Genomic DNA, 57671 nt, shown 5'->3' on the forward strand with positions numbered 1-57671 from the left:
AAGAAAATGATTGTTTGTTGTTTGCGTCCACTATGCAGTGTTTGACACACCATGCTGGTTTGTGTGGTTGACGGATGCGCATTTGTTTGTGTTGTCTGGTTGGTTGTGTCGGTGGTTTATAGCGGCAGGGAAACGCCCGGTCCCTTTCCGAACCCGGAAGCTAAGCCTGCGTCGCGCTGATGGTACTGCACTCGGGAGGGTGTGGGAGAGTAGGTTGCTGCCGACACTGTATAATTTCATGTTTGGGCCTGTTGGCCGTGGTTACACTGTGTGCACCCTGTGGGTGTGTGGTGGTTACCGCGGTCGGCGGGCGCTTTCTTGTGTATCTATAAACACCCAAACCGTTGGGAACACCCGGCATAGTTTGCGGCGGTGCGATAGTCCACGTTGCTCATCAGGTACGCTCGTACAGGTTACTGGCGTTCGCACCATATAGGAGGCACCGTGGAGCCTATTTCCGGGGTTTTACTTTTTAGTATGGGAATATTGGCTGGAATAATTAATTCCGCTGTCGGCTCTGGTTCCTTGTTAACTCTCCCAGTCCTCCTAGCAGTAGGCATTCCACCTGGGGTAGCAGTTCGAACCAACACCATTGGCATGATGTTCGCGTCATTCGGGACGGTCTACGGGTTCCGCAAAGAGATCGCCCGCGAACTTCCACATTTGGTTCCCATGAGCATTGCCACCATCGTGTTTTCAGCTCTCGGTTCAATTTTGTTGCTCGGGGCTTCTACACGTGCGCTTGACTTCGTTATTCCGGTTCTGATTGTATTCGCGCTCGCTCTTGTTATCTTCCAGCAACAGATTATTCGCGTGCTATCCCGATGGAGCTCGCGTAGTAAAACAGTTGAGACCCAAGCTGAACCAAGTGCTGAACTACACGAGCCAGTGGGCAGCGTATATCGAAAGCCCGGTCTCATCGCACCAATGGGGCTTGCGGCTATGTATGGCGGCTTTTTTACCGCTGCCCAAGGTATCCTCTACATGGCGATTCTCGGGGTCGGTACCGGACGCTCCTTTAAAGACGTCAACCCGGCCAAGAATTTCCTTTCCATGATTGTGAACGTGACAGCGGCAGCCGTTTACATCATCGCGTTTTTCTTCTTCGGCTCCGAGGTCCTGTGGATTGGCGTTGTTATTTTGGCCTGTGGGGGACTTCTCGGCGGCGTGGTGGGCGCACGCATAGCCAAGAAAGTCTCCAACCACGTACTGAAGGCAGTCATAGTGGTAGTTGCGCTAGTGGCATTGGTGCGCCAATTCGTTTAACTACGGGTTAACCTGACCTAATTATTGCTGCGTACACGAATCATTAGGCTCCGCGTGTATTTTACCCATAACCTGGGCCGCTGGCGCCGGTGCTGCTGCGTTGTTTCCTGGGAGGCAGTCACATATTAATCTTTGGAGATTCCATACGAATCACGAAGTGTCACGGTTCGTTTACCGTCCCCGTGGACATCGCCCTCAACGCTGTAAAAGTCAATCTTGAACGTGCTGTCAGTAACCGTATACACAGCAAAGTGTTGGTGCTGCGACTGACGATTATTGGAATGTGATTCTGCGAAATCAGTCGATGTATCTGGTTGCTCAGCAATATCAAACAGGCTGCTCCAGTAGTCGGTGTCGGCTTCGTCCATCCAGTCGAGCTTGGGACGAACCTTCGCGACGTGGTCGGCACCTTTTTGATAGATAGCGGCATAGGCTTTCGTCCCAGAAGTATTCGGGATCACGTAGGTTACCCCATCAGGGTTCACGTGATGCTCGACGCCATCGATTGTTTTCTTTTCGGTATCTTCGACTGCTCCATACGCGAAGTTATCGGGAGTATATACCAACGACTTCGTGCGCGTGAGGTTGTGATCATGGCCTTGCATGACGACGTCGACGCCGAGCTCGTCGGCAAGCTTAACGAAATCTTCGCGGGTTACCTGCACGTCCTCATCTTGGAGTGCGTGGTACGAGGCGGAATATACCGGCTTATGATAAGCCAGCACGACCCAATTGGCGCCGTTCTCGCGGGCCTGTGCAATATCCTGTTTTGCCCATTTCATTTGTTTCTGACCAATGGCGCCTTGCTCCGGGTTGTCTTCGGATGCTTTATTGTCATTGGTGTTGAGTATGACAAAGTGCGCACCGGAATGATCAAAAGAGTAGTAGGAGCCACCGGTGACTGCGTCGTTGGTGATAGGCACATTGGTGTGATTGTTAAACGACTCCAAACTCTTACCGTCCTGGTAGCGCAGACGGTATTCGTCGTGGTTCCCCGGGGTATAAGCATGCGGAAGCCGCAGATTTGATTTCTGGGACAAATCCAGGTTGTCTACCCACTCATCTTCGACCGCAGCGGTTTCGACGAAATCGCCGGTATGCAACGCAAACAAAGCCTTAGGTGCAGTCTCACGGGCCAATTCCAAAGTATTCGCGCCGTAAGCCGCCTCATTATTCACGTTGGCGTTCCAATAAGTGTTTTGCGTATCGGTATAGTGAATAAAGCTAAATTCTTCGGAATCCGCGGCGGAAGTACGGAAACTTCCAACCTCTGAAAAGCCTTCTTCTTCGCAACCGACCTCGAAAAAGTACTCAGTTCCGGGTTCTAAGCCCGTCGCGGTCGCTTTATTCGTGTGCTCTGTGACCTCGTGGAGCTCGAGAAAACCGAGGTCTGAGCCAGCGCTAGTCCACTCCGTGTTGCTGCGATCGAGCTGCTCATCAGTGAAATAGCCATGTACTTCTTGCGGCGTACCGTCGTCGGCAAGCAAAAAAATCGCCATCGTCATTGGTGGCGATGTCAGCATAGATATAGAAACCATCTTTGTCGCGTTCGGCGTACTCACTGGTGACTTCCGTGGTCTCGGCCGGGAATTCAAGTGGTTCCGCCATGCCCGCATCTGTGGACACACGCACCATCGATCCCGGCACATCGTCAGTGGTGTACCAGTTAAACGACATTTTCGTCGACGGGTCTTCGGGCAGATTCATCGCGATACGGTTCGGCTCATTATTTTTTGCTACCGGCGCCACCTCGGGTTTTTCTGCCGAAAGTTCCACGGTTTGCGAACCAATCTCCGCGGTTCCATCGTGGCCACCGTTCGTTGCCTGCGTTACTGCGGCGGAATCCGCGCTAGCGGCAGCCCCGTCGCCGCCTGCTACACCATCGTTGGCTGATGTTGTGCAACCACCCAGTAATAATGCGCAGATCGTCACTGCAATGAGCGAACGGTTTGCCGTCTTGTTCTTCACCACGAAAATCGGATCCCTTCTCAAACTGTGTGCGTGGACACGTCATAGTGTGCCGTGGTGGGATTGACTGCGGGTTACATCACAGCAATCGCGACATGAACTTTCATTAACCCTGTGGTGAAGCTTGGCGAGACCGTACAGATTACTGGGCGGCACAGATTGCTGGGCCGCACACTTAACTTAGGCGCAACAGGTCAAAGCGGGTGTCTTGTACCTCGTCTAGCCGATCAATATTCTTCTGCAACGTGGTCCATTGATCATGCGGAATAGACGTGCGCGCGATACGTACTACCTCTGCTTCAGGGGTACCCCAGGCAATCGGCATGGGGCTGATTTGCGCCCAAGTATCCGGCCCAGAAGAATTTCGCTGCAATCGCCCCGCGACCGCCGCAACGGGTACTTGGGCTCCGACTTTTTTGTGTTCTAAACCAGGAATATCTGTCACGGTGCGCAACGCCAAAGCTGGCTGTGGTTCTGCCTGCGGATCAATAGCGGCGTTGACCAGCGCCATCAGTATGACGTCGCGTTCATTGACCTTTGCGATGACCGCCGGGGCCAGCGGGTACCGGTCATAGAGCTGCTGCGCGGTGCCTACTTTCTTGGAACCTGCTACACCCACGATGGCCATGATGATGCCGAATAGGATCAAAGCGATTCCGACGGTGATGCTCCAGGTTGGCTGTACCAACCACGTCACTAGTACACCAGCGACAACGAGAATGCCGCCGAACAACAGACCAGAGACTAAAAGCCTCCGAGAATCGCGCAGCATCTCGTTGTGTTGCTTCGCAAATGCCTCATCAACCTCGAATTTAAATACTTTCATTCCCATGGAAGGATCCTTCGGTGTGTAGTTCGTGTGCTCGTGGGGTTCGTGTGCTTGTGTGCTCATGCGCTTAGCTGCGTGGATGAGCCGAGCATCAGTTATTCGTCGAGAAGCTGCAATGCCGGAATATCACCGGCGTCGACCAGCCGGTAGCCGTAGCCCTGCTCTGCCAGAAAACGTTGCCGGTGCAGGGCGAATGTTGCATCGACAGTATCGCGGGTGACCACGGTGTAAAAATAGGCCACCTCGCCCGTTGATTTTGGGCGTAGCAGCCGTCCCAGCCGTTGGGCTTCTTCCTGCCGGGAGCCAAACGTGCCGGAGACCTGCACGACAACGGCAGTATCCGGCAAATCGATCGAGAAATTCGCCACTTTGGAAACCACCAGGGTCGTAATCTCACCAGCCCGGAATTGCGCAAATAATTTTTCGCGCTTCGCCGCTGAGGTGCGGCCATCAATCAGGGGAGCACCGGTGCGTTGCGCCAAGGCTTTCAGCTGGTCCAAGTATGCACCGATCAACAAGGTCTGTTTGCCTCTGTGTTTGGCCAAGATCTTGTCGACGACGTCGAACTTCACCGTCGAGCAGGCCGCCAGACGGTAGCGGTCCTTAGATGAGGCGGTGGCGTATTCCATCTTCTCGGCACTCGGCATATCTGCCCGCACCTCGATGCATTCTGCGGTGGCGATGAAACCTTGTGCTTCCAACTCTTTCCACGGGGCGTCGTAACGCTTCGGTCCGATCAACGAAAACACATCGCCTTCGCGGCCATCTTCGCGAATGAGGGTGGCTGTTAATCCCAAGCGGCGCCGGGATTGCAGGTCCGCCGCCATCCGGAAGACCGGGGCCGGAAGCAGGTGCACCTCGTCGTAGATGATCAATCCCCAGTCGCGGGAATCAAACAGTTCGAGCGCTCGGTATTCACCTTGGGTTTTGCGGGTCACCACCTGGTAGGTGGCGATGGTGACTGGCTTGATTTCTTTCTTTTCGCCGGAATATTCCCCAATTTCTTCGGGAGTCAGACTCGTGCGGCGAAGCAACTCATCGCGCCATTGTCGCCCGGCAATCGTGCTGGTCACCAGAATAAGCGTTGTTGCTTGGGCCTTGGCCATTGCTGCTGCACCGACCATTGTCTTACCCGCACCGCACGGCAGTACGACGACACCGGAACCGCCTTGCCAGAATGATTCGGTGGCATAGCGCTGGTAGTCGCGCAGCTGCCAGTCGATGTTTTCTGTCGACAACGCCATTGGGTGGGATTCGCCGTCGATGTAGCCGGCGAGATCTTCTACCGGCCAGCCAACTTTCAGTAGCTCTTGTTTGAGCCGTCCCCGCTCTGAAGGCGGAACCGAAAATGTGTCGGCGTCGATACGCGCGCCCAGCATCTCCGAAATGGTGCGGTCCCGGGAGATCTCCTCGAGCACAGGTCGCTCAGTAGTTTCTAGAATCAGCCCCTGGGTGGGGTGGTTCTGCAGGCGCAGCCTCCCATAACGGGACATGGTTTCGGCGGTATCAACCAGCAGCGATTGCGGAACCGGGAACTTTGAGTAGGTTTCCAGGACGTCGACAACTTGCTCAGCATCGAAGCCCGCGGCGCGCGCATTCCACAAAGCGAGCGGGGTAATACGGTAGGTATGCACATGCTCGGGGGCTTTTTCGAGCTCCGCAAAAGGCGAAAGCGCAACCCGGGCGGCATCTGCTTGTGGATGAGCGACTTCGAGCAAACAGGTCTTATCCGATTGCACGATCAACGGGCCATCGCCGAAGGACACGAATGTTGCTCCTTTCTCGAACACCTCGAACACCTCGAACACACAGTCTTTCCTATGGTACTCGCCTGCATGCACCGCTGCGGTGTGAGAAATGAGACGCTTGACGACGACCGGGCACGCATCTGGGAAACTAGCGCGAACAATGCGTTCGGGTTAATGTGTGCAACCACACGGTAATAGAGGGTTGTCATGCCAGGGAGGAGAAACCCGTGCCAGGAGTATTTGATGCCGTCGTTGAGTGTCAGCGGTGCCACCACGTAGGATTCGCTGATCCTGCCCAGGGCTGCGCGGAATGTGGGCACGACCAAGTCTCCATTCTGGTGGCCTAGCGTCCGCTAGCTTGCTCTTAGCGCTTAGCTCTTAGCACCTCAGCGCCAGTGGTGCGGTTTGGTGCGGTGCGGCATGAACCGCGGGATACCGTTTAGTCAGCGTGCGCGACATCGATGATGCGGTGCAGGGGAATCCGCCGCACGCTACCATCACCAGCCACCCTGATATCAACATTGCCGCCAAAAATGGAGAGCACGGTCGCACGAACCTGCTGACGTTCGCCTGATTTATTGGCATAGCCCACCGCGAGTAACCGCCCGCTGCGTTGGGCGAGCTCCACGGTATTGCTGATTTCTGCGGTAGAGGTGGCCGGTGCCGCGCTTGTCGACGCCCTGCTTGTCGATGTCGTGTTTATCGACGCCGTCTTTCTGGGCGTTTGTGGCGACGCCACACCGGAGACGGCGGAGGATTCCGTGGACGAGCCTGCAGAAGAGCCCCTGTCGTGTGACCCTAGCTTGTCGACGATTCCTGCGATACGCGCAGCATCTACCCGCGGTGCAGATGTCGGCTTTGCGCGTGGTTGTGGAACACGGGCCGGGCTGAGGCGAATGTCTACGCCGTGTCCACTGCTGTCTTCGGCTACCGCATAAAAATTGTGTTGCGCCAAAACCTGTACGACCGCCGCCAGCGGCTGCTGCGAAATCAGCACCGTGGGAGCGATGCGGTGGATGGCGATTTCTTCGGCCACGGCGGAATGCTCTAGCAGGTCTAAGGTCTCGGGATCGTCACAGCGCAGATAGGATACTGCCGGACCACCCCGCAAACCACCGTGGTGCCGGGCTAGCTCGCGAATCACAGAAATCATGGAATCCGGCACCGGCGTGAGACTGTGCTCGCGCAAAAACGCAATTATTTGTTCACCGGAACGGCCCGCATCCAACCCGCGGCGCACCGATGATTCTTCTATGCGATACAGGCTGGCCAGGCCTGGCGATTCTAGCTTTGCGATGAGTTCGAGCTCGCTACGTACCGCGTATTCCAGCGGTCCCGGGCACATGACGGTGAAATCAGCTTGCACGATGAACTCACTCACCGCCGCGGGGCAAAGCTTGTGCGCTGCGCTCAACACCGGGTCGGTTGGTTCTTCGTCGGCAAGCAATGCCAATGCAGGCGTGCTCAGGCGGCCGTTACTGATGGCACCGACCCATTCTGCTTCCTGCAGCAGGGGAGTAAGCAGTGCTTGGGTTTGCTGCGTGATCAGCTTGGGGTACAAAAACAGCAGATCCTGCCACAACTCGTGCGCGGTGATGGGGCCACGCGCGCTACTACGGGCATAACCTCGGACCACTAGCCGACGATAAAATGCCAGGCGATGGTGGCTAAATTCCGGATGCAGCAGCCTCTGATGAGCTTCTGTGCCGCCGAATTGTGTGGTGCCACCAGTATCTGGCAGCAAAGTCCACCACGGCCACGCCGAATCGAGCCATCCGCGCAGCAGCATGGTCCAGCGCGTCGGCAAATCAGCTTCCTGCCACTCATCGGCGCGCCGGGTCGGGGCTAGGTAGTTGCCTTCGCCCTCAGCAGGCAGGGGGTGTGGCTCTCCCGTGCCGATGACTCCGGCAGCATGGGCCAGCGCGACCACGCGATAGACCTCGGCTGTGGTCCGCTCCAGGTGCTGGGCGAGAAGTTTGCTGCTGCGTTGCCCCAGACCACCGTTTTTCAGCATCGGCACCGGGTGCGTGTCCAAAAAGTCGAGGAGGCTGGAGATTTCCCGGCAAGCTTCTAGCCCGGTGGCAGTGGCCCCGGAATCGGTGGTCTCTTGTGCGGTGGTGGCACTATTTGACGAGTCCGCAGAGAGCTCGCGCTTCAAGCGATTCCGTGCAGGCAGATAATGCGCAGCAACAGCCGCATCGCTGTCCCACAACTCTGGGGATATCCGCGAAGAAGGCAGCAAGTGCACATCAGTGGCCGGTAGACCACTCAAAATGCGGCTGACTGATACTGGCAGCGTGACTGTGGAATCGTCAATGGCGCGTAGCACGCCGGAGTTGACCATCTGCGTGATCGGATGTTCCGGGTCATCGCTGTGTGCGTGTTTGGTGGTTCCCAGCCCGCCACCGGCGTGAATGCGGCGCAATATTTCTTGGTGTTTTTCGGGAAGCTTGTCGACGACGCCAGCGGGCACCGATTCTTGGTATAAAAGCCGGTCACGGTGGGAAAGAAGCTTGTCTACCCGAGCCGGAATCCACATGAGGGAAGTGTCCTCAGTGTCCTCAGGGGCCTGAGGGACGTCGGTGTCCGCAGCGTCCTCAGCGCCCTCGGCGATTGGGGTCTTCTCCGTAGCAGGGTAGGGGAAGACCAGCGCGTGATCACGGAGTTGCTGCAGAGTTTGCGACAGCAGATCGGCCGTGGAGTTGGTTGCGGTGACGCTGTGTTGCTTGTCGACGTCTACTGCATAGTTTCCTTCGACGGATGCGTCGGCACGCGGTGGTGGATCCTGGTGCGCATTCTCTAACTGGGTGCCTGCTAAAACCCGGACTACATCTTTCCGGGAGACCGGTTGAGTATGTGCACCTGTGGCCAGTAAGGCTTCGAGAATTGCGAGTTCGGTGGCATTGCGCTGTTCAATGGCACGGGCGAGCGAAGCCGGGAGCAGCAGCCGGTGGGCGAGTGTGTGGAGGTCATGTGGCTGCGGTATCGCGATATCAGAGCGGGCCTGTAAAACCGTGGCGAGCTGCTGGTTTGTGCGGCTGTGTAGCCACTGTTCGACGAGTTCAGCCGGCGAGCGTGTGATTGGGTGATCAGCCATAATACTGCCAGATTTTACGCTGTTGAGGTTCATAGTTGGTCCGCTTACTTTTTGCGGAGATTTTTGGCAGAATAAGGTTTATGGCGAACGTAGAAAAATTTAACCCTGCATGGCCGACTCACCTGGAAGATGGTGATCACCCGGTTACTGAGCTGCATTCCAAATTGACTGGCGCTTCCAGTCCTTTCGGCGATGATTTGGTGCTGCCGATTCCTGCCGAAAAGCTCAACTACGTGCACCCGTACACGCGTATTAATAAATAAGTATTAGGCACAGGGCTTTGCACACTAGGGTGCAAAGCCCCTGCGGTCACGGCTAGCGACGTTGTGGTCACGGTTGGTTCCGAACACGCTTTCAGCGCAGCCGCGGTTTACGCGGTTTGCTCTGCCTGCACGTGACTTTCTGACATAGCAAAACCTCCGGTACTCGTTTGCTTAAGTACTGGAGGTTTTCTGTTTCTTACAGCGGCTTGGATTCTAGGGCTTGTTACAGTGTGCCGTAGCTTAGCTTGGGCGCTTTAAGCCTGACAAGAACCTATGAGAGCCGTTGAGGGCTTATGGGGTTTAGCGCAGGTTCAGGATGGAATCGATAGCGCCCGCATTAGCCCGGTAGAACTCATCGACGTTAGGAACTCCAGCGACGGCACCCTTGGCCTGAGCAAGTGCATGCTGGTAGGCGTCTGCGATTGGTGCTGGAACAGCCAGACCGTAGTTTGCCAAGGTGGACTCGATTTGCTGGTATAGATCTTCCACCGGCTGGAAAGCGTTGCCTGTGGCTGGGCCGGTTGCGGCGCGCTCTCCGGTGTACTGCGCAGGAGCAGCTGCTGGGGCTGGAGCTGGGGCAGCGGCAGCGCCATTTGGTGAGCGGTCCAAGTTAGGTGCGGAGTTCAAGCCCAGCTTGGCGGAGCATGCAGGCCAAGCGCCCCATCCTTGGCCAGCCAGGGTGCGTTCTGCAACCCAAATCTGCTGCGACTTGGTTGCCTGGTGTGCAGCAGGGGCGAACTGTCCGCCGCCGAAGGCGTGCCAGGTGGAATTGGTGAACTGTAGGCCACCAGAGAAGCCGTTACCAGTGTTGATGGACCAGTCGCCGCCTGCTTCGCATTCTGCCAAGCGTTCCCAGTCGGAGATGGGGGCGGCATCGGCAGCTGGGCTAAACAGTGCAGCAGAAGCGCCCACGGCGGCCGTGGCTGCTGCAAGTTTGGTCATGCGCTTGCTTTTCACGTTGCTGTGGCGTCCCATTGGATTTCTCCTTGTGCCGCATACTGAACCCGTGCGTAACGATTGCTGCACAGATCGTGGTGGTCGTATCGCGCCCTGCTCGGGTTCGTAGTGCGGTCTTGGTTGTGGCAAGTGCGCGATGGTGACCGTGTGCCTGCCTAGAAAGACTAGCGATTTATAACGAATGTGTCACGCTTTGGCGCAAAAATGGACACAAAATCGTGATGAATGTGGTGAATGTGAAACTACAGAGAAAGAAACTGCAGGTAAACGCGCCGTATGAACTAAGTCACAATAATGTGGTGAGAGCATAGGGCCAGCCTTGCTGCGGCATTGCTGTCTCCGCTATCGCTGGCATTGGCACCGCTGGTTTCGGCAGCACCAGTGAGACCACAATCACCTGCTGCCTGTATCTACAGTTCTCGTTTCGCGTTAAGGTTGGTGGGCTAAAATCAGCCCGGATATAATAGAGACTTTACGCGCATATAAAACAGATACCCGCGCACACAAAGATCAACGACACAGAACGAGAAATAATAACGAAGGTGGTGGAATCGTGCCGATTGGAAAAGTGAAATGGTACGACGCAAAAAAAGGATTCGGCTTCGCCTCTAATCCAGGCGATGCGGACGTATTCGTCGGCAAGAATGTCCTGCCCGACGGCGTTGACGAGCTTTTGCCGGGCCAGCGCATTGAATTTGACTTCGCGGCTGGGCGCAGGGGGCCGCAGGCGCTTCGCGTCAAGGTGCTGGATAACCCGCGGCGGAAGGCTGGAATCGCACGGAAACCAGAAGAACTGCACTCTCTGGTCTCGGATGTGATGACAGTGCTCGAAAGCCAAGTACAGCCAGCGCTGGAAAATGGGCGCTACCCGGACCGGAAAACCGGACGCCACGTCTCAGAAATTTTGCGCGCGATTGCGAAAGACCTCGACGCCTAGTATTTCCGCAACTTAGTGTGCCTAGTTCGCCGGAGCCTCGCCTCCGTCGGTCTCGCCCTCCTCGTCGTACGGAAGATCCGCACCGTCCATCGTCGAAATGGACCACACGACTGAATACGGAGTTTCCTCGCCCTCGTCGTCAGTGCCCACCACAACAGTGGAAATTTCTACGACGAGCAGGCGGGCATCATCGGCGGACCCGGAAATTTCTACCGAATCGGTGTCATAGGAACCATGCAAGATCTCATCATTAGCGGCTGGGTCATCATAGATCTGCAGTACCCGCCACTGCGTACTATAAATTTCCTCGGGGATTTCCAGCCGTAACGTCTCGTCGGCGTCGACAAGCAACTCATTTACTTCGCCCTCGGGGCATTCCTCACCCAATTCGCATACGAGATACGGGGTGATCTCGGCTTCGCGGTCTCCGACGCTGGCATGCACGGTGATCTCGCTTGGCTCCGCCCCCGGACGGTTTTGCCACCAGTTTTGGAACACGAGGGCAGCAACGGCGACAACAACGACCGCGACGATGAGCACCAAAACCTGAATCAGCGATTTCCGCTTCGCTTCTTTACGGGTAGCCATGCCCACCAGCATACTTTTCGGCGTTATACATTAAGCAGCGGGGACGAATTTTTACCGCCCTAACATGCTTACCCCGCATAGCATGCTAGAACCGGCAGAACTCGGTTTAACCGGCTGGGACAAACTCTACCTCGTATAAATCTGGCCAACGCTTCCCAGTAACAAAGAAATGACCAGTGCTGTCCTGGAACGCGATGCCGTTGAGCACGTGATTGGGATCAGCTGTGGCATTATTCTCCAAGCCCGAGGCATCGATCACGGCGTCCACTTCCCCGGTTTCCGCCGAAAAGCGAATGATCTCATCAGATAAAAAGATATTCGCGTAGACATCATCGCCGACGCATTCCAGCTCATTAATCTTGCCGACGGGCGTGCCAGCCGCTGTAACCCGTAGCTCTTCACCAGCGCGTGGTGCAAAAGTCACCGGATCGCGTTTGCTGATGGTATCCGAGCCGTCAGAAACCAATAGTTCGCCCTCGCGTGCGCAGATACCCCACCCCTCGCCGTCGTAGTGCACGCGTGTGGTTTCTGCGAGCGTGTGTGGATCGCGTGCAATGGCCTCGCCAGCCTGCCAAGTTAACTGCCAGATGATATCGCCAGAGCGGGTGATGCCTTCACCGAAAAACTCGTCGGCAAGCTCAGCATGCTCGGCAATGGAATGGTCAGCGAGATTGGCACGGTAGATGCGCGACTGCCCCCACTGCCCAGTGCCCACCAGCAAGGAACCGTCGTCGTCAAATTCCAAACCTTGGGTAAAAGACTCCGGAGAAAACGGGTGCGTGGCAAGCACCTTTGGTACGAGTTTTTCAACGTCTCCGGAGTTCATGGCTGCTGAGCTAAGGACAGAATTATCGGCGGATTCTGCCTGTGCCGTTGTCCGACCGGTTGCCTCACCTGCGGCCGGAGCAGCGGACTCAGTGGTTTTTGGCACGGCAGATTCCTCTGCATTACTGCAACCTGTCGCTAGCACCGCCACGGCTAATCCCGCAGCGAGAACGCTCCTGCGGGGAGAATGGAAGCCTGCTGTGAATATAGTACGGGGACCCATGTCGTTTATTGTGCCGCATGTGGTTCATAATGGGGGACATGACAAGACCGCCTTCACAGCCAGCGCACTCTGCAACAGGTCAACACGCAGATTCCGCGGCAGGAACCACCCCAGAAAACAGCGCAGAAAGCAGCGCCGAAAACTCCACAGCACACGCACAGGTTGAGCGTGGATTCCTGGACCGCTACTTCCACGTCAGCGAACGAGGAACGACGATCCCGAGCGAAATCCGCGCCGGGGTCGTGACCTTTTTCGCCATGGCCTACATCATCATCCTGAACCCACTGATCTTAGGCACCACGGAAGATGCAGAAGGCACGGTCCTGGGCATTCCACAGGTCGCTGCCGTGACCGCACTGGCGGCTGGAGTCATGACCATCCTGTTCGGGGTAATTGCAAAATACCCGTTCGGCTTCGCGGCCGGGTTGGGCATCAACACCCTGGTTGCTGTCACCCTGGTCATGGGAGAAGGGCTGACCTGGCCGCAAGCCATGGGCTTGGTGGTCATCGACGGTATTATCATCGTCATTCTGGCCATCACAGGCTTCCGGGAGGCCGTATTCCATGCCATTCCGGCGGCGATGAAATCCGCCATCGGTGTCGGCATTGGATTGTTTATCACCATGATCGGCATGGTTGACGCCGGCTTCGTGCGCCGTATCCCGGATGCCGCCGGAACCACAGTTCCTGTCCAGCTCGGAATCGACGGCTCCATTGCTAGCTGGCCCACCCTGGTTTTCGTCATTGGTCTGCTGATCTGCGGATTCATGATGGTTCGCGGGATCCGCGGTGGCCTGTTCATCGGAATCGTTGCTACCACCGTTATCGCCGTGATCGTGGAAGCTATCGCTGAGGCCGGTCCATCCGTCGATGACCAAGGCGAAGCCAATCCCACCGGCTGGAACCTGGCCGTACCGTCGGTCCCAGATTCTTTGGGCGGTATGCCTGATCTTTCATTAGTTGGCGCGATCGATGTCGTGGGCGCATTCACGCAAGTTGGCGCACTGGCAGCCACGTTGCTGGTATTTGCGCTGGTGCTCGCGAATTTCTTCGATGCGATGGGCACGATGACCGCCCTGGGTAAGCAAGGCCAGCTTGTCGACGACAATGGCAACCTGCCGAATCTGAAGAAGGCACTGGTTGTTGAAGGTTTCGGTGCTGTGGTTGGTGGCGTTACTTCGTCGTCGTCGAACACCGTGTATGCCGATTCTGCCGCCGGTGTCGCCGATGGTGCACGCACAGGTTTAGCAAACGTTGTTACGGGCCTGCTGTTTTTGGCCGCGATGTTTTTGACCCCGTTGTATGAAATCGTGCCGATGGAAGCTGCTGCACCCGTCCTGGTTGTCGTTGGTGTGCTGATGATGGGCCAGGTGAAAGACATTGATTGGGATAAATTCCACATTGCGTTGCCTGCCTTTTTGACGATTCTGGTGATGCCTTTTACCTATTCCATCGTCAACGGCATCGGAGTAGGCGTGATTGCCTTTACCGTCATGAACCTGTTCGCTGGAAAAGGCGCAAAGACCCACTGGATCATGTGGCTGCTTACCGGTTTGTTCATTATCTTTTTCGCCATTGAACCGCTACGTGCGGTTGTGGGTTAGGACGCAGGCTTTTCCATGGCGCCGAGTGGAAACAACTCTGCGGCTACCGCCTCCGTAGATAAAGTAGCGACTAATACGGCAGGGGTTTCTGTAGATGATCCGGTCTTCGCTGATATCCGGCTGCTGAATCACCCGCGGCTGCGGCCGGATCGCCAACCGCGCTTAGCAGTGGGCGTGAAGGGGGAGTATGTACCAGCGAAGCGCTCGCCTGTCGTGCTTGCCGACGGCGCGCTACCGCTAGCGCGCATGTGTGCACAAGATTCAGTGGTTGCACCGACGGCCATTTTTGGGCGGCGAGAAAAACTAGCGCAGTTTGCTGCAGACTACCCGGGGGAGTGGGACGCGATCGTGGCAGCAGGGGTCCCAGTGTATGACGTTTCCGCCGCGTTATTGCGCGAAGTAGTGGGGTTCGACTTGCACCGCGGGCTACTCGGCGTGGCGCCACGGCCAGCAATCCCGGATCTACAACAACTATCCGGGCACGCAACGTCTGGCCTTGAAACTTCTTCCGGTTCTGGGCTTCTTCACGGTGCCCGCACCGTCGTCATCCTAGAAGGAGTCGGGGACCCCGATAACATTGGCGCGATTTTTCGTTCCGCAGCATCGTTGGGTGCTGATGCGATCTTGTTTGGTGCTGGCTGTAGCGATTTGTGGGATCGCCGGGTTATTCGGGTCTCCCTAGGCCAAGCATTACGCGTGCCTAGTATTCGCATTGCTGGCGGGCCCAACGATTGGCACCATGGCCTCGCTGGTTTACAAGACAGTGGGTTTCATGTCGTCGCTTTGAGCCCCGGCAATGGTTCAGTAGAACTTCATCAAAGCCTCGTGCGCGATGATGGCACGGGCCGGGAGAAAGTCGCGTTTTTGCTGGGGGCTGAGGGGCCCGGGCTGAGCAGCCACGCCATGGCAGCTGCCGATAGCAGAGCAGTCATTCCCATGGCGGCCGGGGCGGATTCTCTTAATGTCGCGACGACTGCCGCGTGTTGTCTTTATGAGCGTTGGCGCGCGCGAGATTAATTGCGGTCGAGGTGGCGCAACTGCTCGCGTAGTTTCGCCCAGCCAGTGCGCGTCTGCCGCGCTGCAACTTTTCCGATTCTACCCACGATACGGGCGGTGGTGGTTGCGCCAGTCATAAACGTCGAGGTAATTGACGATTGCTCGGCGTTTGCTGCGTGATTTTCGTAATCGTCGTAGTTTTCAGTTTTCTCGGTGGTTTCTACCAGTGCATGTGAGCCGCCCGTGCGGCCGCGGGCGAATTTGGGTTCCGGGCGGCCGTCGAGTGCGAAGCCGACGACGTCGATATCTGGGCCTTCCGCAGAAAAATCAATGCCGAGCCAGGCTTTGTGGGCGTCGGCAAGCAAATCAGCTGGCGCGAAGGGCAAAGCAATGCCGCCGAGCTGTGGGCTGCGTTCGCCAGCCCACAGTGGTGCCTCAAAAGCATCGGGCAGGCCCTCGTTTTCGAAAGTTGCATAGCGAGTCGCGGTGAGGCTGCGATAAAGCTCGCCTTCATGCCAGTGTGCAATACCACCAAACCCAGTCTCACCATTGAAGGCAAAGGCGTAGACGTCTTGTGCTGGAAGAGATTCCCGTAAGCGCGGCGATAGCTTAGATAACTCCAGGGCATCATCGATGATGGTTTGTACCACGGTGATTCCCGGGTAAGCACCGATATAGTATTCCTCGGCAGAGACCTGGGCAGAGCGGTTCAAAGGGAATTGCCCCAGCAAAGTGATTGGTGCTGAAGGGTACATTTGGGCAAGATATTTCCGGCCAAAACCGCGGTCAGCGACGGGATTATTGGCCAAAATCTGGGCTGGCTGGTCTGCAGCATCGAGGAACCACAGTGTGACCACTGCAGAGCGGTCTGCTGGTTGTGAGCCGTCGGAAAGTGGATCCGGGGTGCCGGGTTGGCGAGCCTCGTACTGCGTCATAGCAAACCTTCGATGCGATAGTTGGGGTTAGCGGCGGGGGCGTTTGGTATTGGCCCGTACGCCGAGCAAAACATCTTCCCAGTGTGGGGTGGTTGCTTTGCGACGGCGTTTTTTCGGTGCTTCGGAGTCTGGGTGTTGCAGAAACTCGTTGTCTTGTGCTTGGCCGTCGTTTGCTGGATCGCCGTTTGTTTGTTCTGTGTCTGTGCGATCCGTCCGATCAGAAGTCTCATCCGCGGTTCCGTCCCCGTCTGCCACGACTGGGATGTCATCGCGGGTGTCTTCTTCGTCGCCTGAACGACTGCCAGGATTATCGATCGCGTTTCGCGAGGTATCTGCGGTCTGTAATGGGTGCGAACCTGCGCGCTTGCGTTGTTTATGCGCGGATAGTTCGTCTTCTGGAAGCTGATCGCCTGAGATGAGGCCGTCGAAACCTGCGTTGTATGCATCGCGGGCATCGTCACCGACTCGTTGGGGACGGGTTAACGATGTCACTGAGCGGACCGGCTGGATGAAATCGGGATCGACGAGATCCGCAGCCACGGGGTTACGGGGTTCGACAGTATCGGCGGAAGTAGGGTGGCGGTGGAAGAGCCATTGCGCGGAATTCTGAGATAAACCGGCAGTCCACGTCACCTCAATGGTCCAGGGTTCTCCGGCCACACTGCGGTGTGCATCCCAGTGTGCATCCGCCAGCGAATGTCCGCGCGCAGCAAACGAGGTAGCTAGTACCTCCCACAAGGTGAGCCGGTCTGGGCCACCATCCCGGACAGGGTGGGCTTGTTTTGCCATTTCCGCGATACGTTCGCGCTCCAAAATGACTGGGTGTGCGAAAGGCTCCACCCGGGAGACATCGACGCCCATTTCGTCGGCAAGTTCCTGTGCGCTGGCACCGGCCCGGATTCGTTGTTGAATTTGGTTCGGACGCATCGACATAGGCTGATTACGCGATCGATCACGATCAGCCATGCCACGGCCGCCACCGCTAGCCCCCTGGTTACCGCCAGTAGGAACCATGTGCGGAATTTCTGGCTTGGGCTCCTGCTGCGCAGACGAGTTGGCGTCCGGCATGTGCGCCGCCCCATCCGTGCTGCCATCGGAGTTCTCGTTAGTGGTAGAGCTAGACGACGGCACGGCCGCTAGGTTCGGAGCGGTGTTGCCGTCGTGCTCGTTGTCCGTGCCTGCGTGGTGGTCCTGGGAGCTCGCTGACAGGGCATTGTTGGCCCGTTCTGTGTAGGCCCGTTCTGTGTCCTGAGCAGTATCCGTAGCTGTGTCAGTCGGATCTACCTGCTCGATGATCGTGACTGCAGAATCAGAACCAGAATGAGAAGCAGAACCAGTAGCACCAGCTGTCTGCGACGGGGCAGCGTGCGCTCCTAAGACGCGCAGAAGCTCGTCACTGACGGGAAGCTCGTAACTTTGGCCGTCCTCGTCGCGAAAGTACAAAACCGAGGCGTGGAGGTCGTGGCCTTCGAATGCTAACTGGTGCATAACTGACTCCTTAGTGTGCAGTAGCTGCCGAAAATCTTACCGGTTTTCGCTACCGTTATCGAGAATATAATCGATAGCACGCGTGAGCACAGAGACATCGCCCGGCTCGATAGCAGGGAACATGCCGACGCGCAGCTGATTGCGTCCCAGCTTGCGGTATGGCTCCACATCTAGAATGCCGTTAGCACGCAAGGTTTTTGCTAGCTGGGCCGCATCGACGGAATCGTCGAAGTCAATCGTGCCGACGACGAGGGAACGATTATCGGCGCTGCCGACAAACGGGCTAGCTTCTTTGCGTTCGGTAGCCCAGTTGTAGAGAATCTGGGACGATTCGCGGGTTCGTTCTACCATGCCGGCCAAGCCGCCGTTGTTATTCATCCATGTGATTTGCGCATCCAGCATAAGCAAGGTTGCGACCGCCGGAGTGTTGTAGGTTTGGTTTTTGCGAGAGTTCTCCACAGCTGTCTGCAAATCCAAAAAGGCCGGGATGAAGCGACCGGAATCCTTGATTTCTTTGATGCGCTCAATCGCTGCTGGCGACATGATTGCGCACCACAATCCACCATCAGAAGCGAAGCACTTCTGTGGTGAGAAATAGTAGACATCTGTTTCTGCAATATCGACCTCAAGGCCGCCAGCGCCGGAGGTGGCATCGACGACGACGAGTGCATCGCTGCCTTCTGGACGTTGTACCGGGACCATGGCGCCGGTTGAGGTCTCGTTGTGTGCCCACGCGATGACATCGCAGCCATCCATAGCCTGTGGGGTAGGAGCGCTCCCAGGCTCTTCCTTGATGACCGTGGGCTCGTCCAACCACGGCGCTTGCTGCGAGGCCTTGGCGAATTTTGCGGAAAATTCACCGAAGCTCAGGTGGCCAGACTTCTTTTTGATCAGACCAAAGGTGGCGGCATCCCAAAAAGCGGTGGCGCCGCCGACTGACATGACGACTTCGTAGCCTTCTGGGATGTTGAATAATTCGGCAAGCCCGTCGCGAATATTTCCAACGACATCTTTGACTGCTGGTTGGCGATGGGAAGTTCCAATGATGGTGCTAGCGCCGTCGACGACAGCTTGAATTTGGGCTGGCTGAACCTTCGAAGGGCCGCAGCCAAAGCGTCCGTCCGACGGAATTAAGTGTTCGGGCAAAGTCAGTTGGGGTGCAGAATCCATGTCCAAAAAGGCCTTTCCTCATTACGACGTTACGTTCAGTTAGTTCGGTTCTTTTATGCAGACACTGCTGGCACTGCTAGCACTACTTGCTGTGTCCACCGTGCCCTCTCACTATAGGCTGTGACGGGTGAGCATGCGGCTAGTGGCTGGAGTTTTGGGCCACTATTGAAGAAATAATGTTGATGGCATCACACAGTTTGGTAATATGAATGCCACCAGGATGCGGTCGGAATTGGCCGGATCCGCCATCGGTGAGTCGTTTTCCGTATTATCGATTATTGCGATTCAACCAATTATCGAAAGGTTCATTGTGGCTTCTGACAATAATGACAAGGCTGTACTTCACTACCCTGGTGGTGAATACGAACTGCCGATCGTTAAAGCAACCGAGGGAAACTCAGGCCTGGCCCTGGGCAAGATGCTCGGCGAGACCGGCTATGTAACTTATGATCCAGGCTACGTATCCACCGGTTCTACTGAATCGAAGATCACCTTTATTAATGGTGATGAAGGAATTCTACGCCACCGTGGATATGACATCGCGGACTTGGCCAACAACTGTAGCTTCAACGAAGTTGCTTACCTGTTGATCAAGGGTGAGCTGCCAAACAAGGAACAGCTGGATGCCTGGAATAACGACATCTTGCGCCATACCTTGTTGGATGAGGATTTCAAGGCACAGTTCAACATCTTCCCACGTGATGCTCACCCAATGGCGGTCTTGGCTTCTTCGGTCAACATTTTGTCGACCTACTACCAGAATGAGCTGAACCCGCTGGATGAAAAGCAGCTGGACAAGGCAACAATCCGCCTGCTGGCTAAGGTTCCAATGTTGGCTGCGTACGCTTATCGCGCCTCCGAAGGCAAGCCGTATATGTATCCAGATAACTCCTTGGATCCAGCCTCGAACTTCCTGCGCATGATGTTCGGTTACCCAACCGAAGAATACGAAGTAGACCCAGTCCTGGCCAAGGCTCTGGACAAGCTGCTTATCCTGCACGCTGATCACGAGCAGAACTGCTCGACTTCCACCGTTCGCATGGTTGGTTCTGCGCAGGCTAATATGTTCGTCTCCATCGCTGGCGGCATCAACGCTTTGTCTGGCCCACTGCACGGTGGTGCTAACCAGGCAGTTCTGGAGATGTTGGATGACATTCAGAACAACCACGATGGTGATGCGACCGAGTTCATGAACCGCGTGAAGAACAAAGAAAAAGGCGTTCGCCTGATGGGCTTCGGGCACCGCGTGTACAAGAACTACGATCCACGCGCGGCTATCGTCAAAGAATCCGCTCACGAGATTCTGGAGCACCTGGGCGGCGATCCAATGTTGGACCTGGCTATGAAGCTTGAGGAAATCGCTCTGAACGACGATTACTTCGTCGAGCGCAAGCTGTACCCGAACGTAGACTTCTACACCGGGCTGATCTACCGCGCCATGGGCTTCCCAACGGATTTCTTCACCGTTCTGTTTGCTATGGGCCGCCTGCCAGGCTGGATTGCACAGTACCGTGAGCAGTTGACCGAGCAGACCAAGATCAACCGACCACGCCAGATTTACACCGGCGAAGGTCGCCGCGACGTTCCATCGCTGGATCAGCGCTAAACCTTTCTGCGTGCCGCGGGCGCGTCATTCTTGGCGAAAGCCTGCGTAGCGCCTAGGCTGGATCTAGTCACACTAGGTCCAGCCTTTTTGGCTGCCGCATTTCATCACTGATGATGAGTGCCAAAGCAAGACGTGGTTTGTTACGACGATCTTTTGACGTCTTTTTGGCAGCGTGAAGATATTTCCCAGTTCACAAGGAGAATTATGGCAATGGAAAAACCCGAGATTGCAGAATTTTCGGGCCCGGCACCGACTGATCTCGCATCTGAAGACATCGTCATCGGTGACGGTGCCGAAGCCGCGGCCGGTGGAATAGTGGAAGTCCACTATGTCGGTGTCGACTATGAAACTGGCCAGGAATTCGATTCCTCGTGGGACCGCGGCCAAACCATTGAATTCCCGCTGCAAGGCTTGATCGCTGGCTGGCAAGAAGGTATTCCCGGGATGAAAGTCGGCGGACGTCGGCAGCTGATCATCCCTCCGGACAAAGCATATGGTCCAGCAGGAGGCGGACATCCACTCTCTGGACGCACGTTGGTCTTCATGATCGACCTTCTCTCGGTCGGTGATGCTCACTAAGCGTTTCGCTTGGTTATAGCAGGCCCGTGGCCTGAATGCGCTCAAGGCGCCGCGATCATTATTATGGCCGTGGCGCCATTTTTGTCTTTGATGGCATCATTGAGGGCATGACTATCCCAACCTTTACTCTGAATGATTCCACGACCATGCCGCAGCTTGGTTTAGGAACCTACAAAATGGATTCTGAAGACGTGGGACGAATCGTGCGCACAGCCGTCGAGCTTGGCTACCGGCACTTCGACACCGCACGTCTCTACAACAATGAAGAAGCTGTTGGGCGTGCGTTGAACGACGCGATCAAAGCCGGTGACGTTAAACGCGAAGAACTGTATGTCGTCAGTAAGCTGTGGCACGATCAGCATGGTAAAAAAGAAGCTAAACAGGGCTTTGCAGAATCGCTGCGCAAACTGGACCTCGGTTACCTTGACAACTTCCTGATCCACTGGCCCTACCCACAGGGTGGGAAGTACGTGGAAACCTGGGAATCGCTCTTGGAGATTCGCGAGACCGATGAATTGGTTTCTGCAGGTGTGGCGAACTTTAATGCTGAACATCTGCAAGCGCTGGTGGATGCCACCAATACCGCGCCAAGCCTCAACCAGATTGAATTGCACCCGGGCTTCCACCAGCCAGAGCAGTTGGCTGCTAATGAACAGTTGGGTACACGCGTAGAAGCGTGGTCGCCGCTGGCACGAGGCATTGTGTTGAACAACCCACAACTGGAAGCGATTGCAGAAAACGTCGGGGCGAGCGTAGCCCAGGTCGTTCTGCGCTACCTGTTGGATAAAGGCGTGTCCGTGGTTCCGAAAGCCTCGTCGCGTGAACGCTTGGAGCAAAACGCTGGTGCGCTAGCTGTGCAGTTATCCGCGCAAGATACGGAAACGATTGATTCCCTGGCCGGTATGCCAGGCTTTGGCCGTATCTTTGGCGACCCGGAGGTGTTCCCGCACGAGTCGTAATCGTTGAAGCAGAGGTAGTTGCTGCAACGCTAGAATTTGCACGGTATTAGCCCGCCCAGGACGCAGTTCCAGGGCGGGCTAATGTTTTAGAGTAAAACTCTTCGATTCGCGTTAAGCTCGATCGCATTTTTGTCAGGGGACTCACATATATTTTTTTAGCTTGAGTTGAGGCTCCAGATGGGGGAGGGGTGGGAACAGGTTTGTGCAGGTCGCAGGATTGGCGGGGGTGATTTCTTTTAGGAAACTTTTCTGTGATGGGGGTTAAGTTATTCCTCAATCTGTAAGCAAGGTAACATGTGTGTCGCAGGAAGTTGCCGCACTCACGCAATTGTGTGAGTGGTGTTTCACAGTGACGTGAACAGGAACGTGACGTGTAATCGTCGCACCAGAAGTAATAGGAGAGAAAATGGCAGGAGCTCCTTCCAATCAACCCCGGCGTAAAGCTACGTCCGAGGAATTTATTGAGATGAGCAAATCAGAAGAATTTGCTGATCTGAAGACCCGCTTTCGGGGGTTTACTTTCCCTGCGATCATCATCGCGCTGTTGTGGTTTTTCGCCTTCCTTGTTGTCGCTACGTTTTTCCCAGAAGCAATGGCGATTGAAATGGGCGGTGGCTTCAACATTGGCTTAGTACTCGGCATCCTTCAATTTGTTACGACCTTCGTGATTACCTGGATGTATGTGAAATTCGCTAATAAAAACCTGGAACCGCGGCAGGCGGCTATCCGCGAGAAAATGGAGGGCTAAACTATGTTTACCGCTTCGCTTGCACAAGCAAGCACGAACGTCTCCACCGTGGCCCAGGCAGCAGCTGACGAAGGCCTTGACGCTGGTAACCCGTTGATCAATATTGCCGTGTTCGCGGCATTCATTATCATCACGATGACAATCGTGACCCGGGTTGGTAAAACCACCTCGGAGGCATCGGATTTCTATACCGGTGGTGGACAGTTCTCCGGACGCCAGAATGGTCTGGCGATTTCTGGTGACTACCTCTCAGCCGCATCCTTCCTGGGAATTGTTGGTGCCATCGCGTTGCATGGCTATGACGGATTCCTATATTCCATTGGATTCTTCGTCGCTTGGTTGTTCGCTCTGCTGCTCGTCGCAGAGCCAATGCGTAACGTCGGACGGTTTACCATGGCGGACGTGCTCTCGTTCCGCTTGCGGCAAAAGCCGGTACGCCTGGCAGCCGCTATTGCGACCGTGTTCGTTTCGTTGTTCTACCTGGTCGCACAGATGGCCGGCGCAGGTTCGCTGGTCTCGGTTCTCCTGGGGCTCGACGACAAGGTGTGGCAGTATGTGACCGTCGGCATCGTCGGTCTGGTCATGACCGCCTACGTGTTGATCGGCGGAATGAAAGGCACCACCTATGTGCAGATGATCAAGGCCGTGTTGTTGGTAACCGCCGTTGTCATCATGATCATTCTGACCTTCATTATTGCTGGTGGCGGGTTTACCACCCTGTTCGACCAGGCAGTGGAAACGCACCGCAACTCTGCGTACCTGGCAGAACGTGCCTATGAGGCAGAAGACATCATGAAACCCGGCCTGAAATACGGCACGGATATCTGGACACAGCTGGACTTCATTTCTCTGGGCGTTTCCTTGATCTTCGGTGTTGGTGGTCTGCCGCACGTGTTGATGCGCTTCTACACGGTTCCAACTGCGGTTGAGGCTCGTCGCTCCGTGACCTGGGCGATCGTTATCATCGGCTCCTTCTACCTGATGACCCTGGTTTTGGGCTACGGTGCTGCTGCATTGGTTGGCCCGGATGCCATCATGGATGCACCAGGTACTGCTAACGCAGCTGCTCCACTGCTGGCATTGGAGCTGGCAGGACCAATCTTTATGGCCGTGGTTGCTGCAGTTGCCTTCGCTACTGTGTTGGCCGTGGTCGCGGGGCTGACGATTACCGCCTCCGCGTCCGTGGCACACGATATTTATGACGCTGTGTTGCGTGACGGCGAAGCTTCGGAAGAAGCCCAGGTGCGTGTTTCGCGCATTACGGTAATCATCATGGGTGTTGCCTCTGTCATCCTGGGTATCTTGGCTATGGAACAAAACGTGGCATTCTTGGTCTCGCTGGCTTTCGCTATCGCGGCTTCTGCAAACTTGCCGACGATTCTGTACTCGCTGTACTGGCGTAAGTTCAGCACGAATGGCGCCGTTGCCTCGATGTATACCGGCTTGATCAGCTCGCTGCTATTGATCTTCTTGTCGCCAGCGGTTTCCGGTACGCCTTCATCCATGGTTCCTGGTGCGGACTGGGCAATTTTCCCATTGACCTCGCCGGGTCTGGTCTCCATTCCGTTGGCCTTCCTGGCCGGTTACCTGGGTACCGTATGGTCCAAGCCGGACAACCTGGATCACTTGGCAGCCGAAATGGAAGTTCGTTCGATGACCGGTGTTGGCGTTGAAGCACCAGTTGATCACTAAGCAGGTGATCGGCAAGCAGAAAGCTGCGGTTGAGTGCCGGAGCCGGTAAGCAAAACTGCTTGCCACAATGGCTTGCTCATAGCCATCTGTTTCGCGAATCCCTTAGCGTAGATCTGCGCTAAGGGATTCGCGCTTTTGTAGGATATGTATTTGTGACGCGTTCAAATAGTTCAAAGAGGCCACGCCAGACTTCGACCAGCCCACTGTTATCGGGTGTCAAGGGCTTGAGTTGGCTCTGCTTGGTTGTTGCCGTGGTGGTTTTTATTGTGGCCGCAACCACGGGTACACACAGCGGCACCAGCGCCTCACATCTTGCGATTAGCCCCAACGGACAACTTTCGGATTCACGCGCCATCGATGCTACCTCGCAAGCAAATTCCGCAGCTCAAAATTCGGAATCTTCGTCTGCACAGCGTAATTCCCGTGATTCGCGTGGTAGTTCCGAGCTGACCGCAGACAGCAATATCTTGCGGCCAACAAAGATTGATTTTGTGGAAAATCAGCAGGGGAGCCAATTCACTCTGTATCGCTTCTCGGATAATTCGAAGTTGGGTAGCACTAGCGACCGTATGGCGCGCCCCGCGCTGTCACTTGCGAAGCTGTTTATCGCGGAATATGTCCTGGACAACGGTACCTCTGCCGAAAAAGAGCTTGTTGCTGCGATGATCACAGAATCTAGCGATGCCGCAGCTGATCAACTGTGGGCACTGTATCCAGAAGCAATCGATGAAGTAGCAGAAGATTACCGACTGTTTTCTACCCGCGCCGGCGATCGATGGGGATTTTCGGTGACCTCCACGTATGACGTCGTGAGTTTTATTGCGCAATTAAAGGATGAAGACCCGAAGCATCCGCTGTTAGAGATGATGAAACGCACGGTTCCCGTTGCTGCGGATGGCTATGAGCAGGATTTCGGCACCGCGAAGCTACCAGGCGTGCAAGGCTCAAAATGGGGATGGTCGGATGATCGGACTTTGCACTCTTCGGTATCGTTCGGAAAAGATTTTGTCGCAGCCGCAGCCATCACTGGCAGTGCCGATGATCTGTCCGAAATCGCCGAGAAGCAGTTTATTTCGTATTTGAAATAACGCTGTTCACCCCTGACTGCTGCCGATCCAGCCGGATTCATTGCGGGCTGAATGATGTTAGGATAAATTTGTAATCCACATCATATTTAGACCCGAAAGGATTCGCGTCACATCATGATCGACCACGAAGTGCGAACTAGGCCTTCTGCAGAAGACTTCCCGTATGAGGAGCACTTGGCGCACAAGATCGCCACGGTTGCAGCTGATCCAGTAGAGGTTCCAGCTGATACCGCTGAGATGATCAAGAACAGGCTGATTGATAACGCATCGGTCGCGATGGCTTCACTAGTTCGTCGTCCTGTTACCTCGGCGCGCACCATGGCCACCGCGCACCCGGTCAGCGATGGGGGAGCGACAGTGTTCGGTGTGGACGGCACCTACTCTGCAGAGTGGGCGGCCTTGGCCAACGGCACCGCGGTGCGTGAGCTGGACTTCCACGACACTTTCTTGGCTGCGGAATACTCGCACCCAGGCGATAATATTCCACCGATTTTGGCTGTTGCGCAGCACAAGGGGCTCGACGGCAAGGCCTTGATCCGCGGTATCGCTACCGGATATGAAATCCAGGTCAACCTGGTCAAGGGCATCTGCTTGCACGAGTTCAAGATCGACCACGTTGCACACCTCGGGCCTTCTGTAGCCGCAGGCATCGGTACCATGCTGAACCTGGACATCGACACTATCTACCAGGCTATTGGCCAGGCGCTACACACCACCACGGCCACCCGCCAGTCCCGCAAGGGCTTGATCTCGTCCTGGAAAGCCTATGCCCCAGCATTTGCCGGCAAGATGGCAATCGAGGCTGTCGACCGTACTATGCGTGGGGAGGGTGCACCGGCGCCGATCTGGGAAGGCGAAGACGGATTTATCGCCTGGATGTTGCATTCTCCAGACAAGACTTATACGGTTCCGCTGCCGGATAAGGGCGAAGAAAAGCGTGCAATCCTGGAAACCTATACCAAGGAGCACTCCGCGGAATATCAATCACAGGCACCAATTGACCTGGCCCGTCGGATGAAAAAGACTTTGGAAGACAAGGGCCTGGATATCGTCGATATCGAATCCATCGTCCTGCACACCTCGCACCACACCCACTATGTCATTGGTACCGGTGCTAACGATCCGCAGAAAATGGATCCGCATGCGTCTCGCGAGACCTTGGATCACTCGATCATGTACATCTTCGCGGTAGCACTGCAGGACGGCGACTGGCACCACATTGACAGCTATGCACCTGAGCGCGCGCAGCGGGAGGATACCGTCGAGCTGTGGCACAAGGTCTCGACCGTGGAAGACCCAGCGTGGACGAAGCGCTACCACTCGACGGACCCGAACGAAAAGGCCTTTGGTGCCAAAGCTGTCATAACTTTTCAAGACGGCACGGTTGTGGAAGACGAGATGGCTGTCGCCGACGCCCACCCACTTGGCGCCCGTCCATTCGAGCGTGAGAACTACCGCACAAAGTTCCGAACTCTGGCAAAGGGCATCGTCTCTGAGGAAGAACAGGAGCGATTCCTGGCAGCCGTCGACAATCTAGAAAACCTCACCGATCTGCGTGAACTGAATATCCAGGTTTCTGACGATGTGTTGGCCCAGGCTCCACAGACACCGAAGGGGATTTTCTAATGGCAGGACTATTTTCTTCCGAGACCACTGCACACCAGAAGCGGAAAAATTTCCGTGAGTCTCTCAACGCACCGCAGATCACTACGTTGCCGGGAGCCTTTAACCCGCTGACTGCGAAACTCATTGAAGACATTGGTGGCTTCTCGGGTGTTTATGTTTCCGGCGCGGTGCTTGCTAATGACCTCGGTTTGCCAGATATTGGCTTGACGACGCTCACTGAGGTCGCACAGCGTTCCGGCCAGATCGCACGCGCGACCGAGTTGCCTGTGCTGGTTGATGCCGATACCGGTTTTGGTGAGCCCATGTCGGCAGCCCGCACCATTTCCGCGCTGGAAGATGCAGGACTGGCAGGTTGCCACCTGGAAGACCAGGTCAACCCGAAACGCTGCGGGCACCTGGACGGAAAAGAAGTTGTGTCGACGGAGTTGATGGTGCGCCGCATTTCGGCAGCCGTCGGCCAGCGGCGCGACGAGGATTTCGTGATCTGTGCCCGCACAGACGCCGCGGGGGTCAACGGCATCGACGATGCTATTGATCGGGCGAAGGCCTATGCCGAAGCCGGGGCAGATCTGATTTTCACCGAAGCGTTGCGTACCACGGACGACTTTGAGAAATTCCGTGCGGCAGTCGACACGCCGTTGCTGGCGAATATGACGGAATTCGGCAAGACCGAGCTGCAAAACGCGAAAAAACTGGAATCCATCGGCTATAACGCCGTGATCTGGCCGGTTTCGTCGTTCCGTGTTGCTATGGGGGCGACCGAACGCTTCCTGCGCGACCTCAACGAGGGCGGCGACCAGAAATCCTGGTTGGACGATATGCAACACAGATCGCGGCTGTACGAACTCGTGCGCTACGAGGACTACAACGCTTTCGACCAAGACGTATTCACCTATTCACCGGAGCAAAACCTGTGATCTAAACGATCAACACGGCGTGCAGGTCAGCATTGCCGTTCTAGCAAAAGCTCAGGAAGGAGCTTGTAATGACTACCAATTCTGAAATTCGTAAGGGCCTGTACGGGGTCGTGGCAGATTACACCGCGGTCTCTAAGGTAATGCCAGAGACCAACTCGTTGACTTATGCCGGCTATCCGGTGCAAGAGTTGGCGAAGCACTGCAGTTTTGAAGAAGTAGCCTATTTGCTGTGGAACGGCGAGCTACCTGACTCCGGGCAGCTGGAAGAATTTGCTGCTTCCGAGCGCGAATTGCGCGGACTGACTGAGGCAGAGATCAATGTGATTGAATCGATGCCGAAAGATTCCCACCCGATGGACACGCTGCGCACTTTTACTTCGTTCGTGGGGCAGTTCGATGAACATTTCACACGCGATGCCGACCATATCCGCGAGATTGGGCTGCGTCTGCTTGCGAAATTCCCCACGGCTGTCGCGTTGGATATCCGCCGCCGTAAGGGCAAGGGATATGTGGAGCCAGCGAAGGATAAAGGCTTCGCGGAGAACTTCTTGTGGATGGTTTTCGGTGATGAAGAGGATTCTCCCGCGTTGCAAAAAGAGGCCATTCAGGCTTTTGACCAGTCGTTGATTCTCTACGCTGAGCACTCTTTTAACGCCTCGACGTTTAGCTCCCGCGTGATTACCTCGACAACTTCCGACGTATATTCCGCTGTCACCGGTGGTATTGGTGCGCTGAAAGGGCCATTGCACGGTGGCGCAAACGAAGCCGTGATGCACAATATGCTGGAGATTGGCGATCCAGATAAGGCAGAGGAGTGGTGCAAGAACCGCTTGGACAACAAGCAAGTGGTCATGGGGTTTGGGCACCGCGTGTATAAAACGGGTGACTCCCGCGTGCCGACGATGGAAGCCGCGTTCAAGAAGCTCGCGGCCAACACTCCAGGTGCGGACAAATGGGTCGACATGTACGACATCATGGCCAAGACGATGGAAGAAAACACGTCCATCAAGATCAAACCAAACCTGGACTTCCCGGCTGGCCCGGCCTATTACCTGCTGGGCCTGGAAATTGAGTTCTTCACCCCGATCTTTGTGATGGCCCGTATCACCGGCTGGACTGCTCACATTTTGGAACAGTACGAGGACAACTCCCTGATCCGGCCGCTGTCTGCTTACAACGGCCCAGAAGAACGCTCAGTGCCAGCTGCTCCAGCTGCTTAGTAGGCGCTCAGGAGCTGCCCAGTAGAGGCTGGTAGTCTAGTAGCCTACAGCCCAAACTGCTTCGCGAGGTGCGCGTTATCCTGTGCGAGTTTTAGCAACTCCTGCAGGGTGCGCGCACTTTGTTGTATCGCAGGGTCGGAACTAAGCTTCTGCAATTCGGCAGCGCTAGGGATTGCGTTTGAGCTGCCTGGGATGGCAGGGGATGGGCCCGGCTGGCCAGGCTGTTGGCCCTGTGGGCGCGCCTGGTTGTTGCCGTTGCTCTGGTTATTCTGTGCGCCCTGACCAGCACCCGAAGCAACGCCTGGCTTCCATTGGCCCCAATCCCGGGCATAGACGTTGTTGATGTCGCAGACCACACCGCCGATGGTTTGCTGCTTATTCTGCGGCAGCTGATGAATCGTGGTGCGCGGGTGAATCTTGCCGCCCGAGCCCCAGTCATGCATCCAGAAATACGATCCGATGCCGTTTGCGATTGCCCAGTCGATGACGTTGTAGTTGCCGTAGATTCCGGCGGAGTAACCGGCTGCTTTCAGCAAAGCTTCGAAGGCCCGTAGGTAAGGTGCGATCAAAGAATCGTATTGCGCGCGGGTGGGATTGTCGTCAATCGCGATATAGATAGGACGGCCGGTGGGGCCACCTGCGCTGCGGTGCAGCGCGATTGCTTTTGGTGCGTGCGTCGCCGCGCCCAAAGCTCCCTGTTTCCAGTCCGCGGTTTCGGCGCGGCCGAATTGATATACCGAGGCGGTTTCCAGGCCGAGTGCTGCCAGGTTGGTGGTTTCGGTAGCGCTGACGGGTTTACCAAGCATCCATTCTGCACCGGGGCGGCGCTCCGATACGTAACGCACGGCGCCGAGGAATCCGCCGTCTTTAATGGCACGTGCCGACGGTACACCGGCCGCGTAGTCCAGTACTTGGCCCACAACCGGGCCAGGGCCGTTCGCCGCTGCAGCACGTGGGGCAGCAATGCCGGTGCCAGCGGTGGCGAAAGCACCAGCAATCGCCAGGGCGCCGGTGGTGCGGAATAAGGAACGTCGGCTGAAATTGCGCGGGCTATTCATCGAGATTTCTCCAATCAGGAACAAACATTCGCCACAACAATAACAGTAGTAACAGAAGTTTCGAGGTTAAAACGCGAATATTGGCGCACTAAGTTGTGCGATACCAGACTTGGGAGGCGGGATGAAGATAAAGAATCCCAGAGAAAAAGAAAATGTGCCCCAGAGAAGATTCGAACTTCCGACACCGGCTTTAGGAGAGCCGTGCTCTATCCCCTGAGCTACTGGGGCCAACACTGGCCGGTCATCCCCGGCCAGCCATTAGCTTAGCGCACGTGAAAAATCCGGGCGAATGCACCGGTGTGCCGCCGGCGCAGCCACACTCTTCGCGGCAGGCAGTAAAATTTCAGCCTTGGAGTTCTTCCAGCTTTTTCGCTACGTCACCGGCAGGTGGGTTAGTCATTGAGGAGCCGTCGGAAAACAGCACCGTTGGGATGATGCGGTTGCCGTCGTTGACAGACTCGATCCACGGGTTGGCGTTTTTGGCTTGGCCTTCTTCCGAATCTGGATCGATCACCGCAAATGGGGTGCCGTTGGCTTCCAAATCACCGATCAGCTTGCGGCAAAACGGGCACCAGCTGGCAGCGAAGACGGTGACATCGTGGGAGGTTTCTGGGGTTTGTACATCAGACATTTAGGCTGCAGCCTTTCGTTCGTAGGTTAAGAATCGATATTTTAGTGGTAAATCACTGGGCTCATGTCCCGGAATCTGCAGGTGTCCGTGTGCGGAGACCTGCCAGTCACTGTCTGCAACTAACCCGAAATCTTCGGGAATGTCCGGGGCATACACGGCCCGCTGCCCGTAAATGCTACCAATATTTGCCCCCATCAGGGTGATCTCCACACGATCGACATCGCCCAAGGTAGCTTCGTAGACTTTGCCACCTCCCATAATCCAGGCGGTGTTCAGCTGTGCGACGTCGGCAAGCGCACGAATAACCTCTGCGCCCGCCGACCAGGTTCCAGGGCTTGCCGACGACAACACGTAATTATCCCGGCCGGGCAGTGGACGGAAACGCTCGGGGAGCGACTGCCACGTCTTGCGTCCCATGATCACCGGCGCACCTGTGGTGATTTCTTTGAAATGTGCGAGATCCTCCGGCACGTGCCACGGCATCGCCACGCCGTCGCCAATGATCCCGTCGAGTGATTGCGCCCAAATTGCTCCCAACATCGCCGTTACACCGACACCTGGGCTTTGATCGCTGGGTGCGGGTCATAGCCGTCGACGGAGATATCGGAAAAATCGTATTCGAAAATGCTGGCCGCCTTGTTTAGACGCAGCTGTGGGTAGGCGCGCGGGCTGCGGCGCAGTTGCTCGCGAACCTGCTCAACATGGTCGTTGTAAATATGGCAGTCGCCGCCGGTCCAGATAAGCTCGCCGACGTCCAGGCCAGCTTGCTGGGCGAACATGTGCGCCAACAAGGCGTAGGAAGCGAGATTAAACGGCACTCCCAAAAATAGGTCCGCGCTGCGCTGGTACACCTGCAGTGAGAGCTTGCCGTCGGCGACGTAGAGCTGAAACAGCAGGTGGCACGGCATCAGCGCCATATCATCGAGTTCGGCAACATTCCACGCGCTCACCACCATGCGGCGCGAATCTGGGTTCTCGCGCAGATCCTGCACTGCCTGGGCAATCTGGTCAATGTGTCCGCCGTCTGGGGTGGGCCACGAACGCCACTGCACGCCATATACCGGGCCTAATTCACCGTTGTCATCAGCCCATTCGTTCCAGATACGTACACCGTTATTGCGCAACCATTCCACGTTAGAATCACCACGCAGAAACCACAGCAGTTCGCCGATCACCGCGTGGAAATACACCTTCTTTGTAGTCAACAGTGGGAAAGATTCCGCCAAGTTGTACCGCAGCTGCCGGCCAAACACGCTGGTAGTCCCGGTGCCCGTGCGGTCGTGCTTAGCGGTGCCGTTGTCTAGGACATCACGCAGCAGATCCTCATAGGGAGTGGGGATTGCGGTGCTGGTGCGGTTGTTATCAGGGGTCGTCGACGGCGTAGTCATGGGCCATAGTTTACTAGCGTGTGGCTAGGCTGTGTGCTCCCAGCAGACCCACCGCTCATGCGACGCCGACAACATCTCAATAGCTGCCGTTGGCGGCCTGGTAGTCCGCGATATGGCCGAGCATGTCGTCGGCAAGCTCTTTGCGGCAGATCAACAAATCTGGAATATAGGTATCGGCTCGGTTGAACCGGTGCTGTGAACCGTCCAAGCGGCTGACGTGCAAACCGGCAGCCTGCGCCACACCGACTGGGGCAGCCTGATCCCACTCGAACTGTCCGCCGGAATGGATATACGCGTCGACGTCGCCAAGCAGTACTTTCATTGCTTTTGCCCCGGCAGAGCCCAGCCGTACGGTCTCTAGGTCCATGTGCTTGCCGACGTAGTCAGCAATTTCTGGCGGGCGGTTGCGCGAGACCACGATGCGCCGTGAAAACGGGCCGGATACCGCGCGGACATCTGACGAGCGGAACACCACTCCGAGATCCGGCAGACCAACGGCAGCATGCAATGGCACCCCGTCTTCGACCAACGCGATATGCACCGCCCAATCTTGCCGCCCGGTGGCGAACTCCTTCGTGCCATCCAACGGGTCGACGATCCAGACGCGTCTTTTCTGTAGCCGCTCGGGATTATCCTTGGCTTCTTCCGATAAAAAGCCGTCGTCCGGGCGGTGTTGCGCGAGCACGCGTGCGATCCAATTTTGCGCCAACTCGTCGCCAGCCTCGGCGAGTTCCTTATCGCGCAGCAAACCAACCCCGCGGATCCCTTTGAGGATTTCCCCAGAGCCCTGGGCTAAAAGGTTGGTCAGCCGGACATCTGATAACGCGCCTGTCATGCCCCATACTGTAGCCGTAGAGTAGTCATCATGTCCGATGACGTCCTGTCCCGTTTCAGCCCGCCGGTAGCAAGCTGGTTTCGTGAAGTTTTTGCTCAGCCCACCGACGTCCAGCGCCAAGCCTGGCAGGCGGTCTCGGAAGGGAAAAACGCGCTGGTGGTGGCGCCGACTGGTTCCGGTAAAACCCTGGCCGCGTTTTTGTGGGCTCTCAATGGGCTGAGCACTGCTGGTGGGCAGTTAACCCTGCCGGTCGCAGACAAGCCCACGGTCGCTTCCCAACCCGGCGTCAAAGTCCTCTATATTTCGCCGCTGAAAGCCCTGGGGGTGGACGTCGAACGAAACTTGCACGCCCCGCTGACAGGCATCGGCCGCGTCGCACAGCGCATAGGCCACGATGTGCCGTCGGTCAGCGTCGGTGTGCGCAGTGGCGATACCCCGCAAGCAGAACGTGCCCGGCAGCTACGCCGCCCGCCGGATATTTTGATCACCACCCCAGAATCGGCTTATCTCATGCTCACAGGCAAAGCCGCGGGCATTCTATCTACCGTCACCACCGTCATCGTGGACGAAATCCACGCGCTAGCAGGTAGTAAACGCGGGGTACACCTGGCGTTGACACTGGAACGCTTGGCACGTGTGGCTGGCGACCCGCAACGCATCGGGCTGTCGGCTACGGTGCGCCCGATCGAGACCGTAGCGCAGTTTCTCGGGGGTGACCGCGAGGTAGAAATCGTCGCCCCGCCAGCGAAAAAATCGTGGGAACTGGTCGTGCGGGTGCCGGTGGACAACATGGCGGATCTGCCGGTGCCGGAACAGGCCTCCACGATCGGGGAGATGACCGTGGACGATCCGCTGGGCTTGAGCAGCGGTGGCGCACCCGGTGCGGGCAACGGTGCGGCGGGGGCCGGAGAAGAGACACCGTCTTTTGCGAGCGATTCCGCCTTGCCGACGGCGAAATCCATCTGGCCGCATATTGAAGCCGAGCTCTACCAGACCATCATGGGGCAAACTTCCACTTTGGTGTTCGTCAACTCCAGGCGGACCGCAGAACGGCTGACCTCGCGGATCAACGAGCTATATGCCGCTGAGCATGCCCCGGAATTGCTGTCGGCGCCCACGCGCCGGGATCCCGCGCAATTGATGAAGCACACCGATACCGCGGGTGCCGCCGCGTCGGTGATTGCTCGTGCGCACCATGGTTCGGTCTCGAAAGATGAGCGAGCCCAGACAGAATCACTGCTCAAGCAAGGTGCGTTGAAGGCCGTGGTGGCTACCAGCTCGCTGGAACTTGGCATTGATATGGGGGCAGTCGACCAGGTGGTGCAAGTCGAATCTCCGCCGTCGGTGGCTTCTGCGCTGCAGCGAGTCGGGCGTGCAGGCCATAGCGTCGGTGCGGTATCTCGGGGAGATTTTTACCCGAAACACCGCGCGGATTTGGTGCAAACTGCGGTAACCGTCGGCAGGGTGCAACCCGGTTTGATTGAGAAGATCCATGTTCCGCGCAACCCGCTGGACGTGTTGGTGCAACAGACCATCGCTGCGGTGGCGGTAGAAGACCTCGACGTCGACGAGTGGTTTTCCACTATTCGCCGCGCCTACCCGTACCGCGACTTGGACCGCGACGTCTATGACTCCGTGCTGGATTTAGCCAGTGGAATCTATCCCAGCACCGATTTCGCAGAGCTCAAGCCCCGGATCGTTGTTGATCGAGTCGACAACACCTTGTCCGCCCGGCCAGGTTCACAGCGCGTGGCCGTCACCAGTGGCGGTACCATCCCGGACCGCGGCATGTTTGGCGTCTTTTTTGCTGGTACGACGGGGGATTCCACGGGCGCGGCTGGCACCGGTGCCAGTGGATCTGGCAAACCTATCCAGCGCCGGGTCGGTGAGCTCGATGAGGAAATGGTCTATGAATCCCGCGTGGGCGACGTATTCACCCTGGGGGCAAGCAGCTGGCGCATCGAAGACATCACCCGTGACCAGGTGCTGGTTACCCCTGCCCCGGGCCATACCGGACGCCTGCCGTTTTGGAGCGGCGATCAATTAGGACGCCCCTACGAGCTCGGCCTGGCTCTGGGGCTTTTCGACGCCATGCCCACCGTGAGCGTGACAAAGCCTTAGTTGACTTGCCGCTGGAAGAGCGCGCACGCACCAACCTGCTGGGCTATCTGGATGAGCAGTACGAGGCCACCGGGTTGATCCCGGATGAGAAAACACTGGTCCTGGAGCGTTTCCGCGATGAACTGGGGGATTGGCGCGTCGTCTTGCACACCCCGTTTGGCCGCGGCGTGAATGCTGCGTGGGCGCTGGCGGTAGGCGCGCGGATTGCAGAAAACACCGGCATGGACGCCCAAGCTGTCGCTGGTGATGACGGCATCGTGTTGCGCGTGCCGGAAGGCGACCACGATCCCGATGCTTCGTTATTTATTTTTGACGATGACGAAATCGAAGAAATCGTGACTACCCAGGTGGGCAATTCGGCGTTGTTTGCCTCGCGGTTTCGCGAATGCGCGGCCCGCGCGTTGTTATTGCCCCGGTATGACCCGGGCAAGCGCGCACCGCTGTGGCAACAGCGACAAAAAGCCGAGCAACTGCTTGATGTAGCCCGCAAGTACCCATCATTTCCCATCATCTTGGAAACAGTGCGTGAATGCTTGCAAGATGTCTATGACCTGCCAGCCTTGCATGAGGTCACCCGGTCGATTGCTCAGCGCACCATCCGCATCGCGGAAGTTACAACCGAGCAGCCGTCGCCGTTTTCCTCGTCGCTATTGTTCAATTACACCGGCGCATTCATGTACGAAGGCGATAGCCCGCTGGCGGAAAAGCGCGCTGCTGCGCTGTCACTGGACCCGAGTTTGTTGGCAAAGCTGTTGGGCACCGTGGAGCTGCGGGAATTGCTGGACCCCGATGTCATCGTGGAGGTGCACCAAGCCCTGCAGCACACCACCCCGGAGCGTCGGGCACACACAGCCGAACAACTCGCCGATATACTGCGCCGGATTGGCCCGTTCCCGGTTGACCAACTCGCCGAGCATGCCGAGATCACCCTGGAACAGGCCCAACGCGAACTGGGTGCGCGCGTGATGGTGCTGCGCATGGTCGGGCACGACCACCTAGCACAGAGCAACGATGCAGCATTATTGCGCGATGGTTTGGGCATCCCGGTGCCACCCGGGATACCCGCACAAACAGAAACTATCGACGATGCGCTAGCACAACTACTGAAACGCTGGGCGCGCTCGCGCGGGCCGTTCGTGTTGCGCGATGCCGCGGATGCCTTCGGAATCAGCATTTCCAGCGCCTGGCATATCGTGCAAACACTTTCCGGCAGCGGCGAATTGGTAGAAGGTCACTACCGCCAAGGCATCGACGAGCTGGAGTATTGCGCAGCCGGGGTGCTCAAGCGCATCCGCTCGCGCTCATTAGCGGCAGCCCGTAAGGCGCTGCGCCCGGTCAGCGCGTCCGGCTTCGCACGCTTTTTGCTCAGCTGGCACCAGATCACCGATGCACCGTCCGGACTGGGCGGGGAGGATGCAGTATTTGCCGCCATCGAACAGCTAGCCGGGGTACGCCTGCCAGCCAGCGCCTGGGAACAATTGGTGTTGCCTGCCCGCGTGCCAGGCTATAGCCCGCGGTTTTTGGATGAGCTGACTAGTAATGGCGAAGTCTTGATCCGCGGGGTGGGCCAAGCTGGGCGCAACGATCCGTGGATTATGCTGCTGCCCGCCGAATACGCCGCCCAACTCGCCCCGCTGGACGACGCATCATCCGATACGTCTGGGCTGACGCACGTGCAAGAAGCCATCGTGATGGTTTTGAGCAATGGCGGTGGCTATTTATTTGCTGACATCGTCGAACAGGTAAACCGCGCCGGGACGCTGAGTTTCGATGATCATTCTGCACACAGCACGCCGGCACCGCAGCAATTCACCAGCGAGACCGTGCGCGCGGCACTGTGGGAATTAGTGGATCTGGGAATGGTGAGCCCCGATAGTTTTGCGCCATTGCGCACGCGATTAGCTGGTGGGGCAAGCCGGGCGCACAAGGCAAAGCGGCAACCGCGGCGTTCGCGGCTGCGGATGGGGCGTACAAGTTTTGCTACCAGCCAGCATGCGCGTTCCGGTCAGTCCACACCGCCGGATATGGTCGGGCGGTGGGCGCTGACGGTGCAGCCGGATCGCGACGCCACTGCGCGTTCGGTGGCCCAAGGAGAAGCCTGGCTGGATCGTTATGGGGTGCTTACCCGGGGAAGCGTGGTCGCCGAGGACGTCACCGGTGGATTCGCCTTGGCGTATAAAGTGCTCAGCGAGTTTGAAGCCGCGGGAAAGGCCCAGCGCGGGTATTTCGTTGAGGGGTTGGGTGCCGCGCAGTTTTCTACGCCGTCGGTGGTAGACCGGTTGCGCGGTGCCGATGATGCCCCAGATGTGCACGGGTGGCCTTCCGGGACCACAGACCCTGATGTCGTCGTTCTTGCTGCGACCGATCCAGCCAACCCGTATGGTGCTGCAGTGGATTGGCCACAGGCTGATGGTGCTGGTGACAGCGCTGATTCTGGTGAAAGCGGTGCTGCTCGTACCGGCTCACGTCCTGCACGGTCTGCCGGGAGCCTAGTGGTGCTTGCCGACGGGCTGTGCCTGGCGCACTTGAGTCGCGGCGGGAAAACCTTGACGACGTTTTTCGACGCACTCCCGGAAGGCATCGATGCCGATCCGGCACAGTTGCTTGTCGATGCTGTGCATGCTGCGCTGGATGCGGAATGGATCCGCCCGCTGACCATTGAAAAGGCGAACGGCGCGGCCATCCTGGGAACCCCATTAGCGCTAGCGATGCGTAAATACGGCGCTAAACTCAGCCCGAAGGGGCTGCGGTTGAGCCGGTGACTGAAGCCGGTTCACCAGCCAAAAACTGAACCGGTAAATCGTTGAATTACTACACCAGGAGGTGCGCGCACAATGCCAGAAGGCGATTCCGTACTGCAGTTGTCGCAGAGGCTTCAGTTTCTCGTCGGCAAGACCGTCACGCGTACCTCGATCCGCACCCCGCGCTTCGCCAATCGCGATTTTTCCGGTGCCCAGTGCCAGAAGATCTGGCCGTACGGAAAGTATCTGTTCATGCTTTTCGACCAACAGATCCTGGCCACCCATTTAAAAATGGAGGGTACGTGGGCGATGCATTTAGCCGGGGACAGGTGGCGCCAACCAGCCCATACCGCCCGGGTAGTGCTGCGGTTTGCTCAGCAACCGCGCGATATCGAAGTCGTGGGGCACCAGTTGGGATTGGTGCGGGTATTCCCAGCAACAGAATACGAGCGGTTTATTGGTGATCTCGGCCCGGATATTCTTGCCGACGACTGGGATAACCACGGCAAAGTCGAAGCGCTGCGCCGCATTGTGGCGCAACCGCAGCGCCCGATTGGTACCGCGTTATTGGATCAAACCAACCTGGTGGGTATCGGCAACGAATACCGTGCAGAGGTGTGTTTTCTTGCTGGCCTGCACCCAGCTAGCCGCGTCGGCGTGCTAGATACGGCGCGAGTGTCCGAGATCCTGGATATTGCACGCCGCATCATGTGGGCGAATAGAAACGAACCGGTGCGTGTGACCACCGGAATCAAGCGTGCTGGGGAGACAACCTACGTGTTCGGTCGTAACAACCGGCCGTGTCGGCGCTGCCGAACCCTGATCAAGCACGATTCTTTGGGCGGGCCGGACCAGAAAACTCGCGGCGGGATCGATGGCGAGCTAGAACGCATCATCTGGTGGTGTCCGCACTGCCAGCCGTTGGTCGGCCCCCAAACAGATTAAGTCGCGGGTTGGTCCGGGGCTGGTTAAGCCTCGCGTTGCCTGCGGTACCAGCGGATCAGCTCGTCCGTCGAGCTATCGCCGGAATCAATTGCTTCGGCGCCGGAAATGGCGGGCAACAATGCGTCGGCCTGTTTCTTACCCAGTTCCACACCCCACTGGTCAAAGGAATTCACACCCCAGATCACGCCTTGTACGAAGGTGATGTGCTCATACAACGCGATCAAGCTGCCCAACACCGACGGGGTTAGCTGTGGAGCAAGGATCGTCGTGGTCGGACGGTTACCTGGCATGACCAGGTGGGGGATGAGTTCTTCGGCTACGCCTTCCGCGGCAACTTCCTCGGCGGTTTTGCCGAAAGCCATCACCTTGGATTGGGCAAAGAAGTTGCTCATCAGCAGATCATGTAATGAGCCTTCGCCGTCGATCGCAGCCAAGTCTTGATGCGGGCGAGCAAAGCCAATGAAATCCGCCGGGACGAGGTGTTTGCCCTGGTGCAACAGCTGGAAAAATGCGTGTTGGCCGTTGGTGCCGGCTTGGCCCCAGTAAATCTCACCGGTGGCATAGTCGACGCTCGCGCCATCGCGGCGGACAGATTTGCCGTTGGATTCCATGGTCAGCTGCTGCAGATACGTCGGGAAGCGCCGCAAATGCTGTGAGTATGGCAAAATCGCGTGGCTCGCGGCACCGTGGAAGTTGGTGTACCACACACCCAGCAAACCCATGAGGGCGACGACGTTGTCACGAAGGTCGGTGCGATAAAAGTAGTCATCGATGGCGTGGAAACCAGCTAAGAAGCGGCGGAAATCCTCCGGTCCGATGGTGAGCATCAGAGAAAGGCCAATGGCAGAAGGCACCGAATAGCGCCCGCCGACCCAGTCCCAGAACACAAACATGTTGTCCGGGTCGATGCCGAATTCCTTGACCTTGTCCTCGTTCGTTGAGACCGCAATGAAATGATGCGACACAGCATCGGAGCTGCCGAGCTTGTCGACGAGCCACCGCCGGGCAGCAGTGGCATTGGACAAGGTCTCCTGGGTACCGAAAGATTTCGAGCTGACGATAAACAGCGTGGTTTCTGGATCCACCACGGCCAAGGTATCGCTCATATCGGCTGGATCCACGTTGGAAACGTATTCGGCGTGGATGCCTGCAGTGTTGTATTCCTGCAGTGCAAGTGCGGCAAAGGCCGGACCGAGATCCGAACCGCCGATACCGATATTGACGATGGTGCGGATTTTCTTCCCGGTAAAACCAGTCCGGGTGCCATCGCGCAGTGAATTGGCGAAGCGCTCCATTTTATCCAGCTCCGCGTGGGTATCGCGGGTGACGTTTTGTCCGTCGACTACTAAATCCTGCTGGCCGTGGGAGGAAAAAGCGCCCGGTGCACGCAAAGCCGTGTGCAAGACGGCGCGGTCTTCAGTGTTGTTGATGTGGGCGCCGGAATACATCTTCTCGATGGCTTCGCGCAGGCCCGCGCGTTCTGCCAATTCCACCAGGTGCGTATGGACCGTGTCATCGAGCCAGTTTTTGGATAAGTCGATGTGGAGTTCACCAGCGGAAAACGACCACCGCCGGGCCCGGTCGCGGTCCGAGTGGAAAAGCGAGCGCAGGTCGAAATCCTGGTTGTTGGCCAGGGTGTTCAGTCGTTGCCATTCCGCGGTGGAGGAGATAGATGTAAAAGGACTCACGCCGTTATATGATACTGCTTTTCGCTACCCTAGACGGTGTGTGCACGCCAGTTTCGGGTACATGTTACAGCAGTTTTTTCCCACAGGCGCCATCCCTGATGTTCGGCAGTCTGCGGGTGATGAGCAGCTGCGCGGTCAGCGTGTTCCACGTGGCGGTGGGGCGCGAGCTCAATTTGGATTGTGGTGCGTGTGATCCCATACGTGTCGCGCAAGACAGCTTCCACGCGGCGCAAGACTGTTTCATGATGGTTCATAACATCACGCTGGCTGGAATCTGGTTGGTGGACAGCGGCTGGTTGCGTAACAACAACGTGTACCGTCGCGACTGCATCCGAGCCGGTCAGCGACCACAGGTGCAGGTCATAGACGCGCTCGATGCCGGGAATACGCAAAAGCTCCCGCTGAATGGTCACATAATCTAGTCCGGCCGGCGCCTGCTGCATCAACACCGACAAGGACTGCCGCAACAACTGCCAACAGCGTGGCAACAAAACCGTCAGGATCAACACGGAGACCGCAATATCCACGCCGCCCCAACCGGTCACCCACACCACGGCGGAAGCGAAAATTACCCCAATAGAGCTGAGCATATCCGACACAATATGCAGATAAGCGCCCTTGATATTCAGCGAATCTTGCGACGGTTTGTGCAACACCAGCATCGCCAGCAAGTTGGCCAGCAGGCCGATCGTGGCGACGACGAGCATGACCTCGGCAGAAAGCTCAGCGGGATCGTGAATCCGACGGACTGCCGCGAACACAATCCAGACCGCAATAGCCATAACCAGCAAAGCGTTCAGCGCAGAAGCGATGACTTCCGCCCGCGAAAACCCGTAGGTAGCCAGTTGCGTGGCTTTCCGTTGCCCCCACCACAGTGCAAGCCCTGCCATGACTAACCCGACCGAGTCCGTGGCCATGTGCCCGGCGTCGGCAAGCAAAGCCAGGGACCCAGACCAGAATGCGCCCACGATTTCTGCGACCAAAATAGTAGTGGTGAGAATGATGACCGCTACCAGGCGGAGGCCAGTCGCCGAACCGTGCTGGCAATGACCGCCCTTGTGGCCATGGTGGTGCTGGTTGTGCTGGCCGCTGTGGTTGTGCTTGTGGCTGTGGCTGTGGCGTGTGACAGGGTGCATCGTCGTCATCGGGTTACCCCCTCTAGTCGTCTTCTACGATTTCGATGTGGCCAGTGCTTGGGTCATAGGTGATGGAACCGTGTTGGAAACTCACCTGAATCGGGGTGTTTCCGTCGTAGTTTTCCGGGGTGCTTGTCGGCAAGCCCAGTGCCTCTACCGCACCGTTAGCCCAGACGCGGGCGATCTCACCCCACAACGCCTGCGTGCCGGTTTCTTCCGAATCGACGATCACGCCGTTGTCGAACACCGCGAAGTCAACGTCGGTACCGAATCCGGCGCCCACGCCTGCGGTACCGATTCCGGTAATAGGCGTGCCTAATACCGGCCCCAATAGAGCGTTGATCCGCGCCCAGGTTTGCTCAATAGTGGAATCTCCGGTCAGCTGCACGACGCGTCCGATCAGGCCGGGAACATCGCCGAGCTTGAGCCCAGGAATGACTTCGACCTGAGCTAGATTATTGGCATTGTCAGGCAGGCTGCTGGTCTGTGAGTTTTTCAGCAGTCTCATCACGATCGGTGCGATCAAGCCAATCGCGGTGGCAGCTAGCGTGGCAAGGTTCTGACCAGGGGCACCATTACCGCTTGGCGACGACGGGCGATGCGGAGTAGTGCCCTGTGATTGGTTCGACTGTGATTGATTGTTCTGGGTTTGCCCCGGAGTGCTTCCGGGGTTCCCAGCGATCATGTTTTTGACCTGGCTATAGGCCTGGTTCGTGGCCGCACGGATTGCTGCCCATTGTTTGACGGCTTCGTCGCCCGGGCATTCGGTATTATCCACGTCGCGGTGGCCATGGAAGCGGTTAAATGTGCGGGTGTCGCCGGCAGGGTAGCGGGCGTACTGGCTGCCCTCGGAAGTCAGGGAGACGGTACCGGAAGGATCAAAGCCAGATTGTGCCGCGCGCCAGCCCGCGATCTGACCTACGGAATTGATAGTAGGCTGCGGAACCGGAGCGATTTGGTGGTTACCAATCATGGCGATGCCAAAGGTGCCGGTGTTGTAGCCACCAGCGTGTGCGCCGAGAATACCGGCGTTTAAGCCATCGCGGCGGCCTTCGTAAATGGTGCCGAATTTGTCGACGAGCGCGTGGTATCCGATATCGCACCACCCCAACGACTGCGTGTGGTACTGGTATGCACCGCGCACCTGGGCGGCCGCAGATTCACGGCTGTAATTGTTCACGCCAGCGGTGTGATGCAGCGTCATTGCTTTGTAATCCATGCCGGTGGGCCCACAGTTACCACGGAAGGACTCGTTGGCGCCCCAAGCTTGGCGGGTGACCACGCTGGGCATGCCCACGGCAAGGTTAGCGGTCTGCTGGATACCAGCGGGAGTAGCACCTTCTTGGCCATTGACGAAAACGGCGCTGAGCTCTTCCGCTTTCGGCAACGGTGCGACGCCAACGGCGTTGTCGGTGTGGGTGAGGTCTACAGAATCGGTGACTGGTTGGATGATTCCTTCCGAGGTTTCCAAGCCCGCTTTCGGGGTGCTTACCTGTGGAGAAATCTCGCGCCCCTGGTCATTATGGCCGTCGTGATCGTCATGGCTGTGGTGGTCATCGTGACTGTCCGGGGTGTCGTGGCTATTGTGCTCGTCATGACTGTCGTGGCTATCGTGCTCGTCATGGCTGTGGTGGTCATCGTGGCCGTCGTAAAGGTCCACGCCGGCGAGCGAAACCTGGACCTTGTTGGTCGGCGCGACATAAATCAGTTCGGTGCCTTGTTTGCTGGCTTCGTCAGGGTTGGGTAGTGGATGGGTTTCCAACCACGGGCCCCAGGAGCCATCGGCGGCTTGGGCGCGGAAGAATGCGAGGACGTCGCGATCGCCTTCCCAGGTCAGCGCGAATGAGTCGAATTCTTCGTCTTGGGTGAATTCTTGGACGGCGCGAGACTCGCCCTCTGATAGATCGTCGTGCCCGTGTTCGTGCCCGTGTCCGTGGTCATGGGCACCTTGGGTGGCGATAGCTGGGTCATCGACGACGGTGGTGGTTCCGCTGGAAAAGCTCGTGGTCTTGAGCGTCGCTTCCACCGAATTGTGGCCGACACCTTGGGTATTTAATACCTGGTTATCGCCGAACGCCGCGGCTAGAACGAGGGCTGACGTACTTGTCAGAGCAATGGTAGGCGTGATCCAGCGGGGCCGAGAAGGAGATAAATGTCTGCGCATCCTCATGATGGACTCCTTGGAGAAATAAGTAATCAGTGATGTGTTTTTAGGTGCAGTAAGGTTTGGCCAAATTAGTTCATGCAACTGAAGTTACAAGTGTTGCTGATGTTATTAATGTTTCGACACGCCGTGAATTTTTGTTGCGGAAGTCACGAGAGATTGTGAATTCTGAGATCCCAGGGTTGGAGTGAGCATGCAAAAACCCGCAAGCACTCAGCTGAATGCTTGCGGGTCGTTGATTATTCGGTTGTTGTGGCCGAGGGATAAAACCTCAACCGTAATTGGTTGATCTTAGATAGAAGATGGGCGCCATCCGGCCTCTGGCCAGCAATGGAACTCGCCGCCTTGGTAAAGCAATGGAGATACCGAGGCATCGGAATCACATTCCTCGACTTCGACGATCACGATGGTGTGATCGCCAGCGGGGGTTTTGGACTGGATGGTGCCTGAAAACCAAGATGCGGCCCCGGATATCACCGGCACATCCAGTGCTGTGCGGTGGGTATCCACTCCGGCGAAGCGGTCGATACCTTTCCGGGCAAATTGTTGTGCCAGTGGTGCTTGGCCTTGCGCCAACACCGAAATTGCAATGGGGTTACCTTCGATGAGCTTCGGCAACGATGATGAATGATTGCCGACCGATAGCATCACTAACGGCGGATCCAACGAGAGCGACGAAAAAGCGGATACTGTCATTCCAGCATCTGCTCCCTCGTGCAACGTGGTCACTACCGTGGTTCCTTTCGGAAAGGCTCCCGATGCACCGCGGAGTTTGTCTTTGAGGCTGAACTCACGAGTCGAACTTTTCGAATTTGTCACTGCTTAGCTTTCCTCGCGTGCCAATTGCCATTTCAGCTGACCTTCGGAAGGCGACTGTACAGGAATAAACGTCGCTTCACGGTAGCGGCGGGATGCTGGGGACGACTGTGCATAGCCAGCACCGCCCGCAACGCGGATCTCAAGATTGGCGGCCTGAACGGCAGCTTCCGCCGCGTTGAGACGCAGGCGTAGCAGATCCGTGAACGCTACCTGCTCACCGGACGCGGCTTTTTCTGCAATGGATTCCTGGATGGAGATCAGCTCCGTGATCTTGTCATAGGTCTGTGCCACGTCATCGGCAAAAACTTCGTTGATGCCCACCGTTTTGCCGCTTGCTGCGGCAATCGCGGATTCTGCAACCCCGAGGCATTCTGAGGTCTGCAGAAGCAAGAACGTAGGGCGCACCCGCGGCAGATAATCCGGAAAGCTTGTAGTCAGGATGTTTTCTTCTGCAACGAAGACTTCGTCGAATTCCACCCATGCAGAAGCGGTGGCATTGAGCCCCAACAGCCCGAATGGGGTGCCGAGGGTGAGACCTTCCGCGTTGCCGTCGACGACAAATAAAATCTGCCCGCCCTGATCGGAGTGTGCGCCAGAGACAATGATGGAATCATCAGCCAAGTTCGAGGCCCACTTTAACTTGCCGGATACTTTATATCCTCCGTTAACTGCTTGTGCCTGCAAATCAAGATCCCCGGCACCGGCAGCATATTTAAAGACTGAAGCCATGCCCGTGACGCCGGGGCGGGTACCATTTTCAATAGCTTCAATGAGCTGTGGGTGCTGGCTGTCGGCGGCTTTCAAGTAAGTCAAAACCATGAGGTCTGCCCAGGTACTGAAAGCTACAGACAGATCCTCACGGGCCAAACCGCGTACCAAGCGAACGGTGGCAACGAGGTCGTCGGTGTTAAGCAGGCCGTGCTGAGCCAAAAGTTCGAGGCCATAGCGTGCTGGCTTTTCGCCTTTGTCGACAGCAGAAGCGTTTTCCTGCAGTGTTGTGCGGATATCCTCGGGAATGTCCAAGGGAGCTAATTCAATAGTTTTTGCTTCGGTAGTCATGAAAGTCGCCTTATTAACAGTAGGGCAGCAGCCTATTTTTTCCTAGGCTGCTGCCCTGGGTTCTAATCGCTATAAGCAGGGTGGATAACCGACTGAGAGGCTAGACCAGCTCGTGGGTCAGGTTGGCTGGGCGGGTGTAGGTGTTGACCACTGGGGACCACTGGATAGCGTCTGCGACGACTTTCTCGAGGGTCTCGCGTTCAGCATCACCATCGATATCCACCTTGACACGAACGTCGGAAACACCCGGGCGGGCGTCCTCGCGTGGGCTTACACCCCAGGTTGGGGAGATGTCGATATCGGATTCGATATCGATGTTGATCTTGGTCAACGTGATATTGCGGTGGGTAGCGATAGCCTGAATTCCGACGGAGATGCAGGCAGCCAGACCGGCCTGGGCGATCTCAGTGGGGTTAGGTGCGGAATCATCGCCGAGCAGTTTTGGTGGTTCGGCAACCAAGGTTGGTTCCAGATCGCGTACCTGGGTGTAGTTGCGGAACTGGCCGTCTGCCTCGGTGTGAGTGCGGATGACCTTCTTGCCGCCTTCAGGGTTTTCGGTGTTCTTGTTGGCCATTGCCTGCAGGTTGTCACCATCGATTGGTGCGAGTGGTTCGCCGGCCTTGTGGTTTGGAGTCAGATCAGACATGAGAACCTCCTTGAATTGCTGTGGCAGGCGCTCCTGCTTGCCACGTGGAATGACCGCTACGGTAGCACTCTTGGTCTGCTTGTGTTAGACAAAGCGGTCTATGTCTGCTGAACGGAATGGGTTAGAAGTGGGAGAATGGGTTGTTGTACTGCATAAATGGAAGTTGATTCGTCCCCAAAATTGGTGGCGAAATAGGTGAATAAAAATTTCCTATCACTGTTCCTTTATGCGCCACACTGTGCTTCTGGGCTTTGCCAGACGGTGTCTCTGGGCTAGGGCAAGTGAATTACCCTAAATGTCCTCGGCCCAAACGTAACAGCGCATTTGCGATATCTACGCCGTCGGCACCGAGCTCGTCGCGGAAAAAATTGATGATCGCTACCTCGCGGGTGTGTACCAAGCGGGTGCCACCGGAGCTCATACGCGTTTTACCAATCGCCTGGGCCACCTCAGTGCGCCGTTTTACCGCAGTGAGGATGATGTCGTTCATCTTGTCGATCTCTTTGCGGTAAGTCTCAATTTCTTTATCCGACAGCGGATCATCAGTTCCGGTCGGAGTACGCACTGAGAAATTCGAAGCCACGTTGTCCATCTGGTTCATACGGGGCATTCTACTGTGGTGGCGGTTACAAGATGGAATGAGATGGTGACACAGCAAAACGGTGAAATAGTAGGCGAAATAGTAGTTTGGAAGATTATGAATTCATCGCCGTTTCAGCCTCGCCCGCAAGCTAATGATGCACAGAGCAATTCACCAGACAATCCTGCAGCATATAGTCCTGAGCCATCGTTATTCGGCGGTAGACAACCCCGTGGTTTTCCGCCACATGATACCGAGCTATCGCAGGGCGTCAACAGAACCAGACCGAGCTCACAATCGGCTGAGCACCTTATTGCCGGGCTGAACGAGCAACAACGGCAGGCAGTGGAGCATTCTGGAAGCCCGCTGTTGATCGTTGCGGGCGCAGGTTCGGGCAAAACTGCGGTGTTGACTCGTCGCATTGCGTATTTGATGCAGCAGCGGGGCGTAGCACCCCACCAAATCTTGGCGATTACCTTTACCAATAAGGCTGCGCGAGAAATGCGCGAGCGCGTCGGCCAGCTCGTTGGCCCTGTCGCTGAGCGCATGTGGGTGGCCACTTTCCACTCGACGTGCGTGCGGATCTTACGTCAGCACGCTCATCTTGTCGACGGCTTGAATACGAATTTCAGCATTTACGACGGCGACGATGCCCGCCGATTGCTGTCGATGATCGCCAAGGAAATGAATTTAGACCTGAAGAAATTTACCGGCCGGGTGCTGGCGAATGCGATCTCACATCATAAGAATGAATTGCAGGATCCAGCCGCGGCAGCCTCTGCGGCAGCGACCACGAAAAATCCCTTCGACACTACGGTTGCAGAAGTTTACGCCGAATATCAACGTCGTCTGCGGGCAGCGAATGCCGTGGACTTCGACGATCTCATCGGAGAAGTCGTGCGGATTTTCCGGGAACACGAACAAGTCGCTGAATATTATCGGCGGCGCTTCCGTCACGTGCTGATCGACGAGTATCAGGACACCAACCATGCACAGTACGCGCTGGTGGCAGCGCTCGTCGGCAAGAACAGCGGTGCGCAGTCAAATCCGGAACGCATGAGCGCCCCAGAGTTATGCGTGGTTGGCGATTCTGACCAGTCGATCTATGCCTTCCGCGGCGCCACCATCCGCAATATCGAAGAGTTTGAACGCGATTATCCGCAGGCACGCGCGATTTTGTTGGAGCAAAATTACCGCTCAACGCAGAATATTTTGACCGCTGCCAATGCCGTGATCACTAATAATGCGGGGCGGAGAGAGAAAAAGCTGTGGACCGATCAGGGCGCAGGCGAAAACATTATTGGGTATGTGGCGGACAATGAGCACGATGAGGCGCGGTTTATCGCTTCCGAGATCGATACGCTCAGCGACCAAGGGTATAGCTACAACGATATTTCGGTGATGTACCGGACGAATAACGCCTCGCGTGCATTGGAAGATATTTTCATCCGCTCCGGTATCCCATACAAGGTGGTCGGTGGCACGAAGTTCTACGAGCGTAAAGAGATTCGCGACATTGTGGCCTACCTGCGTGTATTGGAAAACCCGGATGACACCGTCAGCATGCGACGAATCGTCAATGTTCCCAAGCGCGGCATTGGTGATAAAGCCCAGGGGCAACTCGCTGTGCACGCGGAAAACCACAACATCAGTTTCGGCAAAGCCCTGGAAGCAGCAGCTGCCGGAGACATTGCTGGCCTCAGTGCTCGGGCGCGGAATGCACTGCGTGGTTTTGCCGAGATGCTCGCTACCGTGCGGGAAGAAATTCCTGCGATGACTAATGAAGCCACTGGCCAGCCGCACCTCGGTGAATTGATTGGTCGGATTCTTGATATCACCGGCTACAAAGCGGAATTAGAAGCGTCCAATGACCCGCAAGATGGCACCCGTTTGGACAACCTGAACGAGTTGGTTTCGGTAGCGCGCGAATTTTCCTCTGATGCAGCCAACGCCGCTGGATTAGACGAAGCAGATATCAATGCTGCCAATGGTTCCGCTGCTGCAGGCGACGGGCTGGACGACGGGCTGGACGATGGGCTGGACGATGGTGCAGCCCCAGCAGGCTCGTTGGCCGCATTTCTGGAAAAGGTATCCCTGGTTGCTGATGCCGATCAGATTCCAGACCACGAGCATGGCGTCGTTACCCTCATGACCCTGCACACAGCCAAGGGACTCGAATTTCCGGTGGTGTTTGTCAGTGGTTGGGAAGACGGACAATTTCCACACATGCGTGCACTTGGTGATCCACACGAATTATCCGAAGAACGCCGCCTGGCGTATGTGGGCATTACTCGAGCGCGGAAGAAACTCTATCTGACCCGGGCAATGATGCGGTCTGCTTGGGGCCGCCCGGTGGAAAACCCCGCGAGCCGGTTTTTGGCAGAAATCCCGTCGGAAGTTATCACCTGGAAACGCGAAGAACCCACCGCAGGCCTGGGCACTGGATGGGGCACTGGTGGTTCTAGCTTCACTAGCTTTGGTGGAGGCGATGACGATTCTTGGGCGGAAATGTCGTACGGCGCACGCCGTTCGCGCCGGATGCGTGGTTCTGCTGCGTCTTCCCCTTCGCAACGGAACCGTTCCGGTATTCCGGAAAAGAAAACCGGTGGCGCGAAATTAGATCTTGCCGTTGGAGACAAGGTCAATCACGCCAAATATGGTTTGGGCACCGTGATTTCTGCGGATGGCCAAGGTGCGCGGGCAACCGTGACCATTGACTTTGGTTCTTCAGGAACGATCCGCTTGATGTTGGTGGGTGCGCCGCCTATGGAAAAACTTTAGGAAAACTCTAGCGAGACTCTAGGAGTGCTCCCGGGGCGCTAAAGTTTGAGAAAAACTCTCGGGGCGCTATTTAGCGCCTCGGACGGTGATGCCTTGCTTGGCGAACCATGGGACTGGGTCTACCGGGGTGGCACCGTCTGGGCGGATCTCAAAGTGTAGGTGTGGGCCGGTGGAGTGGCCTTCGTTGCCCATGGTGGCGATCTGCTCGCCGGCGGTAACTTTTTGGCCAACGCTCACGTTGTATGAATTCACGTGACCGTATACGGAGATTTCGCCATTGTCGTGCTGAACACGTACCCATTTGCCGTATCCCTGTGCCGGGCCGGCGCTGATAACGGTGCCATCCATAATGGAATAAATTGGGGTGCCGATACCATTTCCGATGTCGATGCCTTGGTGAATCCGGCCCCAGCGCGGTCCGAATGGTGAGGTAAAAATTCCCTCGGTAGGAAAGACCACGGTGCGGCCGTCGGCAGTCGTACCTCTTTCCGCGGTCATGTACGACGTCGATGGGGAAGCTTGTGCTGCCTTCTCCGCAGGCTTTGCTTCCGGGGAGGTGAGGGGGTCAATAATGATCTCCAGGGCATCGCTGCTGTTTTGGAGACTCGGGGATCCACCTTGGTTGAGCTGCTGCACAGTGGATGCCAATCCTTCGGCAACCTTGAGCAGAGCGTCTAGATCATAACCGTTAATGACGGGGTCTTTGGCGCTGCCTGGGTTGACTGTTGCGGTCAGGGCTGGATCAGCGTGGGCTGCTGGTGTGGAACCCGGCAGGCTCACAGCGACCGCGAGGCCGGCGGCGCTCACGCCAAGGGTGAGCCGTCGAAAGCGGTGGGAAGGCTTCATACAAGATCCTGTCTAATCGTGCAGTCTTACAACTACTGAAAGGCTCTTGCCAGGAACGGCCATGGATTGCCCGTCCGGCTTCGGCTTGTTTAGAGCCTTATTTAGAGCCGTGTTCAGAACATTGTTTAAGCTACCGTTATTTATTTGTGATAGCAATGCCATAAACGCTGGTTAATGGGTTGATTTACTCGACAACGCTAAAGATTCCAGCTCATGCGGCGTGTTGCTGGTGTGGCTTGTGTGAATAATGTGATTTTATGGCGCGTATTTTAGGGGTGATTTATGGGGGGTGAATCAATGGGGTGGATGCTGAATTGCTGGCGGAGCTTGGGGCCCAGAAAGTTTATGGCACGCAAAAACCGCTTATCCCGCTGCAGGAACAAATACAGACAAGTTGCGGGATAAGCGGTTAAAAGTTGGGGCCTCCTAGTTTGTTTCAGAGAGCCCGGATATACCTGGTGCAGGACGCGTGCTTAAACGTGGATGCCACGTTCTGCCAGCCATGCAGCTGGGTCTACGGGGCCGCCACCGCCTGGGTGTACTTCGAAGTGCAAGTGTGTACCAGTGGAGAAGCCGAGGTTGCCCATGCCCGCGATCTTTTGACCAGCATGCACGCGCTGCCCGGTGGAAACATCCAATGATTCCATGTGGCCGTACAGTGAAATGGTTCCATCGTCGTGCTGAATACGGATCCAGTTGCCGTAACCGGAAGCTGGGCCGGAATCCAGAACCGTGCCGTCCATGATTGCCAGAATTGGGGTGCCGTTTGCGTTGGCGATGTCGATGCCGTTGTGGAAAGAACCCCAGCGTGGGCCAAAACCGGAAGTGAAGGCGCCTTCGGCTGGCTTGACGACGCTTGGCAGGCGGGAACTCAGGTCCTCGGCGATGCGTTCCGTGGAGTGAGCAACCGCCTTGTCGAGCTGTTCGGCCAGGTTGGCGACAGGACGGAATTCGTTGATCTCTAGAATTTGCGGAGCTGCACCGACCTCTGGGAGGAAGGTGTCTGCGTCGTTGGCGAGGGTGTAGTCCACATCTGTGGTGCCAGCGTCTACGGTTGCGTCTTGCTCTGTCACTTCCGCGGCGTTGATCTGTGCAGCCGTGGCGCCACCGATACCAGCGGAGGATACGGTTCCCGCTGCCACCGTGACCAGGGCGATGCGTCCCTTAGCGGTTTGTGACGCGTTAACCTTGCGGTGGCGGCCCCCACGGGAGCGAATGGAAGAACTTTGCATCAATAGTTTCCGTTCCTGTTTCAGCAATTCTCGACTAATTCGGTGCATCGTTTTCCGATCAGCATGCTGGCCAGTAAACGAGCGTTGAATTGTAACCTGTCTGTTATCTAACGAATGTAACAATAATGTCTCGGCCCTGATCGATCAACTCAATTTCGGAAAAATTTTCACCGTTAGCTGTGTTATCCCTTACATGGGTGTAATTAACCGTAAAATATGGTGCCACTGTAAATTCTGGGGCCTGTGGGCTGGGTGTGAATTCCAGGACGCTGCCAGATCGGACTTCATAAGAGTATCGATAGCATTGGGATTTTCGACGCGCCACGGTGGTCTTATTCGTTGGACATGGCAAAGTAGTACACGATGAATAGCAATTCGAGCCCGCATTCCCGTCCCGCGCGACGTCCACAACGACGCCCTCGTACTGCTGGTTCTGCTCACGATGCAGAGCTACAGAGTAGCGCCCGGCGCTCTCGTGGTGTGACGCGTCGTGATGCAACACGGTCGCAGCGCCGGAAGAAGACGTCGGCAAGCTCTAGTGCGCTACCCGCTGCTGCGCAGCTAACAATGGGCCAGCGAATCCGCAAAGTTGGGCTCACACTTGCCATTCCACACGCGGTGATCATCATGTCGATCATCGTCGTAGCGGTTGCGACGTTACTGATGACTTCCTCGTCCATTGCGGTGTTGCCCACGGTCATCGCAACGGCTTGGTTGGTCTTTCACGCTGCGCCAGTGGCAGGCGAGGATGGTGTGATTGCCGCAGTACCGTTATTACCGGCATTGCTGACCATCGCATTATCTGCCCGGCAAGTGCATGCCAGCGTACGGAAACGGTTCAGTATTATTGATCTGTTGATGGTTTTCGCCTGGAGCTTAAGCACGCCGTTGCTGCTTACAGTGATTGCCTTATTGATGCTTGCCGACGCTCAGGCGGTGTATCCCGTGGCGGTGCCGCCGATCGGACCAGTGCTGGTTTCGGTTCTTCTCGTGCACTTGATGGCGTTTGTGGTTGGTTTAGGGCCGAAAGCATGGCGGGCACTTGCGCGGCGCTACCGCGTTCCGTTGTCGATTATCGACGGTGTCGGCGTCGGCGTGAAAACACTTGCCGCGCTGTCTGCCGCGGCGGCAGTTGTTGGAGTGATTTTGCTTGTCATCGGCTGGGAGCGGCAAGCCGAGATCATGGCTGCTTACCCGCAAGCTGGAACCTCCGCAAAACTCGCCCTGGTGTTGTTATCCCTGGCGTATATTCCGAATGCCGTGATCGGTGTTGGTGGTGTGCTGCTTGGCTCCGAATACCAATTTGGCGCTGCCAGCGTGTCCTTATTCGAGACCCATTTGGTGCCACTGCCGCCTTTACCGGTGCTTGGCGTGGTACCGGCTTCGTCGGCAAGCTGGGCTTGGATCGGATTATTTATCCCAGTGGCAGTCATCGTTGCGGTGATGCTGCGAATGCGTCCAAGTCCGGTAATGACCTTAAGCGCGGGCCTGGCAACGTGGGTAATTGTTGCGATCGCAGTGTTGCTGATCGGAGGAGAGGTTGGCGCCTATAGCGACACCGGTTTGCCTGTGTTGTGGACGGCAAGTTTGGCACTGATTTGGGTTGGCGGTATCGCTTTGGCGGTCACGCTCATGTTGCTGGTGTTTCAGCGTCGTCAAGCGCGCGGAGAAAGTGAAGAAGATCCAGCCGACTACGCCGAACAAGAACTGGATATGCTGGCCGACGACGCGGTGCCTGCTGAACACGCGCAGGGCGAAGGAGCCGAGAAGACTCCGGACGCTGAATACGATTACGCTGAGGACGCTGAGGATTCCGAATACTCTGAATACACTGCAGACTTTGCGGCCAATGATTCGGAGAATGATGGTGACTCGATGGATAAGACCGATGCAGCCGATAACACCAATGTAACCGAAGATAGCGGTGAAGCCGACGACGTAGACGACGCCGACGACGCCGATGAACTCGGTGAAACTGCGGCTGCTAGCGAAGACGCCAAGAATGAAAATAATCGCCAAAATGACGAGGCCAAACGTACCGAGTAGTCTAGTGAGATGTGAATACACCTCTGCGACTGACTGCCTTGGTATCGGGAAGCGGCACATTATTGCAGGCCCTTCTCGATAACCAGGACGATAACTACGCCGTTGAACTAGTTGTCTCCGACCGTGATTGCCCCGCGCTTGAACGCGCCCGCAATGCGGGCGTAGACACCGTGGTGGTGCCGATGTTGGATGATCGTGCACAGTGGGATGAGCAGCTTGCTGAATCCGTCGGCACGCCCGATTTGATTGTCTCGGCCGGGTTCATGAAAATTCTGGGACCGAGTTTCGTACAGAAATTCAGTGGTCGCCTGATTAATACACACCCGGCTTTATTGCCGTCGTTTCCCGGTGCTCATGCGGTGCGCGACGCGTTGGATTATGGCGTGAAAGTTACCGGCTCGACGGTGCATTATGTCGACGAAGGCGTCGACACGGGCCCGATTATCGCGCAACGAGCTGTAGACATTCGCGCAGATGACAGCGAAGATGAGTTGCACGAGCGGATTAAACAAGTAGAACGCGAATTATTGGTCGCGCTGCTGCGTTCGGCCAAGATTGAGCAGACTTCGAGGAAGGTAATTTTTCACCATGACTAATTCAGAACACACCACAATTAAACGCGCACTGATCAGCGTCTATGACAAGACCGCTTTGGAAGAGCTGGCTCGAAGCTTGGCTGATGCCGGTGTAGAGATTGTTTCTACTGGCTCTACAGCAAAAGCGATTGCTAACTCTGGGGTCGCGGTCACCCCGGTGGAAGAAGTCACCGAATTTCCAGAATGCTTCGACGGGCGGGTGAAAACTCTGCACCCACGCGTGCACGGGGGAATCCTGGCGGATAGGACCAAGCAAGAACACCGTGATCAGCTTGATGAGCTGAATATCGCGGCTTTCGACTTAGTAGTCGTGAACTTGTACCCATTCGAAGAGACTGTGGCTTCTGGTGCGGGTGTTGACGAATGCATCGAAAAGATTGATATCGGTGGGCCAGCTATGGTCCGCGCTGCAGCTAAAAACCATAATTCCGTTGCCGTCGTTGTCGACCCAGCTAACTACGGCGCAGTCGCACAAGCAGTGGCAGGTGACGGGTTTAGCCTTGCAGAGCGTCGACAGCTGGCGTTGGAGGCATTTACCCACACTTCGAAATATGACACGGCGGTGTCTTCCTGGATGTTCGCAGAACTCGTGGCGGATGCTGAAGGCGAGTCCGAATCCAGCTTGGCCAAGGATGTTCCTGCTACCCAGTTGCGTTATGGAGAAAACCCGCACCAGGCTGCGTACCTGGAACGTATTCCGGGAGCCGGTGGCGTCGCGAATGCGCAACAGTTACACGGCAAGGAAATGAGCTTCAATAACTACCAGGATGCTGAAGCTGCCTGGCGTGCTGCGCATGATCATCAGCGTCCCTGCGTGGCGATCATTAAGCACGCGAACCCCTGCGGCATTGCAGTGTCGGATGATTCGATCGCGGAGGCACATCGTAATGCGCATGCGTGTGACCCGGTATCAGCGTTCGGTGGTGTGATTGCTACGAACCACCCAGTCAGCGTCGACATGGCCAAGCAAGTAGCAGAGGTGTTTACGGAGGTCATCCTGGCACCGGAGTACGAAGACGGTGCGGTGGAGATTTTGCAGGGCAAAAAGAACATTCGCATTCTGCAGGTCGACGACGCGCAGCTGATGGACGATTCTGGCTCGTGGGATACCACGGTGATTTCTGGTGGCGTGCTCTTCCAAGAGCCAGATCGTTACCAGGCAGAGGGCGATCAAGCTGCGAATTGGAAGTTGGCCGCAGGCGAACCTGTGAGCGAGGAAGTACTTGCGGATCTCGAGTTCGCGTGGCGGGCGGTGCGATCCGTGAAGTCGAATGCCATTGTGCTTTCCCGTGGTTCCGCTACCGTCGGCGTGGGTATGGGCCAGGTCAACCGCGTTGATTCTGCGCGATTGGCTGTGGAACGTGCGAATACGCTTGCCGACGACGAGCAGCGTGCCAACGGTGCAGTTGCTGCCTCGGATGCTTTCTTCCCGTTTGCCGACGGGCTGGAAGTGTTGCTCGATGCTGGCGTGAAGGCCGTCGTCTCGCCGGGTGGCTCCATCCGCGATGAAGAAGTTATCGACGCTGCGGAGAAAGCTGGCGTGGCGTTGTATTTCACTGGAACTCGGCACTTCTTCCACTAGTGGCACCGAGTTCTACGGCACGTTCGCAGGCGAAAGAGCGCCGTCGCACAGCATTGTTTCGTGAGGCGGCGCGCATTATTGCCGAACGTGGTTTTCACCAGACCCGCCTGGCGGATGTTGGTGCTGCCGTCGGTATTTCCGGGCCCGGGGTGTATCGGTATTTTTCCAGCAAAGATGACATGCTGGCGCAATTGTTGATCGATATTTCATCGCGCTTGGTGGCCCGCGGCCGTGAGGTTATGTATGAACATGGCGAGGATGCCGATCCCCGGGTGGTGTTGGCAGGTTTGGTAGCAGCCCAAACTCAGATCGCTGCCACCGAGCCGGATCTCATCCGAGTACAAGAGCGAGAGATTCGTAATCTGGTCGACGAAGACCTTTCCCGCGTGAAATCATTGCAAATGACCTATCTGCACATGTGGGTAGAGGTGCTGCAACGTTGTCGGCCAGATCTGGATTATGAACGTGCGCGACTGCGGGTGCAGCTGGCTGCGGGAATGATTAATTCTTCTCGCCACGTCTACCACTGGGCGGGTGGCGAATTAATCCGTGAACAGGGCACTCCCATGGCGGTGGCAGCAATGCTTGCCGACGCCTAGGAGTGGTGCTAAGCGTGGGGCAGCGGGATTAGTTTAGTCGGCGTCATCCCGTTTTCAACGCCGTGTATTCTCGCACCCATGAAAGCGACTAGTTTCGAAACAGGATTTCCCACAGCTGGCCCCGCCTGGCTTTTCGCGCCAGCTGATCGTCCGGAACGATTCGACAAAGCTCACGCAGCTGCAGATGTCGTGATTCTGGATTTAGAAGATGGTTGCCAAGAAGAGCATCGAACTGCAGCTCGGGAAAACATCGTGCGGGCCGATCTTCCAATGGATAGCACGGTTATCCGTATTAACTCCACCGGAAGTGAACATAGCGCGGCGGATTTAGCGGCGATAAAACAGACTTCATTTCGTACCATTATGCTTCCGAAGACTGAATCTCCTGCGGATATTGACGCCGTCGTGGAGGAGATTGCTGATGCTGTGGTGATCGCACTGATTGAAACCCCACGGGGATTATTGGCAGCAGAATCGATAGCGTTGCATCCGAAAGTCGTGGGGTTATTTTGGGGAGCGGAAGATCTCACAGCCGGATTAGGTGGGCGTGAATCTCGCAATGAATCGGGAGATTATCGTGCCCCAGCACAATTCGCCCGGATGTCCGTGTTATTCGCAGCCGGTGCCGCTGGTATTGGTTGCCTTGATTCCATCAATGCAGATATTTCTGACCTAGAATTAGTCGAGCGTGAAGCACGTGAAGTGGCGGCTGCCGGATTCGCTGGAAAATGCTGTATCCACCCACGACAGGTTGCGGCGATTAGAAAAGCGTTCGCCCCGACAGAAGAAGAACTTTCCTGGGCCCGCGGCGTAGTGTCGGCAGCGAAAGAAAATAGTGGAGCATTCAGT

The 57671-nt window shown here is 56.6% G+C and carries 46 protein-coding genes, 1 tRNA gene, 1 rRNA gene and 1 pseudogene (1 of these 49 running past the window's edge); 23 read left to right on the forward strand and 26 right to left on the reverse strand.

All coding sequences use genetic code 11. The features are described 5' to 3' along the window. Positions 1–107 precede the first annotated feature (107 nt). Both rrf and B142_RS0108725 read left to right on the forward strand, forming a co-directional pair. Positions 108–226 (forward strand): 5S ribosomal RNA (gene rrf / locus B142_RS0108720). A 218-nt stretch (positions 227–444) separates the two neighbouring features. Then, a complete protein-coding gene (locus B142_RS0108725) occupies positions 445–1266 on the forward strand; it encodes a sulfite exporter TauE/SafE family protein (RefSeq protein ID WP_018121162.1) in 822 nt (273 codons plus the stop codon). 125 nt (positions 1267–1391) lie between these two features. Here the strand turns inward: B142_RS0108725 and B142_RS12390 are convergent, their stop codons facing one another. The 5 genes from B142_RS12390 to B142_RS0108745 all read right to left on the reverse strand — a co-directional run bounded on the left by B142_RS12390 (position 1392) and on the right by B142_RS0108745 (position 8908). Then, on the reverse strand, positions 1392–2771 hold the full coding sequence (locus B142_RS12390; protein WP_236658160.1) for a purple acid phosphatase family protein: 1380 nt from the start codon (positions 2769–2771) through the stop codon (positions 1392–1394). Continuing rightward, complete coding sequence (locus tag B142_RS14055) at positions 2704–3237, reverse strand: fibronectin type III domain-containing protein (protein WP_236588375.1); 534 nt, start codon at positions 3235–3237, stop codon at positions 2704–2706. The genes B142_RS12390 and B142_RS14055 overlap by 68 nt, the downstream gene beginning before the upstream one ends. Before the next feature lie 172 nt (positions 3238–3409). Further along, positions 3410–4060: a DUF3239 domain-containing protein gene (locus B142_RS0108735; protein WP_026168002.1), complete on the reverse strand. Its 651-nt coding sequence runs from the start codon at positions 4058–4060 to the stop codon at positions 3410–3412. 98 nt (positions 4061–4158) lie between these two features. Then, positions 4159–5829 (reverse strand): DNA repair helicase XPB, encoded by a 1671-nt coding sequence (locus B142_RS0108740; protein ID WP_026168003.1) that lies wholly within the window; start codon positions 5827–5829, stop codon positions 4159–4161. A gap of 421 nt (positions 5830–6250) precedes the next feature. Then, positions 6251–8908: a helicase-associated domain-containing protein gene (locus B142_RS0108745; RefSeq protein ID WP_162138203.1), complete on the reverse strand. Its 2658-nt coding sequence runs from the start codon at positions 8906–8908 to the stop codon at positions 6251–6253. An 80-nt stretch (positions 8909–8988) separates the two neighbouring features. Here B142_RS0108745 and B142_RS0108750 point away from each other — a divergent pair, with 80 nt between their 5' ends. After that, entirely contained in the window at positions 8989–9171 is a 183-nt protein-coding gene (locus tag B142_RS0108750; protein ID WP_018121166.1) for a hypothetical protein, read from the forward strand. Positions 9172–9471: 300 nt separating this feature from the next. Here B142_RS0108750 and B142_RS0108755 read toward each other — a convergent pair whose 3' ends face one another. After that, positions 9472–10146: a resuscitation-promoting factor Rpf1 domain-containing protein gene (locus B142_RS0108755; protein WP_018121167.1), complete on the reverse strand. Its 675-nt coding sequence runs from the start codon at positions 10144–10146 to the stop codon at positions 9472–9474. Positions 10147–10681: 535 nt separating this feature from the next. Here B142_RS0108755 and B142_RS0108760 point away from each other — a divergent pair. Then, the gene (locus B142_RS0108760) at positions 10682–11065 is read left to right on the forward strand and encodes a cold-shock protein (protein WP_018121168.1); all 384 of its coding nucleotides are present in this window, start codon (positions 10682–10684) and stop codon (positions 11063–11065) included. A gap of 21 nt (positions 11066–11086) precedes the next feature. Here B142_RS0108760 and B142_RS0108765 read toward each other — a convergent pair whose 3' ends face one another. Together B142_RS0108765 and B142_RS0108770 are read right to left on the reverse strand one after the other, a co-directional pair. After that, entirely contained in the window at positions 11087–11653 is a 567-nt protein-coding gene (locus tag B142_RS0108765) for a DUF2771 domain-containing protein (protein WP_026168004.1), read from the reverse strand. A 106-nt stretch (positions 11654–11759) separates the two neighbouring features. Then, the gene (locus tag B142_RS0108770; protein WP_018121170.1) at positions 11760–12584 is read right to left on the reverse strand and encodes a glutaminyl-peptide cyclotransferase; all 825 of its coding nucleotides are present in this window, start codon (positions 12582–12584) and stop codon (positions 11760–11762) included. A 146-nt stretch (positions 12585–12730) separates the two neighbouring features. Between B142_RS0108770 and B142_RS0108775 the strand changes: the two genes are divergently transcribed. After that, a complete protein-coding gene (locus B142_RS0108775) occupies positions 12731–14305 on the forward strand; it encodes an NCS2 family permease (RefSeq protein WP_018121171.1) in 1575 nt (524 codons plus the stop codon). 15 nt (positions 14306–14320) lie between these two features. Beyond that, the gene (locus B142_RS12395; protein WP_018121172.1) at positions 14321–15322 is read left to right on the forward strand and encodes a TrmH family RNA methyltransferase; all 1002 of its coding nucleotides are present in this window, start codon (positions 14321–14323) and stop codon (positions 15320–15322) included. Here B142_RS12395 and B142_RS0108785 read toward each other — a convergent pair. The 3 genes from B142_RS0108785 to serC are packed head-to-tail and all read right to left on the reverse strand — an operon-like array spanning position 15319 to position 18894. Beyond that, entirely contained in the window at positions 15319–16236 is a 918-nt protein-coding gene (locus B142_RS0108785; RefSeq protein WP_018121173.1) for a DUF6928 family protein, read from the reverse strand. The two genes, B142_RS12395 and B142_RS0108785, sit on opposite strands and share 4 nt — an antisense overlap. Before the next feature lie 27 nt (positions 16237–16263). Then, positions 16264–17724, reverse strand: a complete 1461-nt coding sequence (gene sepH / locus B142_RS12400; protein ID WP_018121174.1) for a septation protein SepH — start codon at positions 17722–17724, stop codon at positions 16264–16266. A 36-nt stretch (positions 17725–17760) separates the two neighbouring features. Beyond that, on the reverse strand, positions 17761–18894 hold the full coding sequence (gene serC, locus B142_RS0108795) for a phosphoserine transaminase (RefSeq protein WP_018121175.1): 1134 nt from the start codon (positions 18892–18894) through the stop codon (positions 17761–17763). 310 nt (positions 18895–19204) lie between these two features. Between serC and B142_RS0108800 the strand changes: the two genes are divergently transcribed. From B142_RS0108800 to B142_RS0108840, 9 genes are all read left to right on the forward strand, one after another. Then, complete coding sequence (locus tag B142_RS0108800; protein ID WP_039734190.1) at positions 19205–20500, forward strand: citrate synthase; 1296 nt, start codon at positions 19205–19207, stop codon at positions 20498–20500. Between the two features lie 210 nt (positions 20501–20710). Beyond that, positions 20711–21079 carry an FKBP-type peptidyl-prolyl cis-trans isomerase gene (locus B142_RS0108805; protein WP_018121177.1) on the forward strand — a complete coding sequence of 123 codons (369 nt, stop codon included), beginning with the start codon at positions 20711–20713 and terminating at the stop codon, positions 21077–21079. Between the two features lie 107 nt (positions 21080–21186). Further along, positions 21187–22038 (forward strand): aldo/keto reductase, encoded by an 852-nt coding sequence (locus tag B142_RS0108810; protein ID WP_026168006.1) that lies wholly within the window; start codon positions 21187–21189, stop codon positions 22036–22038. Between the two features lie 466 nt (positions 22039–22504). Further along, positions 22505–22786, forward strand: a complete 282-nt coding sequence (locus B142_RS0108815) for a DUF485 domain-containing protein (protein WP_018121179.1) — start codon at positions 22505–22507, stop codon at positions 22784–22786. Positions 22787–22789: 3 nt separating this feature from the next. Beyond that, entirely contained in the window at positions 22790–24478 is a 1689-nt protein-coding gene (locus tag B142_RS0108820; protein ID WP_018121180.1) for a solute symporter family protein, read from the forward strand. A gap of 152 nt (positions 24479–24630) precedes the next feature. Further along, positions 24631–25566, forward strand: coding sequence for a hypothetical protein (locus B142_RS0108825; protein ID WP_147579287.1), 936 nt, complete (start codon positions 24631–24633; stop codon positions 25564–25566). A gap of 114 nt (positions 25567–25680) precedes the next feature. Next, positions 25681–27192 (forward strand): 2-methylcitrate dehydratase PrpD, encoded by a 1512-nt coding sequence (gene prpD / locus B142_RS0108830; protein WP_018121182.1) that lies wholly within the window; start codon positions 25681–25683, stop codon positions 27190–27192. Then, on the forward strand, positions 27192–28109 hold the full coding sequence (prpB, locus tag B142_RS0108835; protein WP_018121183.1) for a methylisocitrate lyase: 918 nt from the start codon (positions 27192–27194) through the stop codon (positions 28107–28109). The genes prpD and prpB overlap by 1 nt, the downstream gene beginning before the upstream one ends. A gap of 68 nt (positions 28110–28177) precedes the next feature. Next, a complete protein-coding gene (locus B142_RS0108840) occupies positions 28178–29329 on the forward strand; it encodes a bifunctional 2-methylcitrate synthase/citrate synthase (RefSeq protein ID WP_018121184.1) in 1152 nt (383 codons plus the stop codon). 44 nt (positions 29330–29373) lie between these two features. On the opposite strand, the gene B142_RS12405 is transcribed toward B142_RS0108840, so the two are convergent. The 6 genes from B142_RS12405 to B142_RS0108870 all read right to left on the reverse strand — a co-directional run bounded on the left by B142_RS12405 (position 29374) and on the right by B142_RS0108870 (position 33241). Further along, positions 29374–30387, reverse strand: coding sequence for a DUF1906 domain-containing protein (locus B142_RS12405; RefSeq protein WP_018121185.1), 1014 nt, complete (start codon positions 30385–30387; stop codon positions 29374–29376). A 155-nt stretch (positions 30388–30542) separates the two neighbouring features. Next, positions 30543–30615, reverse strand: a tRNA-Arg gene (locus B142_RS0108850). A 115-nt stretch (positions 30616–30730) separates the two neighbouring features. Further along, complete coding sequence (locus tag B142_RS0108855) at positions 30731–31018, reverse strand: glutaredoxin domain-containing protein (protein WP_018121186.1); 288 nt, start codon at positions 31016–31018, stop codon at positions 30731–30733. After that, positions 31019–31558: a dihydrofolate reductase gene (locus tag B142_RS0108860; RefSeq protein ID WP_018121187.1), complete on the reverse strand. Its 540-nt coding sequence runs from the start codon at positions 31556–31558 to the stop codon at positions 31019–31021. Between the two features lie 5 nt (positions 31559–31563). Then, on the reverse strand, positions 31564–32406 hold the full coding sequence (locus tag B142_RS0108865) for a thymidylate synthase (RefSeq protein WP_018121188.1): 843 nt from the start codon (positions 32404–32406) through the stop codon (positions 31564–31566). Between the two features lie 76 nt (positions 32407–32482). Then, positions 32483–33241 carry a 3'(2'),5'-bisphosphate nucleotidase CysQ gene (locus tag B142_RS0108870; RefSeq protein WP_018121189.1) on the reverse strand — a complete coding sequence of 253 codons (759 nt, stop codon included), beginning with the start codon at positions 33239–33241 and terminating at the stop codon, positions 32483–32485. 30 nt (positions 33242–33271) lie between these two features. On the opposite strand from B142_RS0108870, the pseudogene B142_RS13285 reads away from it, so the two are divergent. Beyond that, positions 33272–38124, forward strand: a pseudogene (locus B142_RS13285) (Lhr family helicase). Positions 38125–38196: 72 nt separating this feature from the next. Then, on the forward strand, positions 38197–39048 hold the full coding sequence (locus B142_RS0108880; RefSeq protein ID WP_018121190.1) for a DNA-formamidopyrimidine glycosylase family protein: 852 nt from the start codon (positions 38197–38199) through the stop codon (positions 39046–39048). Positions 39049–39071: 23 nt separating this feature from the next. Here B142_RS0108880 and pgi read toward each other — a convergent pair whose 3' ends face one another. The 7 genes from pgi to B142_RS0108915 all read right to left on the reverse strand — a co-directional run bounded on the left by pgi (position 39072) and on the right by B142_RS0108915 (position 47161). Then, on the reverse strand, positions 39072–40736 hold the full coding sequence (pgi, locus tag B142_RS0108885; RefSeq protein ID WP_018121191.1) for a glucose-6-phosphate isomerase: 1665 nt from the start codon (positions 40734–40736) through the stop codon (positions 39072–39074). 29 nt (positions 40737–40765) lie between these two features. Continuing rightward, on the reverse strand, positions 40766–41881 hold the full coding sequence (locus B142_RS12415; RefSeq protein WP_018121192.1) for a cation diffusion facilitator family transporter: 1116 nt from the start codon (positions 41879–41881) through the stop codon (positions 40766–40768). Positions 41882–41894: 13 nt separating this feature from the next. Next, positions 41895–44036 (reverse strand): N-acetylmuramoyl-L-alanine amidase, encoded by a 2142-nt coding sequence (locus tag B142_RS0108895; protein WP_236658161.1) that lies wholly within the window; start codon positions 44034–44036, stop codon positions 41895–41897. 291 nt (positions 44037–44327) lie between these two features. Then, positions 44328–44855: a flavin reductase family protein gene (locus B142_RS0108900; protein WP_018121194.1), complete on the reverse strand. Its 528-nt coding sequence runs from the start codon at positions 44853–44855 to the stop codon at positions 44328–44330. A 3-nt stretch (positions 44856–44858) separates the two neighbouring features. Next, positions 44859–45914, reverse strand: coding sequence for an acyl-CoA dehydrogenase family protein (locus B142_RS0108905; protein ID WP_018121195.1), 1056 nt, complete (start codon positions 45912–45914; stop codon positions 44859–44861). Positions 45915–46014: 100 nt separating this feature from the next. Continuing rightward, entirely contained in the window at positions 46015–46560 is a 546-nt protein-coding gene (locus B142_RS0108910) for an OsmC family protein (RefSeq protein WP_018121196.1), read from the reverse strand. A 286-nt stretch (positions 46561–46846) separates the two neighbouring features. Then, positions 46847–47161 carry a chorismate mutase gene (locus B142_RS0108915; protein ID WP_018121197.1) on the reverse strand — a complete coding sequence of 105 codons (315 nt, stop codon included), beginning with the start codon at positions 47159–47161 and terminating at the stop codon, positions 46847–46849. Between the two features lie 96 nt (positions 47162–47257). Here B142_RS0108915 and B142_RS0108920 point away from each other — a divergent pair, with 96 nt between their 5' ends. Then, complete coding sequence (locus B142_RS0108920; protein ID WP_018121198.1) at positions 47258–49921, forward strand: UvrD-helicase domain-containing protein; 2664 nt, start codon at positions 47258–47260, stop codon at positions 49919–49921. A gap of 66 nt (positions 49922–49987) precedes the next feature. On the opposite strand, the gene B142_RS0108925 is transcribed toward B142_RS0108920, so the two are convergent. Together B142_RS0108925 and B142_RS0108930 are read right to left on the reverse strand one after the other, a co-directional pair. Beyond that, positions 49988–50767, reverse strand: a complete 780-nt coding sequence (locus B142_RS0108925) for a M23 family metallopeptidase (protein ID WP_018121199.1) — start codon at positions 50765–50767, stop codon at positions 49988–49990. Between the two features lie 473 nt (positions 50768–51240). Continuing rightward, positions 51241–51999 carry a M23 family metallopeptidase gene (locus tag B142_RS0108930; RefSeq protein WP_018121200.1) on the reverse strand — a complete coding sequence of 253 codons (759 nt, stop codon included), beginning with the start codon at positions 51997–51999 and terminating at the stop codon, positions 51241–51243. Between the two features lie 363 nt (positions 52000–52362). Here B142_RS0108930 and B142_RS12420 point away from each other — a divergent pair, with 363 nt between their 5' ends. From B142_RS12420 to B142_RS0108955, 5 genes are all read left to right on the forward strand, one after another. Next, the gene (locus B142_RS12420; protein ID WP_155860979.1) at positions 52363–54045 is read left to right on the forward strand and encodes a cell division protein PerM; all 1683 of its coding nucleotides are present in this window, start codon (positions 52363–52365) and stop codon (positions 54043–54045) included. Positions 54046–54056: 11 nt separating this feature from the next. Then, positions 54057–54641, forward strand: coding sequence for a phosphoribosylglycinamide formyltransferase (purN, locus tag B142_RS0108940; protein ID WP_018121202.1), 585 nt, complete (start codon positions 54057–54059; stop codon positions 54639–54641). Further along, entirely contained in the window at positions 54634–56223 is a 1590-nt protein-coding gene (gene purH, locus B142_RS0108945) for a bifunctional phosphoribosylaminoimidazolecarboxamide formyltransferase/IMP cyclohydrolase (protein ID WP_018121203.1), read from the forward strand. Before purN ends, purH begins: the two co-directional genes overlap by 8 nt. Continuing rightward, positions 56223–56822 carry a TetR/AcrR family transcriptional regulator gene (locus B142_RS0108950; protein ID WP_018121204.1) on the forward strand — a complete coding sequence of 200 codons (600 nt, stop codon included), beginning with the start codon at positions 56223–56225 and terminating at the stop codon, positions 56820–56822. Before purH ends, B142_RS0108950 begins: the two co-directional genes overlap by 1 nt. Positions 56823–56900: 78 nt before the next feature. Beyond that, positions 56901–57671: the 5' portion of an HpcH/HpaI aldolase/citrate lyase family protein gene (locus B142_RS0108955; protein WP_018121205.1), read on the forward strand. It continues 90 nt past the right edge of the window; the window shows 771 of its 861 coding nt (coding positions 1–771); it begins with the start codon at positions 56901–56903; the stop codon falls past the right edge of the window.

The sequence above is a fragment of the Corynebacterium propinquum DSM 44285 genome (genome assembly GCF_000375525.1).
GTDB classification, from domain to species: domain Bacteria; phylum Actinomycetota; class Actinomycetes; order Mycobacteriales; family Mycobacteriaceae; genus Corynebacterium; species Corynebacterium propinquum.

Excerpts from the sequence above, each read along its gene's own strand:
- B142_RS12390 (WP_236658160.1), bottom strand. The coding sequence starts at position 2,771 with ATGACGATGGCGATTTTTTTGCTTGCCGACGACGGTACGCCGCAAGAA.
- B142_RS0108735 (WP_026168002.1), bottom strand. The coding sequence starts at position 4,060 with ATGAAAGTATTTAAATTCGAGGTTGATGAGGCATTTGCGAAGCAACAC.
- B142_RS0108745 (WP_162138203.1), bottom strand. The coding sequence starts at position 8,908 with ATGGCTGATCACCCAATCACACGCTCGCCGGCTGAACTCGTCGAACAG.
- B142_RS0108750 (WP_018121166.1), top strand. The coding sequence starts at position 8,989 with ATGGCGAACGTAGAAAAATTTAACCCTGCATGGCCGACTCACCTGGAA.
- B142_RS0108755 (WP_018121167.1), bottom strand. The coding sequence starts at position 10,146 with ATGGGACGCCACAGCAACGTGAAAAGCAAGCGCATGACCAAACTTGCA.
- B142_RS0108765 (WP_026168004.1), bottom strand. The coding sequence starts at position 11,653 with ATGGCTACCCGTAAAGAAGCGAAGCGGAAATCGCTGATTCAGGTTTTG.
- B142_RS0108775 (WP_018121171.1), top strand. The coding sequence starts at position 12,731 with ATGGGGGACATGACAAGACCGCCTTCACAGCCAGCGCACTCTGCAACA.
- B142_RS12395 (WP_018121172.1), top strand. The coding sequence starts at position 14,321 with ATGGCGCCGAGTGGAAACAACTCTGCGGCTACCGCCTCCGTAGATAAA.
- B142_RS0108785 (WP_018121173.1), bottom strand. The coding sequence starts at position 16,236 with ATGACGCAGTACGAGGCTCGCCAACCCGGCACCCCGGATCCACTTTCC.
- sepH (WP_018121174.1), bottom strand. The coding sequence starts at position 17,724 with ATGCACCAGTTAGCATTCGAAGGCCACGACCTCCACGCCTCGGTTTTG.
- serC (WP_018121175.1), bottom strand. The coding sequence starts at position 18,894 with ATGGATTCTGCACCCCAACTGACTTTGCCCGAACACTTAATTCCGTCG.
- B142_RS0108805 (WP_018121177.1), top strand. The coding sequence starts at position 20,711 with ATGGAAAAACCCGAGATTGCAGAATTTTCGGGCCCGGCACCGACTGAT.
- B142_RS0108810 (WP_026168006.1), top strand. The coding sequence starts at position 21,187 with ATGACTATCCCAACCTTTACTCTGAATGATTCCACGACCATGCCGCAG.
- B142_RS0108815 (WP_018121179.1), top strand. The coding sequence starts at position 22,505 with ATGAGCAAATCAGAAGAATTTGCTGATCTGAAGACCCGCTTTCGGGGG.
- B142_RS0108820 (WP_018121180.1), top strand. The coding sequence starts at position 22,790 with ATGTTTACCGCTTCGCTTGCACAAGCAAGCACGAACGTCTCCACCGTG.
- prpD (WP_018121182.1), top strand. The coding sequence starts at position 25,681 with ATGATCGACCACGAAGTGCGAACTAGGCCTTCTGCAGAAGACTTCCCG.
- prpB (WP_018121183.1), top strand. The coding sequence starts at position 27,192 with ATGGCAGGACTATTTTCTTCCGAGACCACTGCACACCAGAAGCGGAAA.
- B142_RS0108840 (WP_018121184.1), top strand. The coding sequence starts at position 28,178 with ATGACTACCAATTCTGAAATTCGTAAGGGCCTGTACGGGGTCGTGGCA.
- B142_RS12405 (WP_018121185.1), bottom strand. The coding sequence starts at position 30,387 with ATGAATAGCCCGCGCAATTTCAGCCGACGTTCCTTATTCCGCACCACC.
- B142_RS0108855 (WP_018121186.1), bottom strand. The coding sequence starts at position 31,018 with ATGTCTGATGTACAAACCCCAGAAACCTCCCACGATGTCACCGTCTTC.
- B142_RS0108860 (WP_018121187.1), bottom strand. The coding sequence starts at position 31,558 with ATGTTGGGAGCAATTTGGGCGCAATCACTCGACGGGATCATTGGCGAC.
- B142_RS0108865 (WP_018121188.1), bottom strand. The coding sequence starts at position 32,406 with ATGACTACGCCGTCGACGACCCCTGATAACAACCGCACCAGCACCGCA.
- B142_RS0108870 (WP_018121189.1), bottom strand. The coding sequence starts at position 33,241 with ATGACAGGCGCGTTATCAGATGTCCGGCTGACCAACCTTTTAGCCCAG.
- B142_RS0108880 (WP_018121190.1), top strand. The coding sequence starts at position 38,197 with ATGCCAGAAGGCGATTCCGTACTGCAGTTGTCGCAGAGGCTTCAGTTT.
- B142_RS12415 (WP_018121192.1), bottom strand. The coding sequence starts at position 41,881 with ATGACGACGATGCACCCTGTCACACGCCACAGCCACAGCCACAAGCAC.
- B142_RS0108895 (WP_236658161.1), bottom strand. The coding sequence starts at position 44,036 with ATGCGCAGACATTTATCTCCTTCTCGGCCCCGCTGGATCACGCCTACC.
- B142_RS0108905 (WP_018121195.1), bottom strand. The coding sequence starts at position 45,914 with ATGACTACCGAAGCAAAAACTATTGAATTAGCTCCCTTGGACATTCCC.
- B142_RS0108910 (WP_018121196.1), bottom strand. The coding sequence starts at position 46,560 with ATGTCTGATCTGACTCCAAACCACAAGGCCGGCGAACCACTCGCACCA.
- B142_RS0108915 (WP_018121197.1), bottom strand. The coding sequence starts at position 47,161 with ATGAACCAGATGGACAACGTGGCTTCGAATTTCTCAGTGCGTACTCCG.
- B142_RS0108920 (WP_018121198.1), top strand. The coding sequence starts at position 47,258 with ATGAATTCATCGCCGTTTCAGCCTCGCCCGCAAGCTAATGATGCACAG.
- B142_RS0108925 (WP_018121199.1), bottom strand. The coding sequence starts at position 50,767 with ATGAAGCCTTCCCACCGCTTTCGACGGCTCACCCTTGGCGTGAGCGCC.
- B142_RS0108930 (WP_018121200.1), bottom strand. The coding sequence starts at position 51,999 with ATGCAAAGTTCTTCCATTCGCTCCCGTGGGGGCCGCCACCGCAAGGTT.
- B142_RS12420 (WP_155860979.1), top strand. The coding sequence starts at position 52,363 with ATGAATAGCAATTCGAGCCCGCATTCCCGTCCCGCGCGACGTCCACAA.
- purH (WP_018121203.1), top strand. The coding sequence starts at position 54,634 with ATGACTAATTCAGAACACACCACAATTAAACGCGCACTGATCAGCGTC.